The organism is Ramlibacter sp. G4-7, assembly GCF_057784995.1.
In genome coordinates this window covers 166,222-221,902 of record NZ_JBYNTT010000009.1, presented here as the reverse complement: position 1 = coordinate 221,902, position 55,681 = coordinate 166,222, and the positions used below count along the sequence as shown (strand labels likewise).

The following is a 55,681-nucleotide window of genomic DNA, read 5'->3' as shown; positions in this document are numbered from 1 at the left end:
CGAAACCATGCCCGACGGAGCCTTCAAGGCGGCAGGGGGCAAGGCCAACCAGGCCGCGGCGATCGCCCAACCGACGGAGCTGGCGGACTACGACGCGATCATCTTCGGCACGCCCACCCGCTTCGGCAACATGACCGGGCAGATGCGCAACTTCCTGGACCAGACCGGCGGCCTGTGGATGAAAGGCTCGCTGGTCGGCAAGGTGGGTTCGGTGTTCACGTCGAGCGCGACCCAGCACGGCGGCCAGGAAAGCACCATCCTGACCTTCATCCCCACGCTGCTGCACCAAGGCATGGTGGTGGTCGGCCTGCCCTATGCGGAGCAGCGCCAGATGGGACTGGACGAGATCAAGGGCGGCAGCCCCTACGGTGCGTCCACCATCGCCGGCGGCCAGGGCGAGCGCCAGCCCAGCGAGCAGGAGCTCGGCATGGCGGCGTTCCAGGGCAAGCACGTCGCGACGATCGCGACGAAGTTGTTCGGCTGAGCGGCGGCAACGCGCGCTGCATCCGGCCCGAAGGTCCAATGCGGCCAGGTGCCGCGCCGCCTATCCTTGCGCGGCGCGACCCTTCTGGCGGCTCGGCATGGGCGGCCTCGACGGGACCACGGCCGCCAGCGAGCCGGCGCGCCCCAATGTTCTCTCCGACAGGAGCCCGAGAATGAGCGATTCGATCCTCCGTGGCCGGCGCGGCACCGTCGCGCCCCTCGTCGCAGCCGGCCTTCTGGTCCTGTCAGTCGGCGCATCCGCGCAGACCCAGCAGGCCGACCAGCGCCAGGCCGGCCGCAACGCGAACCAGGCCGCCAAGCAGCAGGCCCGGACGACCAAGGTCGATTGCCGGCAGGAGAACAACAAGAGCAATGCCGAGTGCCGCCAGGACAAGCGGGAAACCAAGCAAAGCGGCCGCGAGACGAAGCGGGACATCAAGTACTGACACCCCGGCGAACGCCTGGCGGCGCCGGAGCTTCCTTCAGCGCTCGAACCGGGCCGTGACCTGCGCGATGCGCTCGCCGAACAGCCGGGCCGTCTCCAGGTCCCCCGGCGCCATCGCATCCGCCCCTGCATCCGACGGTGACTGCGCAATCGCGCCGCTGTACGACACCAGGTAGTTGATGTCGTCGCGTTTCGCCGCGCGAGTGTTGCTGGGCATCAGCCCCTGGCTCACCCAGATCATGCCGTGCTGCATGGCCAGGGTGAACAGCGTCAGCAGCGTGCCCTGCTTGTCGCCGCTCATGCCGGCGCTATTGGTGAAGCCGGCGGCGATCTTGTCCTTCCAGGCCTGGGCGTACCAGGGCCGGGAGGACGCGTCGGCGAACTTCTTGAACTGCCAGCTCACGCTGCCCATGTAGGTGGGCGAGCCGAACACGATGGCATCGGCCGCGGCCAGCTGTTCCCAGCCGCCCGCGGGCAGGTTGCCGTCCGCGTCGATGGCGAGCAGGTGCGCGCCCGCGCCGCTGGCCACCGCCTGCGCCAGGCGCTGCGTGTGGCCGTATCCGGAGTGGTAGACGACGACGATGTCGGCCATGCGGCGTCAGCTGCGGCGCTTGCCGTCGAGGCTGTACGCACCGGCGCCGAAAGCCGCCAGGACCAGCAGGCCGCCGACCACGGCGACGTTCTTGAAGAAGGCCTGCTTCTGCATCATGGCCTGCGCTTCCGGCAGCGCCCAGTAGCCGTGGAAGATGGGCGTGATCACCGCGACGAAGATCGCCAGGCCCAGGGCCGCCCAGCGCGCACGCAAGCCCACGATCAGCAGCAACCCCAGGCCGAGTTCGGCCGCGATGGCCAGCGCGGCACACAGCTCGGGCAGCGGCACGCCCTTGGACGCGATGTAGCCCACCGTGCCGGCAAAGCCGGTGATCTTGGCCCAGCCCGCGGGCACGAACAGCAGGGCGACCAGCACCCGGCCGATCAGGGCCATCAGGTTCTGCGCCGGGGTCAGGGCGAGGCCGGTCGACGGGTCGACGGCGTAGTTGTTGGCGGTGGAAGCGAGCGTAGTCATGGGAACTCCTTTTGTTGAAAAGCAAAAATCAGTGTTCGGCGAGGTCGAACACCAGCACCTCGGCGTCCTTGCCGTCCGCGAGCCGCAGTTGCGACTCGCCGCGCAGCCTGGCGGCATCGCCCGCCTCCAGCCGCGTGCCGTTGACGGACAGCGCCCCGCGCACGAGGTGCACGTACACGGGCCGTTGGGCGTCCAGCGCCAGTGTCGCCTGTTCGGCGCCGTCGAACAGGCCGGCGTAAACGCGCGCATCGGCGTGGATCAGCACGGAACCCTGGGCGCCGTCGGGCGAGGCGACCAGCCGCAGCTTGCCGCGCTTCTCCGCGTCGGCGAAGCCCTTCTGCTCGTAGCTGGGCTCGATCCCGGTCACGTTGGGCTCGATCCAGATCTGCAGGAAGTGGGTCGTGCGGTCCTTCGCGTGGTTGAACTCGCTGTGCATCACGCCGCGGCCAGCGCTCATGCGCTGCACGTCGCCCGGCGGGATGCCCTTGATGTTGCCCAGCGTGTCCTTGTGCGCGAGCTCGCCCGACAGCACGTAGCTGATGATCTCCATGTCGCGGTGGCCATGCGTGCCGAAGCCGGTGCCGGGGGCGATGCGGTCTTCGTTGATCACGCGCAGGTTGCCGAAGCCCATGTGCTCCGGGTCGTGGTAGCCGGCGAAGGAAAAGCTGTGGAAGGACTTCAGCCAGCCGTGGTCGGCATAGCCGCGATCCTGGGACTTGCGCACTGCGAGCATGGGGCGACTCCTTTGAATGGACACAAATGTAGGCGCCGACCCTGCCGGCACAGCCGCCCGGGTTTGATGGCATCATTCAAACCGTTTGAATGATAGAGCCTTCCCATGGCCTCGCCGCGTGACGTCCTGACCCCCGATGCGCTGGGCGTCGTGCAGGCCGTGGCGGACCACGGCAGCTTCGCCGCCGCCGCCCGCGAGCTGGGCCTGGTGCCCAGTGCCGTCACCTACCGCGTGCGCCAGCTCGAGGATGCGCTCGACGTGCTGCTGTTCGACCGCAGCTCGCGCCAGGCGCGCCTGACGGCCGCGGGCAACGAGCTGCTGTGCGCCGGCCAGCAGCTGCTGCAGGACATCGACGCCATGGCCAACCGCGTCAAGCGCGTGGCGACCGGCTGGGAAGCGGAGTTCACGATCGCCAGCGACAGCGCCCTGTCCTGTTCCACCCTGCTGGAGCTGGCCGAGGCCTTCTACGCCCTGCGGCCCACGACGCGCCTGCGCATCCGCGACGAGGCGCTCGCCGGCACGCTGGAGGCGCTCACCTCCGGCCGCGCCGACCTCGCCCTCGGCGTGGTCCTCGAGCCGGGCACCACGCAGGGCGTGCAAAGCCACGAGCTGGGCGACCTGCTGTTCGTCTACTGCGTCGCCCCGCACCATCCACTGGCGGCCGCGGAGCAGCCCATCGCCGACGACGTGCTGGTGAAGCACCGCGCCGTCGCCGTGTCCGACTCCGCGCAGCAACGCGGCCAGGCCATCACCATGTCGCTGCTGCCGGGGCAGGACGTCTTCACCGTGGGCACCATGCGTGCCAAGCTCGACGCGCAGCTGCGCGGGCTCGGCGGTGGCTTCCTGCCCGAGCCGCTGGCACGTCCCTACCTCGAAAGCGGGCGGCTGGTGCAGCGTGACGTGCAGCGCGCCAGCCGCCGCACCGTGCGCATGGGCTACGCGTGGCGCAGTGCCGGCAACCTGGCGCCGGGCCGGGCGCTGCAATGGTGGCTGTCGCAGCTGGAAAGCCCGACGACGCGCTCCGCCCTGCTGGAACGCCACCGCTCCGCCTGAGATGGCCTACCGTGGCCGCTTCGCGCCCTCCCCTACGGGCCCCCTGCATGCGGGCTCGCTGGTCGCCGCGCTGGCGAGCTGGCTCGATGCGCGCGCCCACCAGGGCACGTGGCTGGTGCGCATCGAGGACGTGGACAAGCCGCGCTGCGTGCCTGGCGCGGACGCGGAGATCCTGCGCCAGCTCGCGGCCTGCGGCCTGCTGCCCGACGAGCCGCCCGAATGGCAGTCGCACCGCGAGGCGCTGTACCAGGCGGCGCTGGACCGCCTGGTGACGGGCGCGCAAGCCTATGCCTGTGCCTGTTCGCGCAAGGACATCGCGCTGGCGCTGATGGCGCAGGGCCGCGAGCGCGAACGCCACGCCGACCTCGTCTACCCGGGCACCTGTCGCGGCGGGCTGCACGGCAAGCCTGCACGCGCGTGGCGCTTGCGCGTCCCCGAGGGCACGGTCGCCTGGACGGACCGCCGGCTCGGCGTGCACCTGCAAGACGTGGCCCGCGCGGTCGGCGACTTCGTGCTCAAGCGCGCCGACGGGCTCTTCGCGTACCAGCTCGCCGTGGTGGTCGACGATGCGGCCCAGCGCGTCACCCACGTCGTGCGTGGCGAGGACCTCGTCGACAACACGCCGCGACAGCAGCTGCTGCAGCGCGCGCTGGGGTACGGGCAGCCCGCCTACCTGCATACGCCGCTGGTGATGGGCCGCAACGGCGAGAAGCTGTCGAAGCAGAACGGGGCGGCGCCGCTGGACCTGCACGATCCGCGGCGCGCCCTCGCATCGGCTGCCGCGGTGCTCGGTCTCGCGCTGCCTGGGCAGGGCACGCTTGCGCAAGCGCTGGCGCAGTTGGCCGCCGCCTGGGCCGCCCGCTATCCCTAAGGGACAATCGGGGCATGAGCGACGACCCGAACCCGCCAGAGAGCGTGGTCCATCCCCGCGGCATCCGCAGCTACGTGCTGCGCACCGGCCGCACGACCATCGGCCAGGCGAAAGCCATCGAGACGCTGGGGCCGCAGTACCTCGTGCCGTACCAGGCGCAAGCGGTGGACCTGCCTGCCCTGTTCGGCCGCAACGCGCCCACGGTGCTGGAGATCGGCTTCGGCATGGGCGAGGCCACGGCCCACATCGCCGCGCTGATGCCCGAAAAGAACTTCCTGTGCTGCGAGGTGCACACGCCCGGCGTCGGCGCGCTGCTCAAGCGCATCGGCGAGCTGGGCCTGACCAACATCCGCATCGTCCAGCACGACGCCGTGGAGGTGCTGGACCACATGCTGGCGCCCGCGTCGCTCGCCGGCGTGCACATCTTCTTCCCGGACCCCTGGCACAAGGCAAGGCACAACAAGCGGCGCCTGGTCCAGCCGCACTTCGTCGCGAAGCTGCTGCCGCGCCTGCGGCCGGGGGGCTACATCCATTGCGCCACGGACTGGCAGCCGTACGCGGAGCAGATGCTGGTGGTGCTGTCCGCCGAGCCGGCCTTGGAGAACGCTGCGGGCGGCTATGCGCCCAAGCCGGCGTACCGTCCGCTCACCAAGTTCGAGAACCGCGGCGTTCGCCTCGGCCACGGGGTGTGGGACGTGGTGTTCACGAGGAAGTGACCTTCCTTGCGCCGCTGGCGGGAACGCAGGGCACGCGTCGAGCGGCAGCCCTTCCCGGCGGCGAGAGGCAGCCAGTGGGACCAAGGTCCGATGGCCGGCGGCACGGCAGCAACGCACGATGCGCGGTGCTGTTCGTGGCGGCCGGCCGAGCGCCGATCTCCACCGCCCGGCCTGGGGTCAGGAAAGGAGCCACTCGATGCCAGACATCGACCGCGAAGAGGTCGTCGGAACCCTGAACCGCCTGCTCGAGGCGGAACTGGCCGGCGTCGTGCGCTACACCCACTATTCGCTGCTGGTGTTCGGGTTCGGCCGCATCCCCATCGTGTCCTGGTTGCGGGAGCAGGCCACCGAATCGCTCGCGCATGCCCAGCAGGTCGGCGAGTGGATCACCACGCTGGGCGCCTACCCGTCCCTCGCCATCGGTCCGCTGCTCGACACGCATCGCGAGGACGTGGGATCGATGCTGCGGGAGTCACTGGAAGCGGAAGCGGCCGCGCTCGCCCTCTACCGCGAGCTGCTCGCGCGGGTGGAGGGACGTTCGGTCGCCCTGGAGGAGTTCGCCCGGCAGATGATCTTCGCCGAGGAACAGCACGCCGCCGACGTGGAGAAGATGCTGCGCAAGCCCGGCGAGCCCCCACCCCAGCCGTCCGCCAGGGCGGCCGGAAAGGGGACCGTCAGGCCTTGATCTCTTTCGCGGTGATCTGGTACTTGAAGTCGTCCGGCGCGTAGGAATCGAAGCGGCCCTGCTGGTCTTCGGCCACCGGGTACATCAGGAAGCCCAGCTTGCCCAGGCGCGACCCGGGCAGCGCCACGTCGTGCGCCATGTTGTAGCCGACCCAGTTGCCTTCCCAGCCGCCGTACAGTGCCTTGTAGACGGGCGCCACGACCGGGTCCGACACGGTCTTGATCCAGGTGGGCGTCTCCTGCCGCATCACCTTCGCCACGTCGGCGGGGTCCATCGCCACCCAGCCGTGGGCGCGCAGGAAGACCTCGGCGCGGCAGTGCTGCGCCCCCTTGAGGCTGGCAGGGTTGCTCCCCAGCTCCTTGTAGCCGAAGGCCGAAGGCGCCAGGCGCACGCCGTAGACGTCACGCGCGGGCACGCCGACCGAGCGGCACAGGCCCACGAACAAGGCATTGATGTCCGCGCACTTGCCGCCCAGGTTGCCGGTCTCCAGCATGGTCTTGATGTCGCCCTCGCCGCAGCCGCGCACCTGCGGCTCGCGCCAGGCGTTGCCCACCACCCAGTCGTAGATGCGGCGCACCTTGTCCTCGTCGGTGCGCGCGTCGCCGGCGGCCTTCAGCGCGGTGTCGCGCACGATGCCGTCGGTGGGGATCAGGCTGGTGGGACGCAGCCAGTACGCGCGTGTGGCGGCATCCATCGGCGCCGGCATCTTGCGTTCCCAGTCGACGGCGCGGTTTTGCGTCTGGACCCGGGTGGTGAGCTCCACGTAGGGCTGGGCGATGCCGGCGTCGAAGTCCACCTGCAGGATGCCGGCGCCGTCCTGGCCGTCGCTCACGCGCGTGGCCTTGCCATTGCTGGCGAAGCTGCTGTCGCCGGAGCGCTGCCAGTCGGTGTTCACCGACGGGATCGGCAACCACACGCGGGTCGCGCCCTGCGACAGGTTCATGTCGACGCGGGTCGTGAGGTCGAAGCTGCGCCAGTTCCCCGTCTGCGGCGCGAAGCGGCGCTCCTGCGCCAGGGCGGCGAACGGGGAGGCGATCACGCCGGTGGCGGCGGCGAGCTGGAGGAAGTGGCGGCGGTTGTGCATGGCGCCGATTATCCGTTCAGCGCCAAAGCCCTTCCACCAGCTTGCCCGCCTCGGCGGTCGTCCAGTCGTATTCGCCCACCAGGCGCCAGCGCGCCTGGCCCTGCGCATCGAACCCGATGGTCGTGGGGAAGATCTTCACGCCCCAGGCCTGCGCGCCGGCGCCCATGGGGTCCAGCAGGACGGGCACGGTCCAGTTCGCGTTGCGCACGTGCCGCTGCACGGAGCTCGCACGCTCCCGGTAGTTGACCGCCTGCAGCACCAGCCGGTCGCTGTAGAACTCGGCCATCTGCTGCAGCAAGGGCATCTCGGTGCGGCAGGGCACGCACCAGGTCGCCCAGAAGTTCACCACGGTGGGCTTGCCGGCGAGGGGGATCGAGACCGACTTGCCCTCGAAGTCGACGGCTTGCCAGGAAGGCAGGCGGGTGCCGGGAGGAAGCAGGTCGAGCCTGGATTGGGCGTGGGCCGGCAGCGCCGCACCCAGCCCCGCCAGGAGGAGCAGCCGCCTGGAAATTCCCTGTCCCTCTCCCGCTTGCGGGAGAGGGTTGGGGTGAGGGTGTAGTGCGTGCCCCGCACCCCTGCCCTCTTCCCAGCGGGGAGCGGGCGCAAGGGCCGAGCAGCGCGAGCTCACACCCGGTCCGCGACCCATTGCTGCACCGATTGCAGGGCGACCGGCAGCTTGCTGGCGTCGGTGCCGCCGGCCATGGCCATGTCGGGCTTGCCGCCGCCCTTGCCGCCCACCTGCTGGGCCACGAAATTCACCAGGTCGCCGGCCTTCACCTTGCCCATGCGGTCGGCCGTGACGCCGGCGGCCAGTTGCACCTTGGCGCCGTCGACGCTCGCCAGCACGATGGCGGCGGACTTGAGCTTGTCCTTGAGCTTGTCCATGGTATCGCGCAGCACCTTGGCGTCGGCGCCTTCCAGGCGCGCGGCCAGCACCTTGGTCCCCTTCACGTCGACGGCCTGCGCCAGCAGTTCGTCGCCCTGCGAGGACGCGAGCTTGCCCTTGAGCTGGGCGACTTCCTTTTCCAGGGCACGCACCTGCTCCAGCACCTGGCCGATGCGGGCCTGCAGCTCCGGCGCCGGCGTCTTGAGCGCGCCGGCGGCGCTGTTCACGGTGCTTTCCAGCTCCTGCAGGTAGGCCAGCGCGTTGGCGCCGGTGACGGCCTCCACCCGGCGCACGCCCGCGGCCACGCCCGACTCGCCCACGATCTTGAACAGCCCGATGTCGCCTGTGCGCTGCACGTGCGTGCCGCCGCACAGCTCGCGGCTGCTGCCGATGTCCAGCACGCGCACGCTCTCGCCGTACTTCTCGCCGAACAGCATCATGGCGCCGGTCGACTTGGCCGACTCGATGTCCATCACGCGTGCCTGCGTCTGCTGGTTCGCCAGGATCTCCGCGTTCACCCGCTTCTCGATCTCGCGGATCTGCTCCTCGCTGACCGGCGCGTTGTGCGTGAAGTCGAAGCGGGTCTTGTCCGGGTCGACCAGCGAACCCTTCTGCTGCACGTGCTCGCCCAGCACCTCGCGCAGCGCCTTGTGCATCAGGTGCGTCACGCTGTGGTTGCGCATCGTGGACTGGCGCAGCGCCATGTTCACGGAGGCCTTCACCACGTCGCCGACCTTGAGCGTGCCCTGCGTCTGCGCCCCGTGGTGGCCGAACACGTCGGCCTTGATCTTCTGCGTGTCCTCCACGCCGAACTGCACCCCTTCGGCAGCGAGCGTGCCGCTGTCACCCACCTGGCCGCCGCTCTCGGCGTAGAAGGGCGTCTTGTCCAGGACCACGACGCCGGGCTGGCCTTCTTCCAATTGCTGCACCGGCGTGCCGTCCCGGTACAAGGCGACGACCCGGGCGCTCTCCTGCAGGCTCTCGTAGCCCGTGAAGACGTTGCCGGCGCCGCCGTACTCCAGCCCGCGGTCCATCCTGAACTTGCCCGCGGCGCGGCCGGCCGCCTTCTGCTTTTCCATCGCGGCATTGAAGCCGGCCTCGTCCACGCTCACCCCGCGCTCGCGGCAGACGTCGGCCGACAGGTCCAGCGGGAAGCCGTAGGTGTCGTGCAGCTTGAAGGCGACTTCACCGGGCAGCACCTTCTGGCCGCCGGCGAGGGCCGCATCCAGGATCTCCATGCCGTTGGCGAGCGTCTCGTAGAAGCGCTCCTCTTCCGCCTTCAGCACCTCCATCACCTTCTTCTCGGCCGCCTTCAGGTGCGGATAGGCCTCGCCCATCAGCTGGACCAGCGTGGGCACCAGCTTGTGGAAGAAAGGCGTCTTCTGCCCCAGCTTGTAGCCGTGGCGGATCGCGCGGCGGATGATGCGGCGCTGCACGTAGCCGCGGCCTTCGTTGGACGGGATCACGCCGTCGGCCACCAGGAAGCTGGTGGCGCGGATGTGGTCGGCGATCACGCGCAGCGAGGGATTCGACAGGTCGCTGGTGTGCGTCTCGCGGCCGGCGGCGGCGATCAGCACCTGGAAGAGGTCGATCTCGTAGTTGCTGTGCACGTGCTGCAGGATCGCGGCCAGCCGCTCCAGGCCCATGCCCGTGTCGACGCAGGGCGCGGGCAGTGGGCGCAGGGAGCCGTCGGGCTGCATGTCGAACTGCATGAACACGTGGTTCCAGATCTCGATGTAGCGGTCGCCGTCCTGCTCCGGGCTGCCCGGCGGGCCGCCGGGGATCTCGGGGCCGTGGTCGTAGAAGATCTCCGAGCAGGGGCCGCAGGGGCCGGTGTCGGCCATCATCCAGAAGTTGTCGCTGGCGTACTTGGCGCCCTTGTTGTCGCCGATGCGCACCACGCGCTCGGGCGGCAGGCCGATGTCCTGGGTCCAGATGTCGTACGCCTCGTCGTCGTCGATGTAGACCGTGGCCCAGAGCTTGTCCGCCGGCAGCTTGTAGACCTGCGTCAGCAGCTCCCAGCCCCACTTGAGCGAATCGCGTTTGAAGTAGTCGCCGAAGCTCCAGTTGCCCAGCATCTCGAAGAAGGTGTGGTGCCGCGCCGTGTAGCCCACGTTCTCCAGGTCGTTGTGCTTGCCGCCGGCGCGCAGACACGCCTGGACGGAGGCCGCGCGCACGTACGGGCGCTTGTCGGTCCCCAGGAACACGTCCTTGAACTGCACCATGCCGGAGTTGGTGAACATCAGCGTCGGGTCGTTGGCCGGCACCAGCGGGCTGGACGCCACCACCGTGTGCCCCTTGTCCTTGAAGAAGTCCAGGAAGGTCTGGCGGATGTCGGCGACGGTGAATTTCGGAGTGGTCATAGGTGTCCAGCTGAACCTTTCATTATAGGTTTGGCCTCCTGCGGCCTTTCATGGCGCCCGGATGACCGTGCCCACGGCTTGGCGGGTGGGCACGCCCTTGCGGGCATGCCCCGGAAAAGGGGCTGCCTCTGCCGTGGGACGGTGGGACCGAAGCCGGAGGTTCGTCTGTCCTACAACAAGCACTTCACGTCTCCGACTTGGTCGTGACAACACGGGTCGGACAGTGTCCGGAAGTTAACAACTTCCATCACCGGAGATCCCCATGCCTGTCCAGGTCACTGAATGGAGCGATGCGATGTTCACGTCGCTCGCCGCAGCGATGGCGCTGCTGTTCTCGGCCATCCCCAAGATCATCGGCTTCCTCCTGATCCTCGCCGCGGGCTGGTTCATCGCCTCCCTGATCGAGAAGGGCCTGGCGGCGATCCTGCGCTCCATCCGCTTCAACCACTTCGCCGAGCGCGCGGGCTTGACGGACTTCGTGCAGAAGATGGGGATGAACACCGATCCGGCCGGCATGGTCGGCGTCGTCGTGAAGTGGTTCGTGCGCCTCATCGCGCTGGTGGTGGCCTTCGACGCGCTGGGGCTGCCCGCGGTGTCCGAGGTGCTGCGCCAGCTGCTGCTGTGGCTGCCCAACGTGATCGTCGCGCTCGTGGTGCTGGTCATCGGCGGCCTGGCGGCCCGCGCCCTGAGCAACGTCGTGCGTGGTGCCGCGGCCGAATCGGGACTGTCCAACTCGGACTTCCTCGCGAAGGTCGCCTCCACGGTGGTGTGGGCCTTTGCCATCGTGGTGGCCGTGAACCAGCTGGGCATCGCGACCGAGCTGGTCAACACGCTGTTCATGGCGGTGGTGGGTGCCCTGGCGCTGGCCCTGGGCCTGGCCTTCGGCCTCGGCGGACGCGAGACGGCGGCCGAGATCGTGCGCAAGGCGTACGGCAAGGCGCAGGAGAACACGGGCAAGATGAAGGAGCTGGCCGAGCACGTCGGCGAGAAGGCCCGCTCCGAGAATCGGGAGCTGGGTTCCGGCCAATGGCCCACCGCCGGCTATCCGCAAGGCGGCGGCTCGCAAGGCGGCACCCCGGTGCCCGCCGACCGCAAGCCCGACGTGGACGGCGCCTGATCCCCGATGCGGCCGGGCGGGCCTTGCCCGGCCCGGCCGACCGTCCGCCATCCGCCCCGCGTGCCGGGGCTGCTTTGTGCCCGGTCCGTCCTGCCACACTGCCGCATGGCCCCCGAACCCGTGATCCGGAGCCTGTCGGACACCGACCTGGACAAGTCTGGCCTCTGCAGCTACCTGGCCACGCCGTTCACGATCTTCGCGCAGCACCCGCGTGTGGGCTGCCCCAGCGACGACGAGGCGTGTTGCTGCTGCTCCCTCCCGTCCCGCCAATGCTGCCTGGACTGAAAGTCGGGCGCAGCGAAAACCGACAAGCCGCCCGTCGGGCGGAAAGGAACGTGGCGCCGATGCATTTGTCCAAAGATTGTGGGCGGCCTGATCATCGCCTGCTCCTTGCTTCTCATCGAAGCCATAGGCCCCGCGTGACGGGGCCATTTTTTTCCGGACACGCAGAGCGCGTGTGCGGTTCTGCGCGCGACATCCCATTTGCCTTGCTCCAGGAGACGCCGCCGCGATCGCTAGGCCGGACCGCCAGGAGCGATCGGAACTTATGGGGCGGGGGCGGCGCCGGAGGTCTCCTTCGCGCGCAGCTTGGCACCGATGTATTCGCCGTGCGTGACGTGCAGCAGGCCGGCCAGCCGGGAGATCGTGTGCATCTCCTCCGCCTCGGCCGTGCCATCGGCGAATGCGATCTCCCACATCCGCTCCACCATGCGGATCTTTTCCGGCTGCGCAAGCTGCGCGTTGACCACGGACGTGAACGCATAGAAGTCGCCGGCCCGGCGTGAAGCCTCCTGCGCCCGGAAAAGCAGCGCCTCGGCCGGCGCAGCCAGCAGCCGGAAGTGGTTCGCCAGGATGCGCAGCACTGCCGAACGCTCCGCCGCCGAGAGGGTGGGGCCCGAACGCATCACCTCCACCAGCAGGACGGCCGTGGCCACCTCTACGGTCGGCGCAAGGTCCGGCGCGTCGCGAGCCGTCGCTCCACCAAACAGCCAGTTGCGGAGTTCGCGCAGCATCATCCGCCCCGGCCGCGAAACGGCGCGGCGGCTCCCGCGAAGCACGTGATGCGAGCCAGGATCCGCACCGCGGGGAACGACGCTCGGGTAGTCACCCACCCGCCCCCGTCCAGCGGCGAAGACCCGCCAGTGCTCGCCCGGAAATCCAGCCGTCTGCGCTCCATTCGTCTCAGCTTCTTGAACAGTTCGACGTCCATGGGATCTCCCGCTGCGCCGGCGCAGCCTGCCATCTTCCGAGTTCGTGCGCCGCGTCGCGTGGAAGTTCCGTGCAATACGGAGTTCTTCCTGCCTGAATTCCGACAAATGTATTCCCCGCGTACGCCGCCTGGCGCGAGGCGTCCGCCGCTGCGCCCGGATGCCGGAAGGTTGGCTGCTTGAGCCAGACGTGCACCTCGTGCGTCCTGATCCCCGCGTCCCGTTCATCGTCCACGCCCCGTAGCCGCAGTCCTCCTACAGGTTCGCCGGCGCGCTTGCGTTGCACTAGTTGCAATGCATCCGCTGTCCCGCACCTGGACCCGGCTGGAGGCGAGCTTCTGGTTCGTTCCGGCCTTGATCGTCATGGGCTCGATCGTCGCGGCGATCGCGCTGGTCGAGGCCGACTCGTTGCGCACCTGGAAGCCCGACAACTGGTCGCCGCGCCTCTTCGGCGCCGGCGCCGATGGCTCGCGGGCCATGCTGTCGGCCATCGCCACCTCGATGATCACGGTCGCAGGCGTGGTGTTTTCGATCACCATCGTGGCGCTGTCCCTCACGTCGACGCAATATTCTCCGCGGGTGCTGCGCAACTTCATGCGCGACCGGCCGACCCAGGCGGTGCTGGGTGTGTTCGTGGGCATCTTCGCCTACTGCCTGGTGGTGCTGCGAACGATCCGCGGCGGCGACGAAGGAGCGTTCATCCCGTCGATGGCGGTGCTGGGCGGGATGCTCTATGCGATGGCCGGCATCGCCCTGCTCATCTTCTTCATCCACCACGTTGCGCTGAGCATCCAGGCGTCCTCGATCCTGTCGCGCATTGCCGACGACACAGCCCGCGCCATCGACCGGTCGTTTCCGCAGCAACTGGGGACGGCGCCCCGGGAGGAGTCCCGTCCCGCGACCGTGCCGGCGGTCTGGACGCCCCTGCGCGCACCGCGCAGCGGCTATGTCGTCGCAGCCGAAGGTGACGCGCTGGTGCAACTGGCGTGCGAGAGCGGGCGGGTGCTGCGCCTCTACACGAACGTCGGCGAATTCGTCACGGAAGGGCAGCCCATCGCTGCCTTGGCAGGTCCGGAACCCGTGGACGCCGGCTGCCGAGTTCGCGTGCTGGCCTGCATCCAGCTTGAGAGCCAGCGCACCGTGCAACAGGACGCCGGCTACGGCCTGCAGCAGTTGGTGGACGTGGCCCTGCGCGCGCTGTCACCCGCTGTCAACGATCCGACCACCGCCTGCATGTGCGTGCACCAGCTCGCCGCGCTGGCGGCGCAGCTGGCCCGCAGGGACATCCCCGGTCCGCTGCGCATGCACGAAGGACAACTGCGGGTGGTGGCGCCCACGCCCGATTTCGGCGGCTGGCTGGCGACGACGTTTCTGCCGTTGGTGCTGCACAGCCGCGGCGACTTTTCTGTCCTGCAGTCGCTGGTCGCCGCGGTGGAGCTTGTGACGGAAGCGCTGCCGGAGTTCGATGGGCGACGCACCGCGCTACAGCCCATTGCGCGCCAGTTGCAGCATGCACTGCGTCAGTTGCCTTCCCGGCAGCTCGCCCGGCCTCTGCATCGGCGGCTGCGTAGGCTGCAGTTCGCGCTCGACCGGCCGCCCGCCGCGGGTGCGGTGGCCGACGCCTCGTCCTGACTATTGCCGGCACCCTGCAGGACTTCGGGCGCCCAGCACCCGACCGAGCGAGGCGGCGGCTATAGCTGCGAACCGAAGGCCGAGGCCGTCGCGTCCAGCAGCCTGACGAGCAATGGCCGTGCACGCCAGCGTTGCAGCGTCACGGGGCGAGAAGCCTTCAGGTCCTGTTCGAACACCTGCGTCTGGCGCGCCCCGAACGCCTCGTCGAGCACGTTCATGTTCGCTTCGTCGTTGATCGCGAAAGAGCGATTGTCGAAGTTCGCCGAGCCGACCGATACCCAGCGCCCGTCCACCACGAGGACCTTGCAGTGGTACATGCGGTCCTGATATTCGTGGATGGCTGCGCCTGCCTCGAGGAGCCGCTCCCATCGGTGGCGCGAGGCCCACCGCACGGGTGGCACGTCCATGGCAGGACCAGGGACGATGATCCGCACCCGGACGCCGCGTTTCGTCGCCGCCACCAGCGCATCGATCGCCACCTCGTCCGGGACGAAGTACGCAGCAGAAAGATCGATGGTCCTCGTCGCCGCGGCGATGGAAAGCAGGTACATGAGCTGGACGCTCTCGGCGCCCCCACCCGGCGAACTGGTGAACACGTGGGCCATGGCTGCCCCCTGCGGAGACAGCGGCGGGAAATACCCGGCGCCGTACAAGACCTCTCCGGTGCTCTGCAGCCAGTTGTCCGTGAATGCGGACTGCAGCTGCGCCACCACCGGGCCGCGCGCCATGAAGTGCGTGTCCCGCCACTGGCCGGGTTGCGTGGCATCCCCGGCCCACGCATCAGCAATCCCGAGGCCGCCGGTGAATCCCACTTCGCCATCGACGATCAGGAGCTTGCGATGCGTGCGGTTGTTCAGGCGGTGCAGGTTGTACCAGCGGGGGGAGTTGTACCGGCTGATCCGCACACCGGCGTCCGTCATCAGCCGCAGCATGCGCGGATCGAGGTCACCGCCGATCCAGTCCAGCAACACGTGGACCTTCACCCCCGCGGAAGCCCGTTGCGCGAGGGTCTGCGCAAACCGCCTCCCGATGCCACCCGACCAGTAGATGTAGGTTTCTAGCGTAATGGTGCCGCGGGCCGCCTCGATTGCGGCCAGCATGGCGGAAAAGGCTTCGTCGCCGTTCAGCAACACCCGGACCTCGTTTCCCTCGACCAGTTGCCGGCCCAGCGAGCCGCCGATGGAACGCGGGAATGCTTCGTCGCCGGTCCCGTGGACACGGGGGATCTGCTCGTCGACCTGCTTGTTGCCAAGGCTCAGGTTCAGGATCAGCAGGACGAGCAGCAGTGTCCCCGCGACAAGAAGAACTGCCGGGAGGACACGCTGACCCTGCATGTGGCGGGCCTTCGGCACGTCGCGCGACTGCTGCGACTATCGCGCAGGCGCCGGCACGACGACCACAGGATTCGGGGTCTGTGCACTGATGCGCAATGGCTCCCCGCCCGGCGGCACCACCACGGTCGCTACTTCACGCAGCAGCCCTCCGCCAGCCACGCTTCCGCTGGTGCTGCCGAAGCCCATCACACGCGCCTCGCACGCGACCTGGTATTCGCCACGCAACGGCTGGCAGCGCGCCAGGGCGTTTGCGGTGTAGTTCTCACCCTGCTTGCCCAGCTCCCCACGTTGTCGCGCTGCCCGCGCATTGCGTGCCTCCGTGAGGCAGGTTTCCTGCGCTTGCTGTGTTCGCCCCGTATGACAGGCTTCGACCTCGCGGCCGTACCTGCCGGAGTCGTCGATGCCCGTGTCGCGCCGGTAGATGGAGGATGCCTGCGCCGAGGGCTCGATGTCGCCGCTACCCGCCGACCACTGCGCCGCGGCGGGGATGGACAGAATTGCGCCCACGACGAGGACCGTGAGCCGGGAGCGAGGAATGAAGTTGCGCTTCATGTCTGGGTCTCCTGATCTGTCCGCGTTCACCCGCACGCTACGCGTGCCGATTTCACTTCCTCGAACCAGCCCAGCTTCTTGTCCCGAAGATCCGGGTAGGACACGCCGCCCGCCAGTACGGCCGTGCGATCGTGGAAATTCTCGTTGTCATAGGTGGTCACTCGCGCGCGCGGGCCGACGACGGCGCTGTCCCAGTCCCGCCACAGGCCGCCGGGGACCTCCATCCTGGGCATGTCCACCGGACCCGCCAGCGTCAGCGTGTCGCCGCCGTACTGCTTGTCGTCGAAGAAGCGCACCCAGCAGCCGTTCGCGAGCCCGCTGCCGGCCATGGCGGAAGGCAGCAGCACCACGACGGAGCCGCCCTTGCCGCCCTGGGCACCGAAAGCCTGCGTCGCCTTGCCACCGGTCTTCTGCTCGGCCCCGGCGCCCATCGACCGGGCGGGCGACGGCTGGTACGCGTTCACCATGGCCGCCTGGGTGTCCAGCAGCGCCTCGTTGGCCTGTGCAATGGCGCGATTGCGCCTCTCGCCCGCCGGCTGCTGCGCCATCTCCTGGATCGAATGCCTCAGGCTGTCGGCGGACTGCATCAGGCTGGTGACGGACGCGTCGTAGTCCATGGTCGAAGCGCGCTCCGTGCTTCGCAGCTCCGGCGGCAAGCTCGCCATCGCGCGCTGGGTTTCGAGCAGAGCTTCATGCGCCTGGTCGATGGCGCGGTCGCGCTCGGGTCCGGGCTTCTTTCGCGCCAGCGCCTGGATCGACTCCCTCAGGTGCTGGGCGCTTTGCTGCAGCTTCTGCATGGACTCGCTCTGCGCCGGATGCGAGGACGCGGCAACCATGGCAGTGGCCGGCGAAGCCGGTGCGGCCAAGCCTGTCTGGGGCATGGCAGCAGCGAATGCGAGCGGCAGCGCGCCCGCGATGACGGATCTGACTTTCATGGGACCTCCTTTTGGTGGTGTCGCACCCAAGGTGAACCCTCGCGGCCAACGACAACACCCACCGCCGGCCGCACCCTGTTGTCAGGCAATGCCCACAGGTTCCTGATACTGAATACATTTGTTCAAATCAGCCTGGCTCTTGCGACCAACCACGGGTACTTTATTCTGCTGGGACCGATAGCTCACGGATGCTTCGCATGAATTCCCTCAGCCATGGCCCGATCATCAGCAGCCTGCTGGACACCGACCTGTACAAGTTCACGATGTGGCAGCCGATGCTGCACCGGCACCCGCAGACGCAAGCCGTGTACCGCTTCGTGCTGCGCAACCAGCCGGAGTACCCGCTGGCGGAACTGGTCGACGAGGTCGACGCGCAGCTCGACCACCTGTGCGGCCTTTGCTTCCGCCGCGACGAACTCGACTACCTGCGCAGCCTGCGCTTCATCAAGCCCGATTTCGTCGACTTCCTGCGGATCTTCCACTTCCAGCGCGACTTCATCGGCGCCCGCGCCGAGGGCGACACGCTCCACATCGAGGCGCGCGGCCCGCAGGTGCACGTCATGGGTTTCGAGATCTTCGTGCTGGCGATGGTCAACGAGCTGTACTTCCGCCGCTTCGACGGCAAGGCCGCGGCGGCCGAGGGGCGCCGACGGCTCGACGCCAAGGTCGCGCGATTGCGTGCGTTCGCGCACGAGCCGCCGCTGGCGCACCCCTTCGAGTTCTTCGACTTCGGCGTGCGCCGCCGCTTCGGCCGCGACTGGCAGCGCGAGGTCGTTGCCACGCTCGCGCGCGAGCTCCCGCAGTACTTCAGGGGCACGTCCAACGTGCTGCTGGCCCGCGACCTGGGCCTGGTGCCGATCGGCACCATGGGCCACGAATACCTGCAGACCTTCCAGGCGCTGGGCGTGCGGCTGCGCGACTTCCAGCGTGCGGCGCTGGAGGAGTGGGTGCAGGAGTACCGCGGCGACCTGGGCATCGCCCTGACCGACACCGTGGGCATGGACGCCTTCCTCGCCGACTTCGACCTGTACTTCGCCAAGCTGTTCGAAGGGCTGCGCCACGATTCGGGCGACCCCTTCGCCTGGGGTGAGAAGGCGCTGGCGCACTACGCGCAGCTGCGCATCAACGCGCACGACAAGCGCCTGGTGTTCTCGGACAGCCTCGACGTGCCCAAGGCGCTGGCGCTTTATCGCCACTTCGGGAATCGCGTGGACATGGGCTTCGGCATCGGCACGAACCTCACCAACGACGTCGGGCTGCAGCCCTTGAACATCGTCATGAAGCTGGTGGAAGCAAATGGCCAGCCGGTGGCGAAGCTCTCGGACGCGCCGGGCAAGACGCTGGCGACGGACCCGACCTTCCTGGCCTACTTGCGGCAGGTGTTCGCCGTCAATTAGGACTTCTTCCCCTGCGCCCTGAGGGCAGATCCGTACGATCCGCAGTCCCCGGGGTCGTCCGCCGGGCCTTGCCACCGTCGCGGTCTGGACGGCCGCCGCTCGAGGGCCTATGGGTCATGTAGTACTGCTGAGCCGGCGTTTGCTGCTGCTGGCGCTGACCACGCTCGCACTGTCGCTCGTGGCTTGCGGAGGAGGCGACGACGGTGGCGGAGGAGGAGCCGGTGCCGGGGCGGGTGCGCTGAGCCTGGAGCAGCGCAACCTGGCGACGGGCCGCCTCGCCAACCGCTTCGAGCAGCTCACGGGCGGCGCCACCGCGACACCGGAGCAATGGGAAGCGCTGCGGGCCTGGGTGCTCACCCAACCCGAGTTCGTGGACGCAGGCGTGGGCGACCAGACGCTGTGGGCGCGCTTCGCCGACGGCCGCTACTTCCTGTACTCGGACAACTGGCGGCCGCTGCCCGGAGCGCAGGCCGCGGCACTGCGGCAGGCGGCGCTGCGTCCGGCCTCGCCGCTCCTGAAGGATGCGATCGACATCCCGGCAAGCCCCGATGCGCTGCTCCTCGGATTCACCGGCGACGAATTCACGGACGGGGTTCCGGCCATGCGGCGCATGGCGAAGGCGCTGGACACGCGCGGCTGGATTCCAGGCGGCCCGCGTCCGCTGACGCTCGCCGCGCTGCAGTCAGCGACGCAGCTCGGCTTCCTGTTCCTCACGTCCCATTCCGGCATGTTCGGTCCGACCGGGGACAAGCATTTCGCCATGATGGTCGATGACGAGGTCACGTTGATCAACGAGGTCTCGCATTCCGAAGAGCTCGATGGGGGCAGCTTGATCTACCACCGGGATCGCACCGACTGGCAACGCTTCGGGCTCGGCAAGAACCCGCGCTATGCCATCACGTCCCGGTTCGTCGACGCCAACCTGCGGCTCGCGCCCGCTTCCCTGGTCATCCTGCTTTCCTGCGAAAGCGGCTCCTTCGAGGCAAGCGAGTTCCGCGACTCGCTGATGGCGCGCGGGGCCGGCACCGTCATCGGCTGGGAGGGCAAGTCCAATGCGCACGCCTTCCACGCCATGGACCTGATGGTGGACCGGCTGACCGGCATGAATGCCGTGGATGCCGTGACGCCTGCGAATCGCGCCTTCAAGATGGAGGATGTCTGGGCCTACCTTGACCGCAAGGGAGAACTGGTCACCCCGCCCGGCGAGTCCGGCGCCGGGCCGACCCCGGTGCGCCGGTTCGGCTCCGGCTTCACGATGCTGAACCCGATCCTCGCCGAGTTGCAGGCCACGGGCGCCGACAAGCTGGTGCTGCATGGCAACTTCGGCAACGAGCCGGTGACGGTGAGCGTGGGCGGAAAGGAATTCGGCGCCACCTTGTCAGCGGACGGTACGATGGTCGACGTGGACCTCGGACCCGAAGCGCACGGCGAAGTCGTGGTCACGACGCGCAAGCGCAAGAGCAATCCGCGCGTGCTGGCGTCCTGGCGGGGACAGGTGCAATACGTGCAGAAGAAGGAAGACGCCGGCTGCGACCCGGTGTTTTCCAACACGGTCACGGTCGACCTTCACCTGCGCGCCGACGGGCACGGCGTGCGCGACGAGGTGGACGGCCCGGTGCGCGACAACCGCAACCCGAACATGCCTGCATCGGACACCACGGCCACATGGAGGGCGGACGGCACCTGCGTCATGGACGGGCAGACGCAGGCGACCTGGTCGGGAAGCGGCAGCGTGCCCTTGCTGCTCTACGACTTCCGCAGCATTCCGGTTTCTCTCCCGACGGCCGACGTGCTCATCGCGCGCGTCGATGCGGTCCAGAAGCGCATCCAGCTCGCGCTGACGACGGGGCCCACCGCGCGCACCACGGTCACGACCCCGGACGACACGTCGAAGCAGCCGCTGCTCTTCCAGGTGGACGCCATGGGCTTCCTGAACGACGGCAGCGACCTGTTCCGTGACCTGATGCCATGGGGCACCTTCCTGCCTTTCGGCAGCGGCCTCGACGTGCCGGCGGCGCAGCAGGCGAAGGGATCGCCCGATGGCGTGCCCGGGGAAACGCTCACGATCCACTGGGGACTGACGGCCAGCCCCGCCTACGACGACACGATCGGCCGATGAGGCCTGGCGGTGGTGGAAGGCCAGCCCTTTCCCAGGGGGAGAGGGAGAAAACGCCTAGGAAGCCGAAGGCCGGTCCGAAACCCGCTCGCGCTTCAGGTGCTCGCGCACGCGCTCGGCCTCGTTGCCGACGGCGGCAACGGCTTCCTTCACGCGCTTCTCGCTCACGTTGAAGTGGCGCGCCCAGGCGCACACGGCGTAGTCGTGGCTCAGGTCGATGCGCTCCGTGCGGGCGGAACGCTGGGGGTTCTGCGAGGGGACCATCATCGTTGTTCGTACTCCAAAACCGCGATCCTAGGCAGCCGGCCATCCACGCGGTGTAGGACGCGATGCATGGCCGCATGCGCCGGATTCGGAAAGGGCACCCGCCCCGCACTTCAGCGGTGCAGCATCCACACCAACGCGGTGCCTCCGATCGAGATCAGCACATGGCCGAAGGCCACCGTGCTGGAGTAGCCGATCACCGCCACCGGGCTCTCCGATCGCTCCTGCACGGCGGCGAGGCCCGCCGTCATCGTCTGCGCGCCCGCAAGCGCGCCCAGCAGCAGCAAGGGGTTCAGGCGCAGCACGTAGCGGCCCACGAACAGGCCGGTCAGCAGCGGCGCCAGCGTCACCACCACGCCGCCCAGGAACACCGACACGCCCACTTCGCGCAAGGCCTGCAGGAACACCGGGCCCGCCTTGAAGCCGATCATGGCGACGAAGCCGGCGAGCCCCACCGATTTCATCAGCTCGATCGCATCCTCCCCCAGCAAGGCGACATTGGGTCGCACCGAATTGCGCCAGCCCATGCCCAGGCCCACCAGCAGCGTCGCCACGCTGGAGCCCAGGGCCACGCGCACGTCGCCCACATGGAACGCGAGCACCAGCCCGAGCAGCGCGCCCGCGAAGATCGCCAGGCCCAGGCAGATGTAGTCGGTGCCGCGCTGCTGCAGCACGTCCCCCAGCGCCGCGGCCACGCGTCGCACCGCGGGCTCCAGGCCGTGCAGCGTGAGCAGGTCCCCGCGATACACGCGGGTGCCGCGCGCGATCGGGATCAGTTCCGCACCGCGCCGGATGGACTTGAGGAAGACGCCGCGCAGCAGATCCTGCGACGTGGCGATCTCCTCCAGCGTGCGGCCGGACAGCGCCTTGTTCGTGAGCACCACGTCGAAGGTGGCCGAGGGCACGTCCAGCAGTTCGGGGTCGAACACCTCCCGGCGGCTTGCGCCCACCGTGCGCAGGAGCGCCTCCTGGCGGCCGATCGCGCCCACCACGTCCTGCGGCTGCAGCACGAGGTCGGCCCGCACGGGCACGATCTCGCCGCCGCGGCGCACCCGCTCGATGAAGATGCGCTCCTGGGCCAGCGCACCCTCCGCCTGCGCCACCGTCTTGCCCACGGCGGGGCCGCCCGGCGCGATCTCGTAGGCGCGCAGTTCGAACATGTGCCAGGCGGAGCTCACGCCCCTCGCCTCGCGCTCCAGCCCCATCTCCTGCTCCAGCTTGCGCGCCTCCTCCTTCACGTCGATGCGCAGCAGCCAGGGCCCCGCGTGCGAGCAGAACAGGATCAGGCCGACGGTCCCGAACAGGTAGCACAGCGCATCGGCCACGGGGATCTGGGTGACCAGGCGGTGCTTCTCCACCTCGGGGATCGGCAGGCTGCGGATCGCCTCGCTCGCCGTGCCGATCACCGGCGACTCGGTGAGGCCGCCGGACATCATGCCGGCGGCATAGCCCAGCTCCAGGTTGAGCAAACGCGCCATGCCGTACGCGGTGAGCAGGCCCACCGCGGGAACGATCGCGCCCAGCGCGACCCAGCGCCAGCCGCCCTCGCGCACGCCGCGCACGAAGCCGGGCCCGGCCGAATAGCCGATGCCGTACATGAACAGCAGGAACAGCAGCTGCTTGGCGGGATCGGAGACGGGAACGTGCCACAGGTAGCCAATCAGCACGCCGGCCAGCAGCGAGCCCGTGACCGGGCCGATGCCCACGCCCCGGACCTTCCAGCTGCCGATCCAGTAGCCCAGGCCGATGGCCAGGAACACCGGCACCTCGGGATTCTTCTCGAAGAAAGGAGCAAGCCAGTCCATGTCGCGTTCTCCTGCGCCAAAGAAGACGCCGGGTGCGGCCGCGAGCGGTCGACCCGGCGTCGGTCAGTGCCGCCTCGCTACTGCGCCAGCACCATCGCGAAGTAACCGAAGATGGTCAGCAGGATCCCCGAGACGGCATAGCCGACGGGGAAGCCGATCCACGGCACCGTGCTGCCGATCTCCTTGGCGGCCTCGCGCGCCGGCCCCGAGTGCGAGCGCGCCCCGGCGACTCCGCCCATGAGCACCGCCGGGTTGATCTTGAACCAGTGGTAGCCGATCGCCCAGGTCACGAACGGAGGGACCGTGCAGGCGACGAAGCCCACCAGGAAGATCTTCAGCGCAAGAACGCCGGTCAGCTGCGACAGCAGCGAGTTGCCGGCGTTGATGCCCACGATGGCCACGAACACCACGAGGCCCAGGTCCTCCAGGATGTTGCGCGCCGCGTTGGGCGTGTTGCCGAAGAAGCGCAGCCGCGACTGCAGCGAGGACACGATCACGCCCGACACCAGCAGGCCGCCGGCGTTGCCCAGGCCCACGCTCGCCCCGAAGGCCGGGAAGGAGATCGCGCCGATCAGCAGGCCGAGGATCATGCCCACGGACAGCGTCAGCAGGTCGGTCGCCGTGCTGGGCGAGGCGAAGCGGCCCAGGAGGTTGGCCGCCTTGGTCACCGCCTCCTGGATGCCCGCGATGAACAGCACGTCCATGCGCTGCAGCTCGGTGCCGTTGCCCACGGGGATGGGCACGCCGGCGCGTTCGATGCGCGTGACCTGCAGCTGGCCGGCGAGCTCGCCGCGGCTGAACGATCCCAAGGTCCGGCCGACGGCGTCCTTGTTCGTCAGCAGCACCTCGGCTTGTGCCAGCGGGATGTTCATCACGCGCTGGTCATCCACCTCGGGGCCGATCAGGCCGAGGTTGGTCGTCATGTCGCCGCGGGTGCCGGCCAGCGCGACCACGTCACCGGACATCACCTTCAGGCTCGGATCGCTGCCCAGGAGCTCCTGCCCCCGCCGCACGTTCAGCACCCGGTACTCGGGGTGCTCGTTGCGGAAGTCCTGGATGCTCCGGCCGCTCCAGGCGGCGTTCTCCAGCTTGTACGCCCGAACGGCGAACGGCCGGTAGCCGGTGAGGCCCACGTCGTCCACGTTGCGCACGCCGTGCTCACGCTCGTACTCGGCGGCGGCGGCCTTGGCGTCCACGCCCCACCACTTCGGCAGGTACTTGCAGATCAGGATGATGCCCACCGTGCCCCAGATGTAGCTGATACCGTAGGACAGCGCGATCATCGCGGAGACCTGCTCCGGCGTCGTGCCGTCGGCCAGCTTCACCGCACCCTGCGTCACTGCCTGTTCCGCCGAGCCGATGGCCGCGGACATGGTCTGCGAGCCGGCGAGCAACCCGCCCGCGGCGCCGGGTGGCAGGCCGGCCACCTTGGCACCGACCACGCACAGGCCCAGGCCCAGGAAGGCGCACAGCACCGCGAGGAAGGTGAACTTCAGCCCGTCGCCCTTGAGGCTGTTCACGAACGAGGGCCCGACCCGCAGGCCGACGCCGTACATGAACAGGTAGTAGAACAGGCTCTTGGCGAAGTTGTTCAGCTCCAGCTTCACGCCATAGAGCGAGGCCCACGTCGACAGGCCGCAGCCCACGACGATCGCCGCCGCCACCATGCCCAGCCCGTAGCCCTTGAAGCTGAAGCGTCCTATCCAGACGGCCAGCCCCACGGCGATGAACAGCAGGGCGAAGGGGTTCTGCGCCATCCATTCGAAAAGGTCTTTCATGCTTGCCTCCGTTGGGTGGATAGGTTGACTACAGGTCGCTTCCAGCGCCCTTCTTCCCCCGCTTGCCCAGGGACTCGGGCTTGAGCAGCTTGAGTCCCAGGGATGCGTCGTACCCGTGGATCTCCTTGACGTCCAGCTTGCGCATGAACGTGATGGTGTCCGCCTCGATCACCTGCCCGGGCACCATGATCGGGAAGCCGGGCGGATACGGGATGACGAAGTTGGCCGAGACCAGCGGCGGCCCCTTGCGGATGCGCTCGTCGATCTGCGGGTCGTTCAGCTTGATGTGGTCGCAGTCCTGTGCGCGGTAGGCCGTGAAGAAGGCTGCGCGCATGTGGCCCTGCGACGTGCCGGCCTCGACGTTGTCGCGGAAGGCGTCGTGGAAGCGGCTGAAGTTCGGCAGGTCGGGCACGTCCTCCATCAGCGACTTCACCCGCGCCTCGAAGGCCGCCTTCTCGGCGGGGTCGGCCTCCTTCAGGCGCTGGTCCACGTCGCGGGCCACGTCGGCCAGCACCTTCAGCAGGTGGGCGATGTCGCTGCGCGTGTTGTTGATGTTGGTCTGCACCAGGATCGAGTTGCGCGAGGTCTTGTTGATCTGCACGTCGTACTTGCTCGCCAGCAGCCCCTTGAACTGGGTGCCGTCGAAGCCGGCGCGGCCGGTGACGATGGTCAGGCGCGTCGGGTCGAGCGCGAACTCGTCCTCCTGCCAGGCGTGGATCACCTGGTCCCAGGTGGAATTGGGGCGACCGTAATCCTCCACGCCGGAGGCGCGGTATTCCCTGGGCACCATCTCGCCGGGCGTGAGGATGCGGAAGTACTTGGAGATCAGCGGGTGGTTGTTCACCTGGCGGCGCAGGTCCAGCGAGAGGTCGATGGACGACATCACCAGCTCGTAGCCTTCCAGCTCCATCTGCCGGCGCGCGAGGTCCAGCGAGGCGATGATCTGCTGGTTCGGCGAGGTCGAGGTGTGCGTGTAGAACGCCTCGTGGAACTGCTCCTCGATCTCGTGGAAGTCCTGGTCGCGCACGAAGACCATGGAGCCCTGGCGCAGCGCCGACATGGACTTGTGCGTGGAGTTCGCCTGGTACACGCGGATGCGCGCCTTGTCCGGATCGGGCAGCAGCCGCGTCTCCAGCAGGGTGGGATCCGCCGGATCCAGGTCGGCGCCGACCTTGCCCTTCATGGACTGCTTCCATTCCTCGTAGCGGGTGCGGTAGGCGGCCGACGGCAGCATCTCCTCCAGCGCGGCGGCGGCCCCCATGGCCGTGCGCATGCGGTGGAAGGGCGAGAAGCGGGCGAAGCCGAACCAGGCCTCGTCCCACAGGAAGATCAGGTCCGGCTTGATCGCCAGGCACTCCTCCATCACGCGGCGGCAGTTGTACATGTGGCCGTCGAAGGTGCAGTTGGTCAGGTCCAGCATGCGGACCTTCTCCAGGTTGCCTTCGGCCTTGAGCGTCAGCAGCGCCTGCTTGATGGTGCGCAGCGGCACCGCCCCGTACATGGAGTACTCCACCATCGGGAACGCTTCCACGTACAGGGGCTGCGAGCCCGCGAGCACCAGGCCGTAGTGGTGCGACTTGTGGCAGTTGCGGTCGATCAGCACGATGTCGCCGGGCCGGCAGACCGCCTGCACGATGATCTTGTTGGACGTCGACGTGCCGTTGGTGCCGAAGAACACCTTGTCGGCGCCGAAGGCGCGCGCGGCCTTCTCCTGCGCCTCCTTGATGTTGCCGGCCGGGTCCAGCAGGCTGTCCAGCCCGCCGGTGGTGGCCGACGACTCGGCCAGGAACAGGTTGGCGCCGTAGAACTGGCCCATGTCCTTGATCCAGTTCGACTTGAAGATCGACTTGCCGCGCGCCAGCGGCAGCGCGTGGAAGGTGCCGATGGGCCGCGCGGCGTACTTCTTCAGGTTGTCGAAGAAGGGCGTGGCATAGCGCTCGCTCACCCCGGCCAGGATGCTCAGGTGCAGCTCCATCAGCTCCTCGACCTCGTAGAACACCCGGCGGACCAGCCGGCTCTGCTCGCTGGTCGCCGCGTCCTCCACGCCGCGCTCGCTCACCAGATAGATGTCCATCTCGGGGCGGATCTTCTTGATGGCCGATGCCAGCTTCAGGCCGTAGCTGCTGGGCATGCCGTCGTCCTCGATCTGCGCGTAGCGCCGGATCAGGTCGCCCAGCGCCGGCAGCGCGTGCCGCGACTTGAACTGGAAGCCGTCGTAGATGACGGCGGCCTGCAGGTTGGTGTTGACGATGGCGGCGACCACCGCATCCTCGAAGCTGGAGGTCTGCACCGGCTCGTAGGTGAACGGGTCCTCCGGCCGGCGCAGCCGGCGCAGCTCGCGCTGGGAGGAGTTGGTGGTGCTGCGCGTGATCTCGGGAGCGACGGTCAGCAGTTCGAAGTAGGGCTTGTACGTGCCTTCGGTGAAGCCGGGCGGCAGGCGGTCCGCCAGGCTGGTTTCGGTCTCCTCCTCCAGCACCCAGGCGGTGGGATCGCGGCGGAACGCGCCCGAGAAGATGGTGCTCTTGATGCGGTGCACGGCGCTCGTGAACGCCTGGCCGTCGCCGCCGGCGAGCAGGTCGCGCAGCGAGTGCATGAGCACGGCGCCCGGATAGGCCCAGTAGTGCTCCAGCGGCTCCAGTCCGTCGAGAATGCCCTGGATCTCGGCCAGGAGTTTCTCGCTGTTGCCACGGCCGGATCCGTAGGCCTCGGCACAGGACTCCAGGCGGCTCCAGCGGTCACGCCGCGCGTCGGTGGCGGAAAAGAAATCGGCGAGCGTCAGCTCGCTGGGCTTGTCGGCGGCTCTTTCACGGGCCATGGGACCTCCGGGGAAAAACGGGCACGCACTGCGGACTGCAGAGTGCGGCCAGCGTACGCGCCGCCCCACCGCGGGCGCATGGGGGAAAGGGGCAAAGCCTGCCGTTTCGTCTCCGTAGGCCTAAAGGGCAATTCCTCGATGCACAGGCGTGCGGCACCCTCCGCCACGCATTACCCCGACTGCGGAGCACCTCATGAATCTGCGACGCGCCCTCGCCTGGGCGGCGCTGCTGACGCCGCTGGCGGCACGCGCGTCCTTCCTCTCCGGAGAAGCCCTCGACACGGCGGCCGACGTGCTGTCGTGGGTGGTCCTGGTCATCGTGCCGGTGATAGCGATCGGCCTGTTCTGGATCGTGCACATCCTGCCGGAGAAGATCGCCGAGAAGCGCCACCACCCGCAGAAGGACTCGATCCACGTGCTGTGCCTGCTGTCGCTGTTCTTCGGCGGCATGCTCTGGCCCCTTGCCTGGCTCTGGGCGTACACCAAGCCGGTGGCGCACCGCGCGGCGTACGGGACGGAGAAGCACGAGGACTACTACCTCGAACTCGGCGAGCTCGCCACGGCCGGCGCGATGCCGCCCGAGCAACTGATGCACCTGCGCGCCGAGCTTGCCGCGATGGAGGCGAAGGGTCCCCTGTCCCCCGAGCTGCGCCGCCTGGCGGACCGCCTGGACACGATGCCCGCCGCCAACGCGCCCGCGGTGCTGCCGGTGCCTGAGCCACGCGTGGTGCAGGCCGCCGGAGGGAGTCGCTGATGGACGCACTCATCCTGGGCCTGTACGCCTTCGTCGTCTGGCTGATCTTCTTCAAGTTCAAGTGGCTGCCCTGGAACACGACCTCCCAGGTGATCACCATCACCATCCCGATCGTCGGCATGACGGTGCTGATCCTGCTGCTCAACGTGGCGGCGCCCTCCTCCAACGACGTGCGCGTCATCAAGTACGTGGTGAACATGTCGTCCGACCAGCGCGGCCGCATCCTGGAGGTTGCGGACGGCAACAAGCCGCTGCGCAAGGGCGACGTCCTGTACCGCGTCGACCCCACGCCCTACAAGCTGCAGGTCGCCGCGCTGGAGGCGCAGCTGGCCAACACGGTGGGCAGCAGCCGCGAGCTGGAGGAACAGCTCGCCGGGGCCGCCGCCCAGGTGTCGCAGAGCACGGCCGCCATCGAACAGGCGACCCAGCGCGTGAGCCAGGCGAAGGCGGACCTCGATCTCGCCACCAAGCGCGTCGAGCAGAACCGCGAGCTGGTGGCCAAGGGGGCCGGCAACCGCTTCGACCTCGAGCAGGCCGAGACCAACTTCCGCAACGCGCAAAGCGCGCTCGACAGCGCACGCAGCGCCGAAGCGCAGTCGCGCAGCGCGCAGGGACAGGCCTTCGCGGCCGAGCGCCAGATCCGCCAGCGCATGGGGGCCAAGTCCAACGGCGAATGGGCGCAGATCGCGCAGATCCGGGCCGAGCTGGAGAAGGCGCGCTACGAGCTCACGCAGACCGTCGTGTACGCGCCGGCGAACGGCACGCCGGTGAACGTGCAGCTGCGCCCCGGCGCCCTGGTCACCGTGCTGGCGAACATGCCGGCGCTGACCTTCGTGGAGGACGAGTTCACCGTGGTGGCCCTGTACCACCAGAACGAGCTGCACCAGGTGAAGGCGGGAGACGAGGCCGAGATCGTGCTGGAAACGCTGCCCGGCGAAATCATCAAGGCCAAGGTGGACTCCATCATCTGGGCACAGGGCCAGGGCCAGTCGTCCGTGAGCGGCACGCTGCCGCAGACGGGCGTGGCGCCGCCGCCGCCCGGCCGCTTCCCCGTGAAGCTGACCGTGGACCCGAAGTACCGCGACGTCTTCTTCGCCGCCGGCGCCCGCGGCAATGCGGCCATCTACACGCAGCGCATGGAGGCGATCCAGATCCTGCGCAAGGTGCTGCTGCGCATCGACACCAAGATCAACTACCTGATCCTGAAGCTGCACTGATGGACCGCCCCGCCCTGCGCCGCCTGCCGCTTGCGGCCGCTTGCGCCGCCCTCGCCGCCGGCTGCGCGCTGGCGCCGCCGCCCGACGCGACGGAGGTCCGGTCGCAGGCGCTGCCGAACACGCAACTCCCCGAGCGCTGGACCGGTGGGCCGACGCTGCCCGGGCCGGTGGGCAACGGGTGGCTGTCGCAGTTCCAGGACGCGCAGCTCGATCGCCTGATCGCCGAAGCGGTCGCCTACAACCCCGACCTGCAGATCGCGGCGGCGCGCGTGGAAGCGGCCGAGGCGAGTGCGCGTGTGGCGGGAGCGGCCTTGTACCCCCAGCTCAACCTCGCCGGCCACGGCGGCGGCAAGGCGGGCGGCGACGGCAGCGGCGTGGCGGGCATCGGCCTGTTCGCCAGCTGGGAGCTGGACCTGTGGGGCAAGGTGCGCGCGCAGCGCGCGGCGGCGCGGGCGCAGTACGAGGCGACGGCCCTCGATGCGGTGTCCGCGCGCGAGTCCATCGCGGCGCTGGTCGCCAAGAGCTGGTTCATGGCGCGCGAGGCCGCGGTGCAGCGGGCCATCGCCGGCGACATGATCCAGTCGGCGCAGACGCTGGTGGACCTGTCGCGCGACCGGGTGCGCATCGGCCGGTCCGACGAACTGGAAGTGAGCCAGGCGGAGGCCAGCGCCCTCGCCTACCGCGACGTGCAGTTGCAGGCGGAGGTGGCGCGCACGAACGCGCTGCGCGCCATCGAGATCCTGGCCGGGCGCTACCCCTCGGCGACGGTGGATCCGGGCATCACGCTGCCGGCGCTGCCCGGACCGGTGCCCGCCGGCCTGCCTTCGGAGCTGCTGGAGCGCCGGCCCGACGTGCGCGCCGCCGAGCGCCGCGTGGCCGCCGCCTTCTACCGCACCGAGCAGGCCAAGGCGGCGCGGCTGCCGACCATCTCGCTCACCGCCAGCGTCAGCACCATCACCAGCGACATCTTCGTGCTCAAGGAGCGCGACAACCCGGTGTGGGGCCTGGGCGGGACCATCCTCGCACCCATCTTCAACGCCGGCGCGCTGCAGGGACAGGTGGACGTGCGCAGCGCCGAACAGAAGGCCGCCGTCGCCGACTACGGCCGCATCGGCTCCCGCGCCTTCGGCGAGGTGGAGGGCGCGCTGTCGCAGTCCTTCAACCTGGACAACCGCGCCGACGTGCTCACGCGGGCCGTGCGCGCCAACGAGTCCGCGCTGGGCTATGCGCGCACGCGCTACGACGTGGGCAGCGGCGACTTGCGGGGGGTGCAGAACCAGTTGCTCGCACTGCACGCGGCGCGCTCGACGCTGGCGCGCGTGCAGGGGGAGCGGCTGATCCAGCGGGTGAACCTGCACCTGGCGCTCGGGGGTGGCTTCGAGCCCTGAGCCACGGGCCTGGCTCGCACCGCCACTTCGCCGCCCGTGGCCTGCCCTGCCTGCGGATTCGATGCGGCGGCGGAATTTGCTTTCTGCCCCAGGTGCGGGCAGCGCCTGGCAGTGCCGCCCGCGCAGATGGAGCCGGACCGCCGGCCGGTCACCGTCATGTTCGCCGACCTGTCGGGCTTCACCACGCTGAGCGAATCGCTGGATGCCGAAATCGTGCGCGCGCTGCAGACGGAACTCTTCGCGGAAATGTCGGCCACCATCCAGCGGCTGGATGGTTTCGTCGAGAAGTTCGTCGGCGACGCGGTACTGGCCGTGTTCGGCGCGCCGGTGGCGCACGACGAAGACCCCGAGCGCGCCGTCAATGCCGCCATGGCGCTGCACGAGCGGGTGGCCGCGCTCAGCGCGCGCTGGTTGCCGCGCATCGGCCGGCCGCTGGAGCTGCACGTCGGCATCAACACCGGCCCGGTGGTGGCGGGACACATCGTCTCCGACCCCACGACCTACTCCGTGACGGGCGATACGGTGAACACCGCGGCACGGCTGCAGTCCGCGGCCGGGCCCGGCGAGACGGTGGTGAGCGGCGCGACCTGGCTGCTGACGCAACATGCCTTCGCCTTCGAGCCGCTGGGCGCGCTGCCGCTCAAGGGCAAGGCGCAGCCGACGCAGGCCTACCGCGTCGCCGGCGCGCTGCAGGGGACGAAGGCCGTGCGGGGCCTGCAGGCGCATGGCCTGGCGACGCCGCTCGTGGGCCGCGACGCGGAGCTGCAGGCGCTGCAGCGCGCGTTCGACGCCATGCGCGCCGGACGCACGCAACTGGTCAGCCTGGTGGCCGAAGCCGGCACCGGCAAGAGCCGGCTGCTGGCGGAGTTCCTGGCGCGGCTGCAGGGCCGCGATGCGCTGGCGGACGTGACCGTGCGCACGGCCGCCTGTTCGTCGCTGGGCGAGCGCGCCTACGGCGTGCCCGCCGCCTGGCTGCGCGACGCCTATGGCCTGTCCGGGCAGGAGCCGCTGGCGCAAGCGCAAGGCAAGATCCTGGCGGCGCTCTCCACGCTGGGCGTGGGCGAACACGAGCTGCAGCTGGTGGCGCAGCACCTGGGCTATGTGCTGGGCCTGGACACCGACGATGCGCGGGCGCGCATCCTCGACCCGGAGCAGCTGAAAAGCCAGATCTTCGCAGCGGTGCACGGCGTGGTCGACCGCCGCTTGCAGCAAGGCCCGCTGGTGCTGGTGGTGGAGGACCTGCACTGGACCGACGCCGCCTCGCTCGACGTGCTGCGCTACCTGCTGGAGCGCGCGCAAGGCCGGCCCTTGATGCTGCTGGTGACCCTGCGCCCTTCGCCCGCGCTGGATGCGCTGGCGCGGGGAAGCGCCGCCACGCACACCGCGATCGCGCTGCAGGCGCTGTCGGCGCAGCAGAGCACGGCGCTGCTGGACGGCCTGTTCGGCAGTTCGCGCCCCACGCTGCCGCAGGACCTGCGCCAGCGCATCGTCGCGCGTGCCGGAGGCAACCCGCTGTTCCTCGAAGAGATGGTGCGTGCCCTGCTCGCTGCCGGCGTGCTGCAAAGGCAGGACGACGGCTGGCGCTTGCACGACGGCACGCCGGACGTGCAGGTGCCGCTGACCATCCACGGCCTGCTGCTGGGCCGCATCGACCGGCTGGCGCTGCCTGCCCAGCAGACCTTGCGCGAAGCGGCGGTGATCGGGCCGACCTTCGGCGAAACCTTGCTGCGCGAGATCGCCAGCGCGCGCGGCGCGACGCTGGCGGCGGCCCTGGACACGCTGGTGGACGACGGGCTGCTCTCCGAGCTGCCGACGCCGCCCGGTGCAGCCGCCACGCTGGCGGAGCGGCAATTCCGCTTCCGCCACGGGCTGTTCCAGGAAGTCGCCTACCAGGCGCTGCTGGTGAGCCGGCGCACCGAGCTGCACCTGCGCATCGGCGAGGCGCTGGAACGCCACGGCGGCGGGGCGCCACGGCAATCGGAGCAGCTGCAGGCCCTGGCCCACCACTTCCGGCTGGGCGCGGACCCGCAGCGCGCCGTGCACTACCTGGTGGCGGCCGGCGACTGGGCCCGCGCCACCTATGCCAATGCCGACGCCATCCAGCACTACGCGCACGCGCTGGAGATGCTGGGCGACGGCGGTCGTGGGCAGGCGCGCGGGCTGGCCGTGCGCGAACGGCTGGCCGACGTGCTGGCTCCCGCCGGCCGCCTGGCCGAGGCGACGCAGCACCTGGAAGCGGTGCGCGAAGGCCATGCGCGCGCCGGCGACCGCCTGGCGCAGGCGCGCGTGCTGCGCAAGACCGCCACGCTGCGCTGGGAAGCGGGCGAGCGCGACGCGGCCGGCCACTGCCTGGCGGCGGCTCTCGCACTGCTGGACACCGCCGAAGCGCAGGTGGAGCTGGCCTGGGTGTACCAGATGCTGGGCGAGCTGGCCTTCCGCAACGGCGACAACGCCGGGGCGCTGGAGTGGACGCAGCGGGCGCTGGACCACGTCGAGCGCACGGCAGCCACCGGCGAGGACGCAGGCGGCCGCGCCGCCGTGGCGATGGCCCTCAACGTGCAGGGCGTGGCGCTGGCCCGCCAGGACCGGCTGGAGGAGGCGGTGGCGCGCCTGGAGCAGAGCGTGGCGGTGGCGCGCGGTGCCGGCCTGCCGCAGGCGGAATGCCGGGCGCTCGCCAACCTGGGTGTCCTGTACAGCTCGGGCGACCCGCAGCGCGCCATCGAGGCCTGCGAGCGCGGGCTGCAGACGGCGCAGCGCATCGGCGACCTCGGCCTGCAGTCGCGCCTGTCGGCCAACCTGGCGGTGGCCTACTGCACGCTGACCAACCGGTGCGACGAGCGCGGCATGGCCGCGGCGCACGAGGCCATCCGCATCGACCGCAGCACCGGCCAGCTGGACCACCTGGCCGTGTCGCTGGTGGTGCTGGCGCAGATCCACCAGTGCCACGGCGACCCGGCGCGGGCCCTGCTGCACTACCAGGAAGCCCTGGCGCTGGCCGAGAAGTCGGGCGAACCGCAACTCCTGTTTCCATGTTACGACGGGCTTGCGACCCTGCACCTGGATGGCGATGATGCCGAATCGGCCGCGCGCTACATGGCGCTGGCCCGGACCACCTGCGAGCGCGCGGGGCTGGACCCCGATGCGCTGATCGTGCTGCCCTACCTGGCCTAGGAGGAACAACATGCGAAACGCCGACCATGTGCTGCAACCGGGCGAAGCCGCGCCCGACTTCCGGCTGCCGGCCGTCAACCGCGACGGCGAGGTGTCGCTGGCCGACTACCGGGGCAGGAACGGCACCTACCTGGCCCTGTTCCGCGGGCTGCACTGCCCCTTCTGCCGCCGGCAGATCGCGGGGCTGGCCGGCATGCGCGAGAAGCTGGCGCAGGAGGGCGTGGAGGTGATCGCGGTGGTGAACACGCCGGCGGAGCGCGCCCGCCAGTACTTCCAGTACCGGCCCACGCCCGTGGTGCTGGCTGCCGACCCCGGCGTGGAGACGCACCGGGCCTTCGGCCTGGGCGAGACCGAAGTCCTGCCCGACGACACCGACCCGGGCAAGCTGGCGTGGCCCAGGACCGGCACGCTGGCGCAGGTGATGGCGGTGACCACCGATGCCGGCGGCGAACTGCCCGCCCCGACCGGCTTGTTTGCCGCGATGGAGACGCTCAACGCCAAGGACGGTTTCGAGATGACGGCGGCCGACCAGCATTCGGCCACGGCGCACGGGACGCTGGCGGTGGGGCAGTTCCTGATCGATGCCGGCGGCACCATCCGCTGGACCTTCGTCGAGGCACCGGACGGCCCCGAGCAGCTGGGCCGGATCCCGAACGCGGAGGAAGTGCTGGCCGCGGCGCGGGCGGCGCGGGTGCACTGAACGCAGGGGAATTCGGGGAGTGGAGCGGGCGATGGGAATCGAACCCACGTCTTGAGCTTGGGAAGCTCAGGTCCTGCCATTGAACGACGCCCGCGGGACAGCGGCGATTCTACGGGATTCGGATCGGAACAGCCCCGGTCCGCGTGCCGGTTCCGGTGGGCACGAAGCGAAGGGGAACAGCGATGGACCTTCCCTCGACTCCGCAGGCAGGCAGGCCGGCCGGCTGGCCAGGCTGGACCGCGGCGTGCCTGGCCCTGCTCCTGTCGGCGCCGGCCCTGCCCGCCCCGGAGGAAGCACCAGGAATCGTCTTTTCCTCCGCCCAGCCTGATGCGGCTTTGCCGGCTGCCTGGAAGAACCTGCCGGTCGTCAAGGGCAAGGCGAGCACGCAGTACACGCTGGTGCGCGATGGCGACACCACGGTGCTGCAGGCGGTCGCGGACCATTCCGCGTCGGCCCTGATGCACGAGGGCAATGTCGACCTGGCCCGCACCCCCGTCGTGGCGTGGCGCTGGAAGGCGGAGAAGCCGGTCGCGGGCGCCGACAACAGCGTCGCGTCCCTGGAAGATGCGCCGGCGCGGCTGGTGTTCCTGTTCGCGGGAGACAAGGCCAGGCTGCCGCTCAAGGACCGCGTCAGCCTGGACATCGCAAGCCACCTCGGCGGGGAGGAGGTTCCCTATGCCACGCTGATGTACATCTGGTCCACCACCGCCGCGCCGGGCACTGTCATCCCCAATCCGCGCACCGGCCGCGTCCAGATGATCGTGGTCTCCGGCCAGCCCGGTCATGCAGGGGAATGGCAAAGCCTGCGCCGCAACATCGTGCAGGACTACGAGAAGGTCTTCCACGAAGCGCCGGGACGCATCACCGCCTATGGCGTGCTGACGGACACGGACAACACGCGCGGCACGGCCCGCGCGTGGTACGGGGACATACAGTTCCTGGGCGGGCCGTGAGGACGGGCTGGCAGGACGTACCGGAAAGATGTAGCGGGTTTTGCGCACGGGACCGCCGGTGCGCGCGCTCTAGAATCCATCCCAAACCATAAGCAGTGCCGGGGACCCACGTGAGCGCCCGCGCGCGAACCGTGGCGGGCCCGGCTGCCGCGGGCGTGCGCGCCTTCCCTTGCGCAGTCGTCCCCCGATCCAGATGCCCCAACCCACCGAAACCGGCCACCCGCTGCCGGAGCCGGGCGAGCCCGACGAGGCCACCCGCGTGCCCCTTGCCATCGAAGACTGGCTCACCGTGATCGTGATGGGGCTGCTGGCGCTCATCACCTTCGCCAACGTCCTCGCGCGCTACTTCACGGACCAGTCCTTCGCCTGGACCGAGGAGTTCTCCGTGTTCCTGATGATCGTGCTGGCCATGGTGGCGGGCTCGGCGGCGGTGGCGCGCAACGCCAACATCCGCATCGAGTTCTTCGCCGACAGCGGCTCGCCCGCGCGGCAGCGGGCGCTGGCGCGCTTCGGCGCCTTGATGGTGTTCCTGCTGTTCGCGCTGATGGCCGTGCTGTCCATGCGCACCCTGTACGACGACATCCGCTTCGGCGAGACCTCGCCGGGCATCGGCGTGCCGCAGTGGTGGTACACGGTGTGGCTGCCGGTGCTGTCGGTGGCCATCGCCGGCCGCGCCCTGGGGCTGTTCTTCCGCCGCGGTCGCCAGCCATGATCGCGACGCTGCTGTTCGTGGCCTTCCTGGCCATGCTGTTCCTGGGCGTGCCGATCGGCGCCGCCTTGGGCCTGGCGGGCGCCGCCTGCATCGCGCTGGCCAATGCAGGCACGCAGTGGTTCGGGCTGCTCGCCGTGCCGCAGAACTTCTACGCGGGCCTGGGCAAGTACCCGCTGCTCGCCATCCCGATGTTCGTGCTGGTCGGCTCGATCTTCGACCGCTCCGGCGTGGCGCTGCGGCTGGTGAACTTCGCCATCGCGATCGTCGGCCGCGGACCCGGCATGCTGCCGCTGGTGGCGATCGGCGTGGCGATGTTCCTGGGCGGCATCTCGGGCTCGGGTCCTGCCAACGCCGCTGCGGTGGGCGCCGTGATGATCGCCGCGATGACGCGTGCCGGCTACCCGAAGTCCTATTCGGCCAGCGTGGTCGGCGCGGCGGCCGCCACCGACATCCTGATCCCGCCCTCGGTGGCCTTCATCGTGTACTCGGTGCTGGTGCCGGGCGCGTCGGTGCCGGCGTTGTTCGCGGCGGGCATGATCCCCGGCGTGCTGGCCGGCCTGGCGCTGATGGTGCCGGCCGTGTGGATGGCGCGCCGGCACAAGATGGGCGAGGCCGAGGCCACGCTGCCGCGGCCGCCCTTCTGGCGCAGCCTGCGCGACGCCACCTGGGGCCTGGTGGCGCCGGTGCTGATCCTGGGCGGCATGCGCGCGGGCTGGTTCACGCCCACCGAGGCCGCGGTGGTGGCGGTGTTCTACGGGCTGTTCGTGGGCATGGTGATCCACCGCACGATCCGGGTCCGCGACTTGTTTCCCATCCTGCGCGAATCGGGCGAGCTCTCGGCCGTGATCCTGCTGGTGGTGTCGCTCGCGGGCATCTTCGCCTACTCGCTGTCCACACTGGGCGTGATCGACCCGATCACCCGGGCGATCGTGAATTCGGGCCTGGGCGAATACGGCGTGCTGGCGTTGCTGATCGTGATGCTGGTGACCGTGGGCATGTTCCTGGACGGCGTGTCGATCTTCCTGATCTTCGTGCCGCTGCTGCTGCCCATCGTGCAGTACTACCACTGGGACCCGGTGTGGTTCGGCGTGATCCTCACGCTGAAGGTGGCGCTGGGGCAGTTCACGCCGCCGCTGGCGGTGAACCTGATGGTGTCCTGCCGCATCGCCGGCGTGCCGATGGAGAGCACGGTGCGGTGGGTCGGGTGGATGCTGGCGTCCATGGCATTGGTCATGGTCATGGTCATCGCGTTCCCGCCGCTGGCGACGTGGTTGCCGCGCGTGCTGGGGTATTGATCTGGTTTTTTCTGAAGGAGACGTTTCGATGAAGTTCCGCCGCACCCTGCTGGGGCTGGCCATGGCCGCAACGGCCCTCGCGTTCACGCAAGGCGCCATCGCGCAGGGCAACTACAAGGCCGAATACAAGATGTCGCTGGTGCTGGGCCCGCCCACGCCCTGGGGCATGTCCGGCAAGATCTGGGCCGACCTGGTCAAGGAGCGCACCCAGGGCCGCATCAACATCAAGCTGTACCCCGGCGTCTCGCTGATCCAGGGCGACCAGACGCGCGAGTTCAGCGCGCTGCGCCAGGGCGTGATCGACATGGCCGTGGGCTCCACGATCAACTGGTCGCCGCAGATCAAGGAACTGAATCTGTTCTCGCTGCCCTTCCTCACGCCCGACTACGCCGGCCTCGATGCGCTGACGCAGGGCGAGGTGGGCAAGAAGGTCTTCGCCGCGGTGGACAAGGCCGGTGCGGTGCCGCTGGCCTGGTCCGAGAACGGCTTCCGCGAGCTGACCAACAGCAAGAAGGCCATCCGCACGCCGGCCGACCTGAAGGGCATGAAGATCCGCGTGGTCGGCTCGCCCCTGTTCTCCGACACCTTCACCGCCCTCGGCGCCAACCCCACGCAGATGAGCTGGGCCGACGCGCAGCCGGCGCTGGCCAGCGGCGCGGTGGACGGGCAGGAGAACCCGATGTACCTGTACACCATGCTGAAGATGCACACGGTGGGCCAGAAGTACATCACCACCTGGGGCTACATGGCCGACCCGCTGATCTACGTGGTCAACAAGGACGTTTGGAACTCCTGGACCCCGGCCGACCGCGAGATCGTGCGCCAGGCAGCCGTCGACGCGGGCAAGCAGGGCATCGTGCTGGCGCGCAAGGGCCTGGTCGAGGCCGACAAGCCGCTGATGAAGGAAGCCGCGGCGAACGGGGCGACGGTGGTGAACCTGAGCGCCGCGGAGCGCGAAGAGTTCGTCAAGGCGACGCGCCCCGTCTACGCGAAGTGGAAGAACACCATCGGCGCCGACCTGGTGAACACCGCGGAAAAGGCGATCGCGGGCCGCGGCAAGTAAGGCCGTCCGCCGGGCGGCCCCGCACCCGGCCCGGCCCGGATTGACCTGCATCAACTCCTCTCGCGCGCCGGTCGCCTAGATTGGCCCGCACAGGCGCCCCGGCGGCGCGAGAGGACGCTGCATGCACCGTCGTACCCTGATCCTGGCCGCGGCGGCGCCGATGGCCGCCTGGGCCGCCAAGGACGTCGCCAAGGACGTCGCCAAGGACGTCGCCAAGGAGCGGGCCGAGGTCCGCAAGGCCGCCGACCAGGCGCTGGCGGCCGTCTACAAGGCGCAGCCCGAAGCGCGCAAAGCCGTCGAGTCCGCCGCGGGCTATGCGGCCTTCAGCAATTTCGGCATGAAGGTGCTCGTCGCCGGCAGCGGAACGGGCAAGGGCGTGGCCGTGAACAACAAGACGCGCGCCGTCACCTACATGAAGATGGCCGAGTTGCAGGCCGGCGTGGGCTTCGGCGTCAAGAAGTTCAGCCTCGTGTGGGTCTTCGAGACGCCGCAGGGTCTGGACAAGTTCGTGAATTCCGGCTGGGAGATCGGCGGGCAGGCCACGGCCTCGGCCAAGGCCGGCGACAAGGGCGCCGCCTACCAGGGTGCCGTCAGCGTCTCGCCCGGCGTGTGGCTGTACCAGGTGAGCGGCGACAGCCTCGCGCTGGAGCTCACCGCCAAGGGAACCAGGTACTACAAGGACGAGGACCTCAACTGAGGTGCGCCTGCCGCGGCCAGCGCCACGCGGAAGGACCAGGGCCAAGCCATGCATCGGGGCGCGCCGTGACAACAAATGGTGAGCCGGGGCGCGAGCGCGTATGCTGGGGTTCCGGGCCCCAGCCCCGAGGAGGTCAACCATGGCCACGAGACGCCTGTCCACCCTCGCCGCCTTGCTGTCGCTGGCCGCGTGCGCCGCCCCGCAGCAGGCCGACGTGGTTGCGCTGGCACCCTCACCCACCAACGCCGGCAGCCTGGCGCGCGCCACGCTCCTGCCGACGGCCGAAGGCACGCGCATCGAGCTGTTCTTCACCGCCGCCGGGCACCAGCCCACGGCGCCGCTGCACGTCTACACCTACCTCTATGAAGGGCAATGCGCCGCCTTGCCGCAGCAGCCCGCCTTTTCGCTGAACGACAACGTCCTGGTGCGCAGCACCCGCGGCGAGCTGGCGCAGGGCAGGCGCGGGGCGTTCACGCTGTCGCACAAGGTGCCCTTGCCGATCGCGGAACTGGCCGGCGGGCGCTATGCGCTCGCGCTGCACTCGGCACCGGCCGACGGCGGCGGGCTGCTCTATTGCGGCGAGCTGCGGAGGGCCGCGTGATGCGCCGCCGCCTCGCGCTTCAGGGCGGCGCCGCCCTCTTCCTGCTGGCCGGTTGCGCCGCCATGCCCGGCCGCGAGCCGCTCAAGGTGCAGGTCGCCGACCTCGAACCCATGGACGGCGAGGGCATGGAACTGCGCTTCCTGTGCGTCATGCGCGTGCAGAACCCCAACGACACGCCGCACGACTACCGCGGCGTCGCGCTGGACCTGCAGGTGCGCGGAAGCACCTTCGCGAGCGGCGTGGCCGACCTCTCCGGCACGGTGCCGCCCTTCGGCGAGGTCCTGCTGTCGGTGCCGGTGTCCGCGTCGGCCGTGAACCTCGCGCGCATCGCCATCGGCCTGTTCATGGGCGGCGGAGAGCGCCCGCGCGTGGACTACCACCTGCGTGGACGCATCGGCAGCTCCCGCTTCGAGTCGAGCGGCGAACTCACGCTGCCGCAGTTGCCGGGCAGCCGCGCCGCCGTTCCAAGCTAGCACACTTCCTACTTACGGCCGCCCCCCCTGCAGCGAGGGGTTCGCGTCGACGCGACAGTCCACCGTCGGGAGGATGTGCCGCTTCGCATTTGTTCGAATATGCTCGGGGCCGAGTCGGGAGAAGCGCGGCCATCGCGCGTGCAGCAGACGAGGAACCAGGGGCAATGGACCTTTCCGAGCAGGCGTACGAGCGTTTCGTGGAGATGATCTACGACGCCGCCGAACATCCCGCGCGCTGGCGCGATCTCTACGGGCAACTGCAGCAGGAGCTGGGCGTGCGCTCGGTCCACATGCTGGGCTTCGACAAGCAGCACGGCACCCTGTCGTACAGCGACGGCGCCAACATGCCCGTCGAGGGCGAGCTGGCGTACATGCACCACTACCGGCTGATCGACCCGCGCGTGCCCATGCTCGCGCAGCTGGAAGTGGGCGAGTGGCTGCACTTCCCGCAGATGCTGCCGCCGGAGGTGGTGGAGACGCACCCGATCTACCAGGACTTCCTGCTGCCCTACGACCGCCGCTACAACAGCATGGTCACGCTCGTGGACGTGCCGGAAGCGACGGTGCTGATCTCCTTCCTCAGCGGCGAGGCGGAAGGGCCGGTGCAGCCGCACACCCTGGCGTTCATCGACCGGCTGCTGCCGCACATGCGGCGCGCGTGCCGCATGGGGCTGCAGAACTTCGTCTATTCCTCGCAGGCCCTGGTGGGCCACCTGCTGGTGGACAAGCTGCGCCAGCCGGTCGTGCTGATGACGCCCGGCGGCGAGGTGATGCACACGAACCATGCCGCGCAGGAGCTCCTGCGGTCCACGCGGCTGGTGCAGGTGGAGGACGGCCGGCTGGAGTTGCCGCCGGCGGCGATGAAGGACGTGCTGCAGCGCTGCGTCGAGCTCGAACAATCGATGAAGTCGGGCCAGCCCCTGCCCGACCCGGTCGGCGCCAGCCAGTTCCGCTCCGTGCGGATCAGCGACGGACGCAACGAGTCGGTCTACGCCTTCTTCACCGTGCTGTCGCCGCAGCGGGAGATGGGCACGTTCGGGCTGCGGCCGGTGGTGATGCTGCTGTTCTACCACCCCGAGTCGGCGCCGCCGATCGACGCGAGCCTGCTGTACGCGGTGTTCGGCCTGTCGCCGGCGGAATGCCGCATCGCGACGCTGCTGGCCGAAGGCCTGTCGCTCAAGGAGATCGCGCAGGCGCAGGGCACGCAGCTCGATACCGTGCGCAAGCAGCTGCGCTCGATCTACCAGAAGACCGACACCAACCGCCAGCCCGAGTTGATCCGCCTGCTGCTGCACCTGCCGCACAACGCGGTGCAGCAGTAAGACAGGCTCAGTCCAGCTTCAGGTCGGCGCGCAGCGCGGCCACGAGGCCCTCGGGTGAGGCGGCGAACTTCAGGAAGGCGAGCTCGTCGCGGCGGACCGTGCCGCGGCGCACCAGGTCGTCCAGGCGCGCGTCCAGCGCCTTCCAGTAGGTGGCGCGGTCGCCGAAGAAGTACACGGGCACCGGCAGCACCTGGCGGCTCTTGAGCGTCTCGACGATCTGGTAGATCTCCCATTCGGTGCCCGTGCCTCCCGGCGTGAGGACCATCGCGGCGGAGTGCTTGATCATGGCCGCCTCGCGCGCCACGACGCTGGAGAAGACCAGGCCGTGGGTGACGTGCGGGTTCAGGGCCTTGCTCGCGTCGCCGCCGTAAGGACGCTGGGCGGTGGCGGTGGCAGCCCGGTCGTAATAGGTGGTGTAGCCAATGCTGGGCGCGGCGGCGTCCTTCGCCCCGCGGTTCGCCGCTTCCATGAGGCCGGGGCCGGCGCCCGTCATCACGGGCACGGTGCGGCCGTAGCGGGCGCTCCATTGGCGCGCGAAGCTGCGCACCGCGGCGTAGATCGCGTCGTTCTGCGGCTTCAGCTGCGGGTCGCAGCCGGCGGCGCCTGCTTCGCAGGCAGCGTTGTTCTCGGAAATGCGCGAGCTGCCGAAGATCGTGACGTAGCCCCTGGGGAAGAGGCGCGCCTGCACGGCGTCGCTGCAGGCGAAGTCGCGGGCGAAGTCCTCGGGCTTGAGCGCGTTCTCGACGCCGAGATAGGGGCCGACGTAGAGCGCGTTGGGCACGTTGGCGGCGACCGGGCAGCTGGAGGCGGCGCGGTTGGCGGGGGTCGCGCAGGCGCAAAGCAAGGAGGCTGCGGCGAGGAACAGCGGCAGGCGGAAGAAAGACGTTGGGTTCATGGCGGCACTGCAATCACGAAGCGTGCCACTGTAGGGGATCAGTGGAAATCGCGCGAGTCGCTGCGGCGTCCCAGGCGGCCCAGCAAGGGAGTGAGGTCCTCCAGCTGCTCGGCGATCAGGTGCCGCACCTGCCCGCCGCTGTCCACGTCGCGCTGCCAGATGCCGCGCACGGCCATCAGGCGGGAGTGCAGCAAGGCATCGCGCTGGCGCTCGCGCACGTGCTTCCACACGATCACGTTCACCGGCCCGGTCTCGTCCTCGATCGTCACGAAGATGGTGCCGTTGGCCGTCTGGGGCTGCTGCCGCACCGTCACGATGCCGCAGGCGCCCACGCGGCGGTTGTGCGGCAGGTCGTGCAGTTCCTGCGCGCTCTTGAGTTTCATGCGCGCAAGCCGTCCGCGCAGCAAGGCCACGGGATGGCGGCGCAGCGTGAAGCCCATGGAGGAGTAATCGAAGTAGATCTCCTCGCCTTCGCGCGAAGGTTCGAGCAGCAGCTGCTGCTCGTTCACGGGGGCGGACTGCAGCAGCGCTGGAGCCCTCCTCTGCGCCGCGGCCTCCCAGACCTGCTGGCGCCTGTGGCCCGCAAGCGATTGCAGCGCGTCCGCTGCGGCGAGTGCGTTGAGGTCCTGCACGTCGAGCTGCGCGCGCAGTGAGAGGTCTTCGACGGATTCGAACGGGCCCTGCTCGCGCGCTTGCACGATGCGACGTCCTGCGGCTTCGGAGAGCGAGCCGACCATTCGAAGACCGAGGCGGACAGGGGGTCTCCGATGGGGGTCGGATTCCAGTTGGCTCACGTCACTGCGGGATGGATCCGCAATGCATTCGGCCTGCGATTCACCGGCGGATGGATCCCGGGTTGGCGCCGGGAGGAAATGCGGGGGAGGGAAATTGGAATCTGACCCCAATTTGGAGTCCCAGTCCGAATGCGAAACATCCGGCGGCAAGACCTCCACGCCATGACGCTGCGCATCCTGGATCAACTGCGCCGGCGCATAGAAGCCCATGGGTTGCGAATTGAGCATCGCGGCGAGGAAGGCCTCGGGCTCGTGGCATTTCAGCCAACTGGAGTCGTAGGCAAGCAAGGCGAAGCTGTAGGCGTGGCTCTCGGGAAAGCCGTATTCGCCGAAGCCGAGGATCTGCTTGAAGATGCTTTCCGCGAAGGCGCGGCGGTAGCCCTTGGCCAGCATGCCGTCGATCAGGCGGTCCTGGAACTTGTGCACGCCGCCATGCCGCTTCCACGCGGCCATCGAGCGGCGCAACTGGTCGGCCTCGTCGGCGGAGAAACCGGCGGCGATCATGGAGATCTGCATCACCTGCTCCTGGAAGATCGGGATGCCCAGAGTGCGCTCCAGCGCGGGCTTGAGCTCCTCGCTCTCGTACGCGATGGATTCGCCACGGCGCAGCCGCTCGCGCGACTTCAGGTAGGGATGGATCATTCCGCCCTGGATCGGCCCCGGACGCACGATCGCCACCTCGATGACCAGGTCGTAGAAGACCTGGGGCTTGAGCCGCGGCAGCATGGACATCTGGGCCCGGCTCTCGATCTGGAACACGCCGACGGTGTCCGCCTTGCAGATCATGTCGTAGGTGGGCTGGTCCTTGTCGGGAATGTCGCCCAGCCCGAACGGCGTGCCGCGCCGGATGCTGACCAGGTCCAGGCAGCGCCGGATCGCCGTGAGCATGCCCAGCGCCAGCACGTCCACCTTCATCAGCCCCATCTCCTCCAGGTCGTCCTTGTCCCACTGGATCACCGAGCGGTCCTTCATCGCCGCGTTCTCCACGGGCACCAGCCGCGTGAGCTTGCCCTGCGTGAGCACGAAGCCGCCCACGTGCTGCGAAAGATGGCGCGGAAAGCCCATGAGCTCCTCGCTCAGCTCCATCCACAAGGAGACCGACTTCTGCGCCACCTCGACCTGCAGAGACGCGGCCAATTCGCCGATTTTCTGCACCCGCACCCCGCGCTCGTCGAACCAGAAATGGTCCTTGGCGAAGGCATCGACCAGCACCTCTGGGATGTCCAGCGACTTGCCGACGTCGCGGATCGCCGAACGCGTGCGGTAGCTCGCCACCACCGCTGCGATGGCCGAACGGTCCCGCCCGTACTTGCGGTAGATGTACTGGATCACCTCCTCGCGCCGTTCGTGCTCGAAGTCCACGTCGATGTCCGGTGGCTCCTTGCGCTCGCGGCTGATGAAGCGCTCGAACAGCAGGTCCGACCGCGCGGGGTCCACGGCGGTGATCCCCAGGCAGTAGCACACGGCGGAATTGGCGGCCGAGCCCCGGCCCTGGCACAGGATCTTCTGCGAACGCGCAAAACGCACGATGTCGTTCACCGTCAGGAAGAACATCTCGTAGGCGCAGTCGGAGATGAGGTCCAGCTCACGCACGAGCTGGCGCCGGACGCGCCAGGGCACGCCTGCGGGATACCTCTGCCGCGCACCTTCGATGGTGAAGCGGCGCAAGGCCTGGCGCGGCGTCAGTCCCGCCGGGACTGCCTCCAGCGGGTACTGGTACTTGATCTCCTCCAGGCTGAAGCTGCAGCGGTCGGCCACTTCCAGGGTGCGTTCCAGCATGTCGGGCGGATAGAGGGAGGCCAGGCGCATGCGGTGGCGCAGGTGCCGCTCCGCGTTCGCCTGCAGCTCGAAGCCGCAGGCGGCCACCGGCTTGCCCAGGCGCACGGCCGTCATCACGTCCTGCAGCGGCTTGCGCGACCGCGCGTGCATGTGCACGTCTCCAGCGGCCACGAGCGCAACGCCGCTCGCCTCGCCGGCACGTTGCAGGTCCTGCAGCCACAGGTCGTCGGATCCATCCAGCAGCAGTTCCGCCGCCAGCCAGAGGTGGCCGTCGAAGAAGCGCCGCGACCAGTCCAGCCGTTCGCACAGATCGTGCAGCGGCAAGCCACGGGCTGGAGACAGAAGCACCTCGCACCCGGCGAGCATGGAAAAATCGCTGGCCTCGCGCGTGCAGACATAGCTGCCCTTGTCCGCCACCCGCCGGGCTGCGGTGATGAACTCGCACAGATTGCCCCATCCGATGCCGTCGCGCGCGAGCACCACGAGGCGGAAGCCGTCCAGCGCGAACTCGGCGCCCAGCAGCAGCTTGAGGTTCAGCTTCTTCGCTTCTGCGTAGGCGCGCACCACGCCGGCGACGGAACATTCGTCGGTGATGGCCAGGGCGGTATATCCGAGCTCGTGGGCGCGCTGCACCAGCTCCTGCGGGTGCGAGGCACCGCGCTGGAAGGAGAAGTTGGAGAGGCAGTGCAGCTCCGCATAGTCAGGCAACCAGGACATGGCTCGCCTTCATGCGTAGATGCCGTGCAGGAACCACTGCGCGTGTTCCTGCTCGGCAGAAAGCCGTTCGCGGAAGATCCACAGCAGGCCGGCCTGTTCGCTGCGGGCGATGAAGTAGTCGCGCACCACCGGCGTCTCCACCTCGCAATTCCACCAGCTCGTTTCGATGCGGCGTGCGCGCGTGAGCAGTTGCAAGGCGCCCTGGTACCAGGGCTGGTCGCCTTTGACCTGCAGGCCCAGCGGCTGCGTGAGCAGCCAGGGAGGAAAGAGCACGTCCTCCGCCCTCCCCTGTGCCGGCCCGGATGCGTGTGCGGACAAGGCGGGCACGCACTCCTGCATGGCCTCGGGCCTGTGGTCCTCCCTCGGCTGCAGCAGGGTCACGTTCTGCTCTCCCAGCCGCACGCTCAGGCGCTCCACCAATTGGTGCAGCCGCTCGCCCTGCTTCTGGTCCTCGGGAAGCAGGCTGGTGGTGAGCCCGCCCCAGGGCACGGTGTCCAGCGTGCGCAGGCGCAGGTGGTTGGCGGGTGCCGAGATCGTCGTGCGTCCGAGACGCTCCGCAGCCAGTCGCCGCAGGTGGCGCATGTCCTGCGTGGGCTGGGCGGTGCGCAACTCCATCTTTTCCGTGGCCGGCAGGAGCTTGCCGTCGATGCGGCGCAGGTCCAGGGTCCACTCCAGCTCGAAGGCCAGCACGCCCAGGTTGCGCCCCTGCAACCAGGCTTGCAGCCGGTTCAGCAGGTGCGCGCAGGCGAGCAGCAGTTCCGGAGCGGAGGTAGCGAGCTCCGGCAGTTCCTGGTTCTCGTCGAACACCGCCGGCAGCGTGAGCCATTCGTAGCGCTCCGGCTGGTCGCCCCAGGCGCGGTCCAGCGCAGCGAGCAGCTCGCTGCCGAAACGGCGGGCGACGCCGGCCCGCGGCAGGTCGTGGAATTCGCCCAGGGTGGTGACACCGACGCGCTCCAGGGTGTCCACGTACTTCTGCGCCGCAGTGAACGTGGACAAGGGCAAGCCCCCGGGTACGGCGATGGGCAGGCTCTGCCCCTTGCGTTGCAGGCGCAGCAGCGACAAGGCGACCAGGGACGTCGGCCCCGCAGCCCAGGCAACGAGTCCACTCGTGCGCAGCAACCTGCGCAGCAGGCGCTTGCGCCCGCCGAACAGGCGCTCCGAGGCGCCCACTTCCAGGAGCAGGGCCTCGTCGACGAAAGCGACGCGTGGGGTGAACTGCAATGCCCGCCAGCCCCACGCCTTCGGATCGTCATGCGGCGACGGTTGCAGGGCGATCCAGTACATGCGATCCGGTCGTGAAGGTCTGGGGCAGCAGTCGGCGGTCCTTGCGGGCCCCCAGGAGGGAAGACAACATCTGCGGCTGCGCGCGCAATACGATCGGCTCCAACAGGGGCGGGCCGCGGCGCTTGAGCACCACCACTTCCAGCGTTTCGGTGCCTTGCACCAGCAGACGCAGCCGCGCGGGCGAGGACTGGTCCCGCACCTGCAAGGGCCGGAACAGCACCAGCAGCTTCTGCCCGGCCTGCGCACACAGATGCAGGCGGCGCAGTTCCTCCGCGCGCGCGCGTTCCACCCATGCAATCACCGCACTCACGTCGGCGCAGCGCAAGGCCTGCTCCGCGGCCCAGAGCCGCGATGCGGGCCGCTCGGCCTGCACGCACAACAGGCGCTCGGGGGCAATGCCTTGCGCGCGCAGGCTGGGACCGAAAGGCTGGTAAGGTGGCTGCACCAGCACCGCAGGATCACCGCCCGCGATGGCTGCTGCCAGGCCCGCGCCCAGCAACTGCCAGACATGCTGCTGCCCCTCGGCCTGCAGCACCTCGACCAGGCTGCCCACGGGCCAGCCCCGACCCGGCAGGTTCGCATCCAGCGCCGCATGCCCGGTGGATACCGTCCGCTCCTGCGCCTGCGCGAGCTCCCTGCCGCGCCACACATGGGGCAGTTCGGGGACGGGCAGGTTCAGGGCAGTCATGGCAGGTACTGTTTGTTTATACAGTATCTTTCCTGCGGCTGGAATGCCTTGCGACCTCCCCGCCCCGAAGGCGTGGCGATTCCGTTAAAACTGCCGGTCGGCCCGCGATGGGCCCGCCGCCCTGGAGACCTCGTTGTACCGGCTCTTCGAAAAACTCGTTCACCCTTACCCGGAGGAGATCCCCCGGGACCTGCCCAAGGGCTTCTTCTCCTTCGTCTGGGCCTGCACGGCCGGGCTTCGCCCGTTCCTGCTGCTGCTGGCCATCGTGAGCGCCGCCATCTCCACCTGGGATGCCTGGCTGTTCGCCATCCTCGGCCACGTCGTCGACTGGGTCAGCCAGACACCGCGCGAACAGCTCTGGGCCCAGGAACGCGGGTCCATGATCGGGTTCACGCTCCTGCTGTTCGGCAGCGTCGCGCTGGTGGGCTTCCACACCTTCCTGAAGCACCAGGCGCTCGCCATCAACTTCCCGCTGCGGCTGCGCTGGAACTTCCACCGCATGATGCTGGGGCAAAGCCTTTCGTTCTACTCGGACGATTTCGCCGGCCGCATCACGACCAAGGTGATGCAGACGGCCCTGGCCGTGCGCGAGATGCTCTTCACCGTGATCGAGGTGGTGATCGCCATCGGCGTCTACTTCATCACCATCCTCGCGCTGGCGGGCAGCTTCGACACCCAGCTCATGCTGCCCTTCGTGATCTGGCTGGCCTGCTACGCCGCTTCCTGCATCTACTTCGTGCCGCGGCTCGCCCGCGTGGGCAAGGCGCAGGCCGATGCCCGCGCCATGATGACGGGTCGCATCACCGACGCGTACACCAACATCTCCACGGTCAAGCTGTTCTCGCACACGCACCGCGAGGCCGGCTTCGCGCGCCAGGCCATGAGCGAATTCATGACCACCGGCTACCGCCAGATGCGGCTGGTCAGCGGCTTCGAGATCGTCAACCACACGCTGGTGGTGTCGCTGATCGTGGGCGCTTCCGGCTTCGCGGTGTGGCTCTGGACGCAGAACCAGGTCGGCGTGGGTGCCGTGGCCGCGGTCACCGCCATGACCTTGCGCGTGAGCAGCATGTCGCACTGGATCATGTGGGAGATGGCTTCGCTGTTCGAGAACATCGGCACCATCCAGGACGGCATCGTGACGCTCACCCGCCCGCGCCAGGTGCTGGATGCGCCCGATGCGAAGCCGCTGGAGGTGTCGCGCGGCGAGGTGCGCTTCGAGGACGTGCGCTTCGGCTACGGCAAGCCGCAGCCCGTCATCGAGGACTTCGACCTGGTGATCCGGCCCGGCGAGAAGGTGGGCCTGATCGGCCGCTCCGGCGCCGGCAAGTCGACGCTGGTGAACCTGATGCTGCGCTTCTACGACATCGAGGGCGGCCGCATCCTGATCGACGGGCAGGACATCGCCCATGTCACGCAGGACAGCCTGCGCGCCAGCATCGGCATGGTCACGCAGGACACCTCGCTGCTGCACCGCTCCGTGCACGACAACATCAGCTACGGCCGTCCCACCGCGACCGAGGAAGACCTGGTGCAGGCGGCCAAACGCGCGCACGCCCACGAATTCATCCAGAAGCTCACCGACCCGCAAGGCCGCGTCGGCTACCAGGCGCACGTGGGCGAGCGCGGCGTCAAGCTCTCCGGCGGGCAGCGCCAGCGCATCGCCATCGCCCGCGTGATGCTCAAGGACGCGCCCATCCTGCTGCTGGACGAGGCCACCAGCGCCCTCGACTCGGAGGTCGAGGCTGCGATCCAGGCCAGCCTGAAGGAGCTGATGCAGGGCAAGACGGTGATCGCGATCGCGCACCGCCTGTCCACCATCGCCGCGCTCGACCGGCTGGTCGTGATGGACCAGGGGCGCATCGTGGAGCAAGGGACGCACCGCGAGCTGCTCGCGCAAGGCGGCCTGTACGCGAGCCTGTGGGCGCACCAGAGCGGCGGCTTCCTCGGCGAGGACACCGAGGAGGAAGCGGTGCATGCCTAGGCGGCTGAGGCCGGCGGACTTCATGGGAAACGCGCCGGACATGGCGCGCGCCCTCATCGGCGCCGTGCTGCTGGTGGACGGCGTGGGCGGCCGCATCGTCGAGACCGAGGCCTACGACCGCGAGGATCCGGCGTCGCACAGCCACTCGGGCCCGACGCCGCGCAACAAGGCGATGTTCGGCCCGCCGGGGCGGGCGTACGTCTACCGCTCGTACGGCATCCACTGGTGCCTGAACTTCGTGTGCCGGGAGGAAGGTCACGGTGCCGGGGTGCTGATCCGGGCGATCGAGCCGCTGCGGGGGATCGAAACGATGTGCGAGCGGCGCGGGATGCAGGACCTGCGGCTGCTGTGCGCCGGGCCGGGCCGGGTCGGCCAGGCGCTGGCCATCGTGCACGACTTCAACGGCCACCGGCTGGACCACAAGCCCTTCGAAGTGCTGGCGGCCGAGCGCGACTACGACGTGGTGGTGGGTCCGCGGATCGGCATCAGCAAGGCCGCGGACGTGCCGTGGCGCTACGGCCTCGCGGGCTCGCCGTTCGTGAGCAGGAAATTTCCGGGAACGCGCTAGATGGCGTTGCGGCTTCGAGCCGCAACGCCATGGGCGGCGCGTGATCGAGGTGCCTGTGGATCCCGGACCAGGTCCGGGACGACACGCTTCAGCGCTGGACCGACAGCTTGTCCCCGCGCTGGATGAAGGTCACGGGCGGATTGCGCATTTCGGTGATGACGGTTTCCTGGCGCGCGGGACCCGCGCCCATCGCGCTGGTGTTCACCATCGGAGCCCGCGCAACGGACGTTTCCGCCGGGATCACGGTGAAGGTCGACAGGTTCGCGCGGGCGGCCGCTTCGGCCGGGACCAGCACGATGTCGCCAGCGACCGTGGTGTGCGGAAGGTGCTCGCGCAGCGCCGTTTCGCGGTCGGTCAGCAGGGGCGAGGCACTGGAGGAAGGCGAGATCTGGCGGCCGGTGCGCTCCATGCGGATGGTGTTCACCGGCACCATGGGGCCGGTGGGGCGCGCCACCTGGGCGATGTTCACCGGCGGGCAGGTCGGGGACTGGTCGAACACCAGGCTGGTCCCGGCCGGGAAGCGTCCGGACAGCGCCTGGTGCAAGGGCAAGCTCATGTCGACCGGCGCCTCGAGGCCGCGGTAGACCACGCGGCCGCTGGCGTCGTACACCGTATAGCAGGCCATGGCGTTCGCACCCGCCAGCAGCAGCCCGCACAGCACTCCCAGTTTCAGTTTCATGACTTGCCCTTCCACCGCAGGACAGCGGCGCGACTCGTGATGGGCGGATGATGAGCTTCCCGCCCGTCCAGGCACGCAGGCCGAGCCTTACAACTGCTGTCAGCGGCCTTCCCGTGCTGCTGGCTGGACGTTACCAGCGCGGCGGCGAATCGCCGGGACGCTCCGACGGTCGGCTCCAGGCTGCGGGCGTACGGCTGAGCTGGGCGGCATGCCGCGGCGCGCGCAGGACGCCCCAGGCGGAGGGCGTCGTCTCGCAGAAGGCGTCGAGCTCCGGCGGCTGCACGGCGAAGCCCTCCGGCACGCGTCCGAGCTGCCGCAGCCAGTGGCCGGTCTGGGCGAGCGAGACCTGCACGTGCCAGCTGCCGCCCTCCTGCTGCTGGCGGTGCAAGGCGGCGGCCGCTCCGAAGGCAATGAGGTAGCCGGTGGCCTCGTCCAGGATCTGCATGGGCAGCGCCCGCGGCTGGTCGGGCGTGCCCGCCGCTTGCGCTTCCGCCAGGTTGAAACCGGTGGCCGTCTGCACGAGGGAGTCGAAGCCGCGCCGGTCGCGCCACGGACCTTGCGCGCCGTACGCGGACAGGGACACGGCGACGATCCCCGGCCGCCGCCCGGCGAGTGCTTCGGGACCGTAGCCCAGGCGATCCAGCGCGCCGGGGCGGTAGCCTTGCACGAAGACATGTGCCGTCTCCAGCAGGGCGTCCATCGCGGCCCGCCCGGCGTCGGTGCGCAGGTCCACGAGGGCCGAGCGCTTGCCGCGGCTGGTGTCCGCGATGGCCTCGATGTTGGGCAGGTGCGGCGCGTTGACCAGCATCACGTCGGCGCCGTAGGCCGCCAGCGCGCGGCCACCGACCGGTCCGGCCAGGATGCGGGTGAGGTCCAGCACGCGCAGGCCATGCAGCGGCGGTTGCTGCGCATCAAGGGCAGCCAGCGGCAGCGGAGGCGCATCGCCGATGCGGGTGATCGTGAACAGGGGCTGGACGGCGATCGCGCGCCCTGCTTCGCTCGCATCCCATTGCGCGAAGCTGCGCAGCGCCGTCGCGACCACGCCGGCGTCGGCGGCGGCGTGCTCGAAAGCGAAGGCGTCCCAGCGTTGCATCGCGCGCTCGGCGTCGGCGCGCTCCGCCGTCGCCGGATCCAGCCCCAGCAGGCGCAGGGCGCCCTCGCGGTGGTGGGCGAAGTTCGCGTGGACGCGCACCCAGCCGTCGCGGGCGCGGTACAGGCCGGAGAAGCGATCCCAGGGTTCGGGCACGCGCCCGCCGATGCTGAACCAGCCGCGGCACTCCGCCGACGCATGGACCGCGTCGACGCCCACCGTCTGGCGTGGGCTTGCGCGGAGGTGCCCGAGTTCGCAGGCGGCGAGCGCCGCGGCGGCGATGGTCGACTGCGCGGCGGTGGCCACGCAAAAGGAGGAGGGATAGACCGGGTCGGTGCCCGTGAGGTGGGCGTAGGGAAGCGCTTGCGCTGGGAGGCCGGCGAGCCGCCAGAGGCCCGCCAGCGCTTCGGTGGGGTTCGCCGCGCTCACCACCACCCTCCGTCAATACCGATCCACGCGCCCTTACTTCAGGAGCTTGACCCCGGTCTTGGACTGCACGAACTCGAACTCGACGCCGGGAGCGAGTTCCACGACCTTGAGGCCTTGCGGCGTGACGTCGAAGACGCCCAGGTCGGTGATGACGCGGTCCACCACGCCGACACCCGTCAGCGGCAGCGTGCACTGCGGCAGGATCTTCAGGTCTTCGGTGCCGTCCTTCTTCTTCGCGACGTGCTCCATCAGCACGATCACGCGCGGCACGCCGGCCACGAGGTCCATGGCGCCGCCCATGCCCTTGACCATCTTGCCGGGGATCATCCAGTTGGCCAGGTCGCCCTTCTCGCTCACTTGCATGGCGCCGAGGATGGACAGGTTGATCTTGCCGCCGCGGATCATGGCGAAGCTGTCGTGGCTGCCGAAGATGGACGAGCCCTTGATGGTCGTCACCGTCTGCTTGCCGGCGTTGATCAGGTCGGCGTCGACTTCGTCGTCCTTCGGGAAGGGGCCGATGCCCAGCATGCCGTTCTCCGACTGCAGCCACACTTCCTTGTCGCCGGTGAAGTTGGCCACCAGCGTCGGGATGCCGATGCCGAGGTTGACGTAGAAACCGTCCTTGAGTTCCTGGGCCGCGCGCGCGGCCATCTGGTCTTGGGTCCAGGGCATGATTTTGATCCTAGTCGGTTGAGGACGGAGCTGAAGATCTGTCCCGCGAAGTCATCGCGTCGTGCGCTTCTCGATGCGCTTCTCGGGATTGGCATTGAGCACGATGCGGTGCACGTAGATGCCGGGCAGGTGGATGTCGTCGGGCGCGAGCTCGCCCACTTCCACGATCTTCTCCACTTCCACGATGCAGACCTTGCCCGCCATGGCGGCAGCCGGGTTGAAGTTGCGCGCGGTGAGGTTGAAGCGCAGGTTGCCGCTCTTGTCGGCGACGTGCGCCTTCACCAGCGACACGTCCGGCACCAGCGAGCGCTCCATGACGTAGGTCTCGCCGTCGAACTCGCGCTGCTCCTTGCCTTCGGCCACCATCGTGCCCACGCCGGTCTTGGTGAAGAAGGCGGGGATGCCGGCGCCGCCCGCGCGCAGCTTCTCGGCCAGCGTGCCTTGCGGCGTGAACTCCAGCTCCAGCTCGCCCGCGAGGTACTGGCGCTCGAACTCCTTGTTCTCGCCCACGTACGAGGAGATCATCTTCTTGATCTGGCGCGTCTCCAGCAGCTTGCCGAGGCCGAAGCCGTCGACGCCGGCGTTGTTCGAGATGACCGTCAGGTCTTTCGCGCCGCTTTGCTTCAGCGCCTCGATCAGGGCTTCCGGGATGCCGCAGAGGCCGAAGCCGCCCACGGCCATCAGCTGCCCGCTCTTGACGACGCCGTCGAGGGCTGCCGCCGCATTGGGATAGATCTTGTTCACACCACTCTCCTGCTGGAAGGGCCTTCGTTGGGGACAACCCGGCTGGGCGCTACGATACTACCTACGATGCTACGTAGTACTCCCTAAAGGATCACCCCATGGACGTCGACTACCGGCTCGCATTCGAGCACGCGCCCGTGGGCCTGTGCGTCTCGCGCAACCGTGCGATCGTAGACTGCAATCAGCAGCTTTGCGAGATGTTCGGCTGGTCGCGCGAGCTCCTCAAGGGCCAATCCTTCATGGTGCTCTATCCGAGCGCGGAGGAATACGAGCGCCTGGGCCAGCGCATGATCCCGATCCTGAACGCCAAGGGCCACTACGCCGACGACCGCATCATGAAGCGCGCCAACGGCGAGGTGTTCTGGTGCCACGTGAGCGGGCGCGCCCTCAATCGCCAGTCCCCGCACGAGAGCGGGATCTGGTCGTTCGAGGACCTCAGTGCGCAGCGGCCCGTGCGGGCGGAACTCACGCCGCGCGAGCGCGAGGTGGCGGCGCGCCTGCTGGAGGGGCTGACCTCCAAGGAGATCGGCAAGACCCTGGAGATCAGCCACCGGACGGTCGAGATCTACCGGGCGCGGCTCATGCGCAAGTACCGCGCCAACACCACGGCCGACCTGGTGCACAAGCTGGTGGCCGGCAGCTGATCAGAACTCGCGGAGCAACTGCGCGCGGCGCTGCGCGTACCACTGGCGCAGGCAGGCCTTGTCGTGGCAGCGCGTATCGCGTGCGGCCAGGGCCTGCGCATCGCGCCGCTGCAGGCCGGCCGGGTCGCGGCTGACGGTCGTCGCCTGCGCGCGCAGCCGCTGCAGGTCCTGCTCGAGTTGCGTCAGTTCGGGGTCGGAACTCACCAGCGCAGGCGCGGGCACACGAGGCGGCGCCATTTCCGGCGCGGCGCCCATGCTGGCCGTCGGGGAGTCGGGCTCGTGCAGGGCGGCGCGCAGGGTCTCGGGCGCACTCACGCTGGCCAGGCGCTGCTCGGCCAGTCGCGTCTTGGACGCATTGCGGCCGAGCGCCATGGCATAGGCGGCGGCGCTGTCGGAGAAGAGGGACGAGGCGCGCTGCAGGAAGGCGTCGCGCGACGCCTCCGCCTCTTCCCGTGCCGCCAGCTGCGCGTAGTGCTGGCCGAGCTGCGACTTCACATCCGCCAGCGGTGCCGAGTTGCGTCCGCTCGCCTGCTCGGCGACGTTGCACGCCGCGAGCATGGCGACTTCCGCGTCGCGCATGCGGCCCTGCTCGGCGGCTTCCCGGGACACCTTGAGGAAGGCGGACGCGTCGGCGTGCTCGGCCTTGCCCACCACGGCGGACAGGGCAAAGCGGCCGTCGCTTTCGTTGCTGGCCGCGGCGAGCGGCTCCGAGGGGCAGCTGCTCGCGAGCGCGACCGGTTGCGCGACGGCCGCCGGGGCGGCAGGAGCGCCGGGTTGAGCGCGTGTGCTCGCCGCCACATCGAGACCAGGCGACGGGGGCGCAGGCGCCTTCGACGCGAACCAACCGAGGTAGGTAGAGATCACGAGCGCGCCTGCGACGACCGCCCCCGCGGCGAACAGGCCCGTGCTGCCCCATTGCTTGTCCATGCGCCACCATAAAGCCGGACGCAGCCGGACGGTGTAAAGGGTGACAACTCCACGCAGGGCTCACATTGCGCGACAGGCGCACTGCGGCACGGCTGAGGCAGCG

50 protein-coding genes and 1 tRNA gene (1 of these 51 cut by a window edge) are annotated in these 55,681 nt (G+C 69.3%); 27 read left to right on the top strand and 24 right to left on the bottom strand.

The genetic code is table 11. The features are described 5' to 3' along the window. On the top strand, nt 1–484 hold the 3' portion of the coding sequence (gene wrbA / locus AC3EGR_RS14645; RefSeq protein WP_488547225.1) for an NAD(P)H:quinone oxidoreductase. The gene continues 119 nt to the left of window position 1, outside the view; the window shows 484 of its 603 coding nt (coding positions 120–603); its start codon lies off the left edge, out of view; it ends in the stop codon at nt 482–484. A 172-nt stretch (nt 485–656) separates the two neighbouring features. Beyond that, nucleotides 657–929 carry a hypothetical protein gene (locus AC3EGR_RS14640; RefSeq protein WP_488547224.1) on the top strand — a complete coding sequence of 91 codons (273 nt, stop codon included), beginning with the start codon at nt 657–659 and terminating at the stop codon, nt 927–929. Between the two features lie 36 nt (nt 930–965). Here the strand turns inward: AC3EGR_RS14640 and AC3EGR_RS14635 are convergent, their stop codons facing one another. Genes AC3EGR_RS14635 through AC3EGR_RS14625 form a run of 3 tightly spaced genes read right to left on the bottom strand, consistent with a single transcriptional unit; the run spans nt 966 to nt 2,727 of the window. After that, the gene (locus tag AC3EGR_RS14635) at nt 966–1,520 is read right to left on the bottom strand and encodes a flavodoxin family protein (protein ID WP_488547223.1); all 555 of its coding nucleotides are present in this window, start codon (nt 1,518–1,520) and stop codon (nt 966–968) included. A 6-nt stretch (nt 1,521–1,526) separates the two neighbouring features. Beyond that, nucleotides 1,527–1,994, bottom strand: a complete 468-nt coding sequence (locus tag AC3EGR_RS14630; protein WP_488547222.1) for a DoxX family protein — start codon at nt 1,992–1,994, stop codon at nt 1,527–1,529. A gap of 28 nt (nt 1,995–2,022) precedes the next feature. Further along, nucleotides 2,023–2,727, bottom strand: coding sequence for a pirin family protein (locus tag AC3EGR_RS14625; protein ID WP_488547221.1), 705 nt, complete (start codon nt 2,725–2,727; stop codon nt 2,023–2,025). Between the two features lie 105 nt (nt 2,728–2,832). Here AC3EGR_RS14625 and AC3EGR_RS14620 point away from each other — a divergent pair, with 105 nt between their 5' ends. From AC3EGR_RS14620 to AC3EGR_RS14605, 4 genes are all read left to right on the top strand, one after another. Next, nucleotides 2,833–3,780: a LysR family transcriptional regulator gene (locus AC3EGR_RS14620; RefSeq protein WP_488547220.1), complete on the top strand. Its 948-nt coding sequence runs from the start codon at nt 2,833–2,835 to the stop codon at nt 3,778–3,780. Between the two features lies 1 nt (nt 3,781). Next, nucleotides 3,782–4,651: a tRNA glutamyl-Q(34) synthetase GluQRS gene (gluQRS, locus tag AC3EGR_RS14615; RefSeq protein ID WP_488547219.1), complete on the top strand. Its 870-nt coding sequence runs from the start codon at nt 3,782–3,784 to the stop codon at nt 4,649–4,651. A gap of 14 nt (nt 4,652–4,665) precedes the next feature. After that, entirely contained in the window at nt 4,666–5,367 is a 702-nt protein-coding gene (gene trmB / locus AC3EGR_RS14610; protein ID WP_488547218.1) for a tRNA (guanosine(46)-N7)-methyltransferase TrmB, read from the top strand. Between the two features lie 196 nt (nt 5,368–5,563). Further along, complete coding sequence (locus AC3EGR_RS14605; protein ID WP_488547217.1) at nt 5,564–6,052, top strand: ferritin-like domain-containing protein; 489 nt, start codon at nt 5,564–5,566, stop codon at nt 6,050–6,052. Here AC3EGR_RS14605 and AC3EGR_RS14600 read toward each other — a convergent pair. From AC3EGR_RS14600 to alaS, 3 genes are read right to left on the bottom strand one after another with little or no spacing between them, the layout of a single operon-like run. Further along, nucleotides 6,042–7,136 carry a transglutaminase-like domain-containing protein gene (locus AC3EGR_RS14600; protein ID WP_488547216.1) on the bottom strand — a complete coding sequence of 365 codons (1,095 nt, stop codon included), beginning with the start codon at nt 7,134–7,136 and terminating at the stop codon, nt 6,042–6,044. The genes AC3EGR_RS14605 and AC3EGR_RS14600 overlap by 11 nt on opposite strands. Before the next feature lie 16 nt (nt 7,137–7,152). Then, entirely contained in the window at nt 7,153–7,782 is a 630-nt protein-coding gene (locus tag AC3EGR_RS14595) for a TlpA family protein disulfide reductase (RefSeq protein ID WP_488547215.1), read from the bottom strand. Beyond that, a complete protein-coding gene (gene alaS, locus AC3EGR_RS14590; RefSeq protein ID WP_488547214.1) occupies nt 7,761–10,385 on the bottom strand; it encodes an alanine--tRNA ligase in 2,625 nt (874 codons plus the stop codon). Before alaS ends, AC3EGR_RS14595 begins: the two co-directional genes overlap by 22 nt. Nucleotides 10,386–10,647: 262 nt before the next feature. Between alaS and AC3EGR_RS14585 the strand changes: the two genes are divergently transcribed. Then, nucleotides 10,648–11,502 carry a mechanosensitive ion channel family protein gene (locus tag AC3EGR_RS14585; RefSeq protein WP_488547213.1) on the top strand — a complete coding sequence of 285 codons (855 nt, stop codon included), beginning with the start codon at nt 10,648–10,650 and terminating at the stop codon, nt 11,500–11,502. A 105-nt stretch (nt 11,503–11,607) separates the two neighbouring features. Then, a complete protein-coding gene (locus tag AC3EGR_RS14580) occupies nt 11,608–11,787 on the top strand; it encodes a hypothetical protein (protein ID WP_488547212.1) in 180 nt (59 codons plus the stop codon). A gap of 260 nt (nt 11,788–12,047) precedes the next feature. Here AC3EGR_RS14580 and AC3EGR_RS14575 read toward each other — a convergent pair whose 3' ends face one another. Continuing rightward, a complete protein-coding gene (locus AC3EGR_RS14575) occupies nt 12,048–12,518 on the bottom strand; it encodes a tellurite resistance TerB family protein (RefSeq protein ID WP_488547211.1) in 471 nt (156 codons plus the stop codon). Between the two features lie 486 nt (nt 12,519–13,004). On the opposite strand from AC3EGR_RS14575, the gene AC3EGR_RS14570 reads away from it, so the two are divergent. Further along, nucleotides 13,005–14,342, top strand: a complete 1,338-nt coding sequence (locus AC3EGR_RS14570; RefSeq protein ID WP_488547210.1) for a DUF2254 domain-containing protein — start codon at nt 13,005–13,007, stop codon at nt 14,340–14,342. A 59-nt stretch (nt 14,343–14,401) separates the two neighbouring features. Here the strand turns inward: AC3EGR_RS14570 and AC3EGR_RS14565 are convergent, their stop codons facing one another. The 3 genes from AC3EGR_RS14565 to AC3EGR_RS14555 are packed head-to-tail and all read right to left on the bottom strand — an operon-like array spanning nt 14,402 to nt 17,163. Further along, nucleotides 14,402–15,676 (bottom strand): phospholipase D-like domain-containing protein, encoded by a 1,275-nt coding sequence (locus AC3EGR_RS14565; protein ID WP_488547254.1) that lies wholly within the window; start codon nt 15,674–15,676, stop codon nt 14,402–14,404. A gap of 36 nt (nt 15,677–15,712) precedes the next feature. Beyond that, nucleotides 15,713–16,228: a hypothetical protein gene (locus AC3EGR_RS14560; protein WP_488547209.1), complete on the bottom strand. Its 516-nt coding sequence runs from the start codon at nt 16,226–16,228 to the stop codon at nt 15,713–15,715. A gap of 26 nt (nt 16,229–16,254) precedes the next feature. Beyond that, complete coding sequence (locus AC3EGR_RS14555) at nt 16,255–17,163, bottom strand: beta/gamma crystallin domain-containing protein (RefSeq protein ID WP_488547208.1); 909 nt, start codon at nt 17,161–17,163, stop codon at nt 16,255–16,257. Between the two features lie 197 nt (nt 17,164–17,360). Here AC3EGR_RS14555 and pncB point away from each other — a divergent pair, with 197 nt between their 5' ends. Together pncB and AC3EGR_RS14545 are read left to right on the top strand one after the other, a co-directional pair. Then, entirely contained in the window at nt 17,361–18,560 is a 1,200-nt protein-coding gene (gene pncB / locus AC3EGR_RS14550; RefSeq protein WP_488547207.1) for a nicotinate phosphoribosyltransferase, read from the top strand. 109 nt (nt 18,561–18,669) lie between these two features. Beyond that, nucleotides 18,670–20,679, top strand: a complete 2,010-nt coding sequence (locus AC3EGR_RS14545) for a hypothetical protein (protein ID WP_488547206.1) — start codon at nt 18,670–18,672, stop codon at nt 20,677–20,679. A gap of 54 nt (nt 20,680–20,733) precedes the next feature. On the opposite strand, the gene AC3EGR_RS14540 is transcribed toward AC3EGR_RS14545, so the two are convergent. From AC3EGR_RS14540 to AC3EGR_RS14525, 4 genes are all read right to left on the bottom strand, one after another. Then, on the bottom strand, nt 20,734–20,943 hold the full coding sequence (locus AC3EGR_RS14540) for a DUF3606 domain-containing protein (protein WP_488547205.1): 210 nt from the start codon (nt 20,941–20,943) through the stop codon (nt 20,734–20,736). A 110-nt stretch (nt 20,944–21,053) separates the two neighbouring features. After that, nucleotides 21,054–22,745, bottom strand: a complete 1,692-nt coding sequence (locus AC3EGR_RS14535; protein WP_488547204.1) for an aspartate-alanine antiporter-like transporter — start codon at nt 22,743–22,745, stop codon at nt 21,054–21,056. 77 nt (nt 22,746–22,822) lie between these two features. Further along, entirely contained in the window at nt 22,823–24,523 is a 1,701-nt protein-coding gene (locus AC3EGR_RS14530; protein WP_488547203.1) for an aspartate:alanine exchanger family transporter, read from the bottom strand. A gap of 28 nt (nt 24,524–24,551) precedes the next feature. Continuing rightward, nucleotides 24,552–27,338, bottom strand: coding sequence for a decarboxylase (locus tag AC3EGR_RS14525; RefSeq protein WP_488547202.1), 2,787 nt, complete (start codon nt 27,336–27,338; stop codon nt 24,552–24,554). A gap of 193 nt (nt 27,339–27,531) precedes the next feature. On the opposite strand from AC3EGR_RS14525, the gene AC3EGR_RS14520 reads away from it, so the two are divergent. From AC3EGR_RS14520 to AC3EGR_RS14500, 5 genes are all read left to right on the top strand, one after another. Next, nucleotides 27,532–28,092, top strand: coding sequence for a DUF3302 domain-containing protein (locus AC3EGR_RS14520; RefSeq protein WP_488547201.1), 561 nt, complete (start codon nt 27,532–27,534; stop codon nt 28,090–28,092). Further along, nucleotides 28,092–29,309 (top strand): HlyD family secretion protein, encoded by a 1,218-nt coding sequence (locus AC3EGR_RS14515; RefSeq protein WP_488547200.1) that lies wholly within the window; start codon nt 28,092–28,094, stop codon nt 29,307–29,309. The genes AC3EGR_RS14520 and AC3EGR_RS14515 overlap by 1 nt, the downstream gene beginning before the upstream one ends. After that, complete coding sequence (locus AC3EGR_RS14510) at nt 29,309–30,697, top strand: efflux transporter outer membrane subunit (RefSeq protein ID WP_488547199.1); 1,389 nt, start codon at nt 29,309–29,311, stop codon at nt 30,695–30,697. Before AC3EGR_RS14515 ends, AC3EGR_RS14510 begins: the two co-directional genes overlap by 1 nt. A 126-nt stretch (nt 30,698–30,823) precedes the next feature. Continuing rightward, nucleotides 30,824–33,868, top strand: coding sequence for an ATP-binding protein (locus tag AC3EGR_RS14505; RefSeq protein WP_488547198.1), 3,045 nt, complete (start codon nt 30,824–30,826; stop codon nt 33,866–33,868). A gap of 10 nt (nt 33,869–33,878) precedes the next feature. Then, a complete protein-coding gene (locus tag AC3EGR_RS14500) occupies nt 33,879–34,568 on the top strand; it encodes a redoxin domain-containing protein (RefSeq protein WP_488547197.1) in 690 nt (229 codons plus the stop codon). Nucleotides 34,569–34,588: 20 nt separating this feature from the next. Here the strand turns inward: AC3EGR_RS14500 and AC3EGR_RS14495 are convergent. Next, a tRNA-Gly gene (locus AC3EGR_RS14495) sits at nt 34,589–34,662 on the bottom strand. Nucleotides 34,663–34,750: 88 nt separating this feature from the next. Between AC3EGR_RS14495 and AC3EGR_RS14490 the strand changes: the two genes are divergently transcribed. From AC3EGR_RS14490 to AC3EGR_RS14455, 8 genes are all read left to right on the top strand, one after another. After that, nucleotides 34,751–35,521 carry a DUF3047 domain-containing protein gene (locus tag AC3EGR_RS14490; RefSeq protein ID WP_488547196.1) on the top strand — a complete coding sequence of 257 codons (771 nt, stop codon included), beginning with the start codon at nt 34,751–34,753 and terminating at the stop codon, nt 35,519–35,521. Nucleotides 35,522–35,714: 193 nt separating this feature from the next. After that, nucleotides 35,715–36,233, top strand: a complete 519-nt coding sequence (locus tag AC3EGR_RS14485) for a TRAP transporter small permease (protein ID WP_488547195.1) — start codon at nt 35,715–35,717, stop codon at nt 36,231–36,233. Continuing rightward, nucleotides 36,230–37,528: a TRAP transporter large permease gene (locus tag AC3EGR_RS14480; protein ID WP_488547194.1), complete on the top strand. Its 1,299-nt coding sequence runs from the start codon at nt 36,230–36,232 to the stop codon at nt 37,526–37,528. The genes AC3EGR_RS14485 and AC3EGR_RS14480 overlap by 4 nt, the downstream gene beginning before the upstream one ends. A gap of 28 nt (nt 37,529–37,556) precedes the next feature. Beyond that, entirely contained in the window at nt 37,557–38,591 is a 1,035-nt protein-coding gene (dctP, locus tag AC3EGR_RS14475) for a TRAP transporter substrate-binding protein DctP (protein WP_488547193.1), read from the top strand. A 121-nt stretch (nt 38,592–38,712) separates the two neighbouring features. After that, a complete protein-coding gene (locus tag AC3EGR_RS14470) occupies nt 38,713–39,288 on the top strand; it encodes a lipid-binding SYLF domain-containing protein (RefSeq protein WP_488547192.1) in 576 nt (191 codons plus the stop codon). 139 nt (nt 39,289–39,427) lie between these two features. Further along, nucleotides 39,428–39,889, top strand: a complete 462-nt coding sequence (locus AC3EGR_RS14465; RefSeq protein ID WP_488547191.1) for a hypothetical protein — start codon at nt 39,428–39,430, stop codon at nt 39,887–39,889. After that, nucleotides 39,889–40,362 carry an LEA/WHy family protein gene (locus AC3EGR_RS14460; RefSeq protein WP_488547190.1) on the top strand — a complete coding sequence of 158 codons (474 nt, stop codon included), beginning with the start codon at nt 39,889–39,891 and terminating at the stop codon, nt 40,360–40,362. The genes AC3EGR_RS14465 and AC3EGR_RS14460 overlap by 1 nt, the downstream gene beginning before the upstream one ends. Before the next feature lie 164 nt (nt 40,363–40,526). Continuing rightward, nucleotides 40,527–41,684 carry a helix-turn-helix transcriptional regulator gene (locus AC3EGR_RS14455; RefSeq protein ID WP_488547189.1) on the top strand — a complete coding sequence of 386 codons (1,158 nt, stop codon included), beginning with the start codon at nt 40,527–40,529 and terminating at the stop codon, nt 41,682–41,684. A 7-nt stretch (nt 41,685–41,691) separates the two neighbouring features. Here AC3EGR_RS14455 and AC3EGR_RS14450 read toward each other — a convergent pair whose 3' ends face one another. Genes AC3EGR_RS14450 through imuA form a run of 4 tightly spaced genes read right to left on the bottom strand, consistent with a single transcriptional unit; the run spans nt 41,692 to nt 47,841 of the window. Continuing rightward, on the bottom strand, nt 41,692–42,579 hold the full coding sequence (locus tag AC3EGR_RS14450) for an LOG family protein (RefSeq protein ID WP_488547188.1): 888 nt from the start codon (nt 42,577–42,579) through the stop codon (nt 41,692–41,694). Nucleotides 42,580–42,617: 38 nt separating this feature from the next. Then, on the bottom strand, nt 42,618–45,869 hold the full coding sequence (locus AC3EGR_RS14445; RefSeq protein WP_488547187.1) for an error-prone DNA polymerase: 3,252 nt from the start codon (nt 45,867–45,869) through the stop codon (nt 42,618–42,620). A gap of 9 nt (nt 45,870–45,878) precedes the next feature. Next, complete coding sequence (locus AC3EGR_RS14440) at nt 45,879–47,153, bottom strand: Y-family DNA polymerase (RefSeq protein WP_488547186.1); 1,275 nt, start codon at nt 47,151–47,153, stop codon at nt 45,879–45,881. After that, complete coding sequence (gene imuA, locus AC3EGR_RS14435) at nt 47,119–47,841, bottom strand: translesion DNA synthesis-associated protein ImuA (protein WP_488547185.1); 723 nt, start codon at nt 47,839–47,841, stop codon at nt 47,119–47,121. The genes AC3EGR_RS14440 and imuA overlap by 35 nt, the downstream gene beginning before the upstream one ends. A gap of 133 nt (nt 47,842–47,974) precedes the next feature. On the opposite strand from imuA, the gene AC3EGR_RS14430 reads away from it, so the two are divergent. Beyond that, nucleotides 47,975–49,825, top strand: coding sequence for an ABC transporter ATP-binding protein (locus AC3EGR_RS14430; RefSeq protein ID WP_488547184.1), 1,851 nt, complete (start codon nt 47,975–47,977; stop codon nt 49,823–49,825). Further along, the gene (locus AC3EGR_RS14425) at nt 49,818–50,393 is read left to right on the top strand and encodes a DNA-3-methyladenine glycosylase (protein ID WP_488547183.1); all 576 of its coding nucleotides are present in this window, start codon (nt 49,818–49,820) and stop codon (nt 50,391–50,393) included. The genes AC3EGR_RS14430 and AC3EGR_RS14425 overlap by 8 nt, the downstream gene beginning before the upstream one ends. 88 nt (nt 50,394–50,481) lie before the next feature. Here AC3EGR_RS14425 and AC3EGR_RS14420 read toward each other — a convergent pair whose 3' ends face one another. The 4 genes from AC3EGR_RS14420 to AC3EGR_RS14405 all read right to left on the bottom strand — a co-directional run bounded on the left by AC3EGR_RS14420 (nt 50,482) and on the right by AC3EGR_RS14405 (nt 54,007). Next, complete coding sequence (locus tag AC3EGR_RS14420; protein WP_488547182.1) at nt 50,482–51,072, bottom strand: hypothetical protein; 591 nt, start codon at nt 51,070–51,072, stop codon at nt 50,482–50,484. A gap of 130 nt (nt 51,073–51,202) precedes the next feature. After that, nucleotides 51,203–52,591 (bottom strand): CoA transferase, encoded by a 1,389-nt coding sequence (locus AC3EGR_RS14415; RefSeq protein WP_488547181.1) that lies wholly within the window; start codon nt 52,589–52,591, stop codon nt 51,203–51,205. A 33-nt stretch (nt 52,592–52,624) separates the two neighbouring features. Continuing rightward, the gene (locus tag AC3EGR_RS14410) at nt 52,625–53,263 is read right to left on the bottom strand and encodes a 3-oxoacid CoA-transferase subunit B (RefSeq protein ID WP_488547180.1); all 639 of its coding nucleotides are present in this window, start codon (nt 53,261–53,263) and stop codon (nt 52,625–52,627) included. A 51-nt stretch (nt 53,264–53,314) separates the two neighbouring features. Next, entirely contained in the window at nt 53,315–54,007 is a 693-nt protein-coding gene (locus tag AC3EGR_RS14405) for a CoA transferase subunit A (RefSeq protein WP_488547179.1), read from the bottom strand. A 98-nt stretch (nt 54,008–54,105) separates the two neighbouring features. On the opposite strand from AC3EGR_RS14405, the gene AC3EGR_RS14400 reads away from it, so the two are divergent. Further along, a complete protein-coding gene (locus AC3EGR_RS14400) occupies nt 54,106–54,651 on the top strand; it encodes a LuxR C-terminal-related transcriptional regulator (RefSeq protein ID WP_488547178.1) in 546 nt (181 codons plus the stop codon). On the opposite strand, the gene AC3EGR_RS14395 is transcribed toward AC3EGR_RS14400, so the two are convergent. Further along, nucleotides 54,652–55,578: a lysozyme inhibitor LprI family protein gene (locus tag AC3EGR_RS14395; protein ID WP_488547177.1), complete on the bottom strand. Its 927-nt coding sequence runs from the start codon at nt 55,576–55,578 to the stop codon at nt 54,652–54,654. Nucleotides 55,579–55,681 lie beyond the last annotated feature (103 nt).

Excerpts from the sequence above, each read along its gene's own strand:
- AC3EGR_RS14640 (WP_488547224.1), top strand. The coding sequence starts at position 657 with ATGAGCGATTCGATCCTCCGTGGCCGGCGCGGCACCGTCGCGCCCCTC.
- AC3EGR_RS14635 (WP_488547223.1), bottom strand. The coding sequence starts at position 1,520 with ATGGCCGACATCGTCGTCGTCTACCACTCCGGATACGGCCACACGCAG.
- AC3EGR_RS14630 (WP_488547222.1), bottom strand. The coding sequence starts at position 1,994 with ATGACTACGCTCGCTTCCACCGCCAACAACTACGCCGTCGACCCGTCG.
- AC3EGR_RS14625 (WP_488547221.1), bottom strand. The coding sequence starts at position 2,727 with ATGCTCGCAGTGCGCAAGTCCCAGGATCGCGGCTATGCCGACCACGGC.
- AC3EGR_RS14620 (WP_488547220.1), top strand. The coding sequence starts at position 2,833 with ATGGCCTCGCCGCGTGACGTCCTGACCCCCGATGCGCTGGGCGTCGTG.
- gluQRS (WP_488547219.1), top strand. The coding sequence starts at position 3,782 with ATGGCCTACCGTGGCCGCTTCGCGCCCTCCCCTACGGGCCCCCTGCAT.
- trmB (WP_488547218.1), top strand. The coding sequence starts at position 4,666 with ATGAGCGACGACCCGAACCCGCCAGAGAGCGTGGTCCATCCCCGCGGC.
- AC3EGR_RS14605 (WP_488547217.1), top strand. The coding sequence starts at position 5,564 with ATGCCAGACATCGACCGCGAAGAGGTCGTCGGAACCCTGAACCGCCTG.
- AC3EGR_RS14600 (WP_488547216.1), bottom strand. The coding sequence starts at position 7,136 with ATGCACAACCGCCGCCACTTCCTCCAGCTCGCCGCCGCCACCGGCGTG.
- AC3EGR_RS14595 (WP_488547215.1), bottom strand. The coding sequence starts at position 7,782 with ATGGGTCGCGGACCGGGTGTGAGCTCGCGCTGCTCGGCCCTTGCGCCC.
- alaS (WP_488547214.1), bottom strand. The coding sequence starts at position 10,385 with ATGACCACTCCGAAATTCACCGTCGCCGACATCCGCCAGACCTTCCTG.
- AC3EGR_RS14585 (WP_488547213.1), top strand. The coding sequence starts at position 10,648 with ATGCCTGTCCAGGTCACTGAATGGAGCGATGCGATGTTCACGTCGCTC.
- AC3EGR_RS14580 (WP_488547212.1), top strand. The coding sequence starts at position 11,608 with ATGGCCCCCGAACCCGTGATCCGGAGCCTGTCGGACACCGACCTGGAC.
- AC3EGR_RS14575 (WP_488547211.1), bottom strand. The coding sequence starts at position 12,518 with ATGATGCTGCGCGAACTCCGCAACTGGCTGTTTGGTGGAGCGACGGCT.
- AC3EGR_RS14570 (WP_488547210.1), top strand. The coding sequence starts at position 13,005 with ATGCATCCGCTGTCCCGCACCTGGACCCGGCTGGAGGCGAGCTTCTGG.
- AC3EGR_RS14565 (WP_488547254.1), bottom strand. The coding sequence starts at position 15,676 with ATGCAGGGTCAGCGTGTCCTCCCGGCAGTTCTTCTTGTCGCGGGGACA.
- AC3EGR_RS14560 (WP_488547209.1), bottom strand. The coding sequence starts at position 16,228 with ATGAAGCGCAACTTCATTCCTCGCTCCCGGCTCACGGTCCTCGTCGTG.
- AC3EGR_RS14555 (WP_488547208.1), bottom strand. The coding sequence starts at position 17,163 with ATGAAAGTCAGATCCGTCATCGCGGGCGCGCTGCCGCTCGCATTCGCT.
- pncB (WP_488547207.1), top strand. The coding sequence starts at position 17,361 with ATGAATTCCCTCAGCCATGGCCCGATCATCAGCAGCCTGCTGGACACC.
- AC3EGR_RS14545 (WP_488547206.1), top strand. The coding sequence starts at position 18,670 with ATGGGTCATGTAGTACTGCTGAGCCGGCGTTTGCTGCTGCTGGCGCTG.
- AC3EGR_RS14540 (WP_488547205.1), bottom strand. The coding sequence starts at position 20,943 with ATGATGGTCCCCTCGCAGAACCCCCAGCGTTCCGCCCGCACGGAGCGC.
- AC3EGR_RS14535 (WP_488547204.1), bottom strand. The coding sequence starts at position 22,745 with ATGGACTGGCTTGCTCCTTTCTTCGAGAAGAATCCCGAGGTGCCGGTG.
- AC3EGR_RS14530 (WP_488547203.1), bottom strand. The coding sequence starts at position 24,523 with ATGAAAGACCTTTTCGAATGGATGGCGCAGAACCCCTTCGCCCTGCTG.
- AC3EGR_RS14525 (WP_488547202.1), bottom strand. The coding sequence starts at position 27,338 with ATGGCCCGTGAAAGAGCCGCCGACAAGCCCAGCGAGCTGACGCTCGCC.
- AC3EGR_RS14520 (WP_488547201.1), top strand. The coding sequence starts at position 27,532 with ATGAATCTGCGACGCGCCCTCGCCTGGGCGGCGCTGCTGACGCCGCTG.
- AC3EGR_RS14515 (WP_488547200.1), top strand. The coding sequence starts at position 28,092 with ATGGACGCACTCATCCTGGGCCTGTACGCCTTCGTCGTCTGGCTGATC.
- AC3EGR_RS14510 (WP_488547199.1), top strand. The coding sequence starts at position 29,309 with ATGGACCGCCCCGCCCTGCGCCGCCTGCCGCTTGCGGCCGCTTGCGCC.
- AC3EGR_RS14505 (WP_488547198.1), top strand. The coding sequence starts at position 30,824 with ATGGAGCCGGACCGCCGGCCGGTCACCGTCATGTTCGCCGACCTGTCG.
- AC3EGR_RS14500 (WP_488547197.1), top strand. The coding sequence starts at position 33,879 with ATGCGAAACGCCGACCATGTGCTGCAACCGGGCGAAGCCGCGCCCGAC.
- AC3EGR_RS14490 (WP_488547196.1), top strand. The coding sequence starts at position 34,751 with ATGGACCTTCCCTCGACTCCGCAGGCAGGCAGGCCGGCCGGCTGGCCA.
- AC3EGR_RS14485 (WP_488547195.1), top strand. The coding sequence starts at position 35,715 with ATGCCCCAACCCACCGAAACCGGCCACCCGCTGCCGGAGCCGGGCGAG.
- AC3EGR_RS14480 (WP_488547194.1), top strand. The coding sequence starts at position 36,230 with ATGATCGCGACGCTGCTGTTCGTGGCCTTCCTGGCCATGCTGTTCCTG.
- dctP (WP_488547193.1), top strand. The coding sequence starts at position 37,557 with ATGAAGTTCCGCCGCACCCTGCTGGGGCTGGCCATGGCCGCAACGGCC.
- AC3EGR_RS14470 (WP_488547192.1), top strand. The coding sequence starts at position 38,713 with ATGCACCGTCGTACCCTGATCCTGGCCGCGGCGGCGCCGATGGCCGCC.
- AC3EGR_RS14465 (WP_488547191.1), top strand. The coding sequence starts at position 39,428 with ATGGCCACGAGACGCCTGTCCACCCTCGCCGCCTTGCTGTCGCTGGCC.
- AC3EGR_RS14460 (WP_488547190.1), top strand. The coding sequence starts at position 39,889 with ATGCGCCGCCGCCTCGCGCTTCAGGGCGGCGCCGCCCTCTTCCTGCTG.
- AC3EGR_RS14455 (WP_488547189.1), top strand. The coding sequence starts at position 40,527 with ATGGACCTTTCCGAGCAGGCGTACGAGCGTTTCGTGGAGATGATCTAC.
- AC3EGR_RS14450 (WP_488547188.1), bottom strand. The coding sequence starts at position 42,579 with ATGAACCCAACGTCTTTCTTCCGCCTGCCGCTGTTCCTCGCCGCAGCC.
- AC3EGR_RS14445 (WP_488547187.1), bottom strand. The coding sequence starts at position 45,869 with ATGTCCTGGTTGCCTGACTATGCGGAGCTGCACTGCCTCTCCAACTTC.
- AC3EGR_RS14440 (WP_488547186.1), bottom strand. The coding sequence starts at position 47,153 with ATGTACTGGATCGCCCTGCAACCGTCGCCGCATGACGATCCGAAGGCG.
- imuA (WP_488547185.1), bottom strand. The coding sequence starts at position 47,841 with ATGACTGCCCTGAACCTGCCCGTCCCCGAACTGCCCCATGTGTGGCGC.
- AC3EGR_RS14425 (WP_488547183.1), top strand. The coding sequence starts at position 49,818 with ATGCCTAGGCGGCTGAGGCCGGCGGACTTCATGGGAAACGCGCCGGAC.
- AC3EGR_RS14420 (WP_488547182.1), bottom strand. The coding sequence starts at position 51,072 with ATGAAACTGAAACTGGGAGTGCTGTGCGGGCTGCTGCTGGCGGGTGCG.
- AC3EGR_RS14410 (WP_488547180.1), bottom strand. The coding sequence starts at position 53,263 with ATGCCCTGGACCCAAGACCAGATGGCCGCGCGCGCGGCCCAGGAACTC.
- AC3EGR_RS14400 (WP_488547178.1), top strand. The coding sequence starts at position 54,106 with ATGGACGTCGACTACCGGCTCGCATTCGAGCACGCGCCCGTGGGCCTG.
- AC3EGR_RS14395 (WP_488547177.1), bottom strand. The coding sequence starts at position 55,578 with ATGGACAAGCAATGGGGCAGCACGGGCCTGTTCGCCGCGGGGGCGGTC.